The organism is Streptomyces sp. NPDC043746, assembly GCF_056436485.1.
Window position 1 is genome coordinate 111,514 of sequence record NZ_JBWKCM010000004.1, and the last position, 57,671, is coordinate 169,184.

Sequence of the window (57,671 nt, forward strand, 5' to 3'; positions counted from 1 at the left end):
CTCCGATGACACGTGGATCACCACGACGGTCGACGTCTCCCCGTGGCTGCCCCAGAAGCTGGCGGCGATCCTGGCCCACCGCAGCGAGGTCGTCCGGGGCGCCGCGCCCGGCCGGATCGCCGCGCTGTCACCGGACGACCGGCGTCGGGCGCTGGGCACCGAGTGGTACATCCGCCAGGACCTGGCCCTCCGGGGTGGGACGGACACCGTGCTGAGGGCCTGAGACGGGCGGGCCGAGGACTCCCCGGGCGCCCCCGTCACGAGGCCAAGGCGCCTCAGAACAGCTCGGGGTGATCCTTGAGCTGCCGCTCCGCCTCCCGTACGAGCCCCTCCGGAGCCGCGGGCGCCTCGTCCGGGTGGCGCTGCGCCCACTTGGCCGCGTACGGGCACAGCGGCACGACGGGCACGCCCTCCTCGGCGGCGAGGGCGTAGAACGTCCGGACCAGCGCCCCGGCGATGCCCTTGCCCTCGTGCTCGGGCCGGACGACGGTGTGCACGGCCACGAGCGCGCCCGGGGCGGGCTCCATGGTGAAATACGCGATCGTCCCGGCGGCCTTCCCGTCCTCGTACGCCGTGAGCGTGCCCCGTTCCCGGTCGTCGCTGATCTCTACTGCCGCGCTCTCCGCCATGGGCCTCTGCCCTCTCCTCGTTCCGTGGGGCCGGACATCGGACCCGGCCGGTTCAGCCGCGCGCGGCGACCGCCTGCGGGCTCCGCTCCGTACGGCTCCCAGGCACCGGCGCCGAGGCGTCGTTGCCGAGCGCCACGATCCGGTTGTCCGCGTCGACGTGGACGACCTTCGGGGTGAGCGCGCGGGCCTCCGCGTCCTCGACCTGGGCATAACTGATCAGGATGACCAGGTCACCGGGGTGTACGAGGTGTGCGGCGGCGCCGTTGATCCCGATGACACCGGAGCCGCGCTCGCCCTCGATGACGTACGTCTCCAGGCGGGCGCCGTTGTCGATGTCAACGATATGGACCAGCTCGCCGGGCAGCAGGTCGGCGGCGTCCATCAGGTCGGCGTCGATGGTCACGGAACCGACGTAGTGCAGGTCGGCCTGGGTGACGGTGGCGCGGTGGATCTTGGACTTGAACATGGTACGCATCATCAAGGTACTCCTGGTCATAGGCTCCCTGCCTGCGTTCTTGCAGGTCAAGTGCTGTTTCCTCACACTACAACGAGACGCATGCCCGGACAGCGTCCCCCAGGTATTCCCGAACGCACGCTGACCGCTTGCTGACTCTTCCGACGCTTCGCCAGGGGGATGGGGAAGAGTCCACTCACCCTCACGAACTCCACCGCGACGACTCCGCAAACCTACGCAGTTCTCCCCCGCGTGTATCCGTGATCACCGTCACCCCGATCAGCCGGGAGCGGTTGCACGCCTCCACGCCCCCTGGCAGGGACTCGCGAGCGCAGGAGGGCTCGATGCGGCGCGGCCACCCGAGTTGATCTTTGAGCGAGCGGTGCGGATGGGGTCGCCCACACCCGAGCCGGGCTTGGCTGCTCGACGTGCTTCGTACGCCTCTACCGCTGAAACCGGGGGGCAGGGGCGGCGTGTCCGCGACGCGTCGCGCGCGTTAGGCCATGCGGGCGTGGTCCGTCCAGATGGCGAGGGGGAGGAAACGGGCGTGGAGATCAGGGGTGTGCATCATGCCTACCGTCGGCGTGTGGTCCTGCGGGGCGTCGACTTGCGGCTCCGGGCCGGAACGCTGTGCGGGATTGTCGGGGAGAACGGCGCCGGCAAGTCCACGCTGCTGAGAATCCTGTCCGGCGAACTGGCGCCCACGCAAGGATCGGTCCGTCACAGCGGCCGGTTCGGCTACTGCCCGCAGCATGTGGTCCTCAATGACGCGCTGACCGTCCGGCAGCACCTGACGTTCTTCCAGACGGCCTACCGGCTCACGGATGTGCGGTACGCCGAAGAGATCATGGACGTGCTGGGCTTCACCGGGTACGCCGATGAGCGGGCCGGGGTTCTCAGCGGCGGCACGCGGCAGAAGTTGAACGTGACGCTGGCGCTCATGCACGATCCGCAGGTCCTGTTGCTGGACGAGCCGTATCAGGGCTTCGACTGGGACACTTACCAGCGGTTCTGGGATCTGGCTGCGCAGCTGCGGGATGCGGGACGCTCAGTCCTGGTCGTCTCTCATCTGGCGTACGACACCGAGCGCCTGGACGAGCTGTGGCGCTTGGACAACGGAACGCTGCGCGCGGGCGAGGCGGGGGCTGCCGCGTGAGGTTTCACTTGGCCCGCTTCGCTGTCGCCACCCGGTTCGCGCTCCTTGAACACGGTCGCAATCGCTTCGCGATGGTCCTGGTGATTCTCTTCGTCCCGGTATGGACGATCCTGGCATACCTGGCGATGCCCGACACTCCGGCCCGGATGCGGCTTCGTGCCACCGGGGAGGCTCTGGCTCCGCACGGCAATGAGCTGACCTCGATCAGCGGCGCGCTCAATGCCGTCACCCTGATCACCGGTTTCATGATGTTCGCCGCCACATTCTCCGGCAGCGGCTTCGACCGTCGGCTGGCCATGGCCGGCTACCCGCGCGCCCATCTGGTCCTGGCCAAGGTCACCGCCCTGGCTCTGGTCTCGGCCGCGGTCGCCGCCTACGCCACTGTCGTCACCTGTCTGACATGGACCCCCCGCCAGCCTCTCCTGCTCGCCGCCTCCCTGTTCTGCGCCGGACTGACCTACGGCGCGCTCGGGGTCGGCTTCGGCTCCCTGCTGCGCCGGGAGGTCGAGGGGATGTTCGCCATCGTGATGACGAGCATCATCGATCTCGCCCTGCAGAACCCCATCACGAGTTCCGGGGCCGACAACCCTGTCATGCGCTACCTGCCCTCCTACGGGGCCATGCAGGCCAGCACGGCGGCCGGCTTCTCCACCAGCCCGGTCCCCGGGCATCTGGCCATCCAGCTCACCTGGTTCGGGCTGGCCGCCCTGGTAGCCCTGCTGGGCTTCCACCGCAGCACCCGCACCCGCCTGTCGACTGCCCCGGTTCCGCCGCCTGGCCCGGGAAGCAGCAAGGCCGACATTCCCCCACTGCGCCACACTGCCAGTCCATCGGCCACGGCGTCCGACACTCAAGCACACTGAGGTCCCGGCTCCCGACATGCGCGCCACCACGCACCCCCCTACGGCAGACCGCGACGCCGCTCTGCCGGCACAACGAGGGCGACTCACCCACCGGCTGCCCACCGGCGAAGACCCGACTCTGCGGGTGGCGTACCGGCTGTGCCGACGCACCACACGAGTCAACGATCCCGGGATCTTCGCCCTCATCCAACTGATGCCGACCGCGCTGCGCCCGGCCGGGTGGGCCCTGTGGGCGGCAGCGACCGTCCTGGACGACTTGGCCGACCAGCGCGATGCCCACCCAGCCGAACGTGCGGCCCGCGTCGAAGTGTGGACCCGAGCCCTTCAGTTGGACCTGGCGGCCGGCACGAGCAGGGATCCGGTCCGGCACGCCCTGGTGGACACCGCCCTGCGATGGCGCCTGGACCTGTCCGGCCTGCGAGGCGCCATGACCAGCACACGCGATGACGCCCGCGGCCGGCACTTCGCCGACTGGGCCGCGTGGCGGTCCTGGTGCAGCGAGGGGCTCGTGCCCTGGGTCGACCAGGTACGGCACCTGTTCGAACGGGCCGGAGCACCGATGGCCCTCCGGCTGGGCGGGCAGCACGACTACCAGCGGTTCATCGACGGCGCCCAGCTCACCGACATCCTCACCGACCTGAGCGCCGACCTGGCCCAGGGCGACCTGCTCCTGCCGCAGGAGGCCCTGGACGCCTTCCCCGGCGCCGAGGACGACCTGCGGCAAGGAACCTGGAGCCAGGCCACAGCAGCTTTGATCCGGGAGTTGACGGCTCTGGCCCGTCACTGGGTGACCAGGCCCGCAATGACCACAGGCATGCACCCAGGCCCTGCCAACGTGCTCAACGCGGCCTCCTGCCTGATGCGCGCCCAGCTCGATGCCGTCGACGCGGCCGGCCACGCCCTGCTCAAGCGCGCCCCGCGCCCCTCTCTCGCGGCCCGCACCCGCGTCCTGGCCCCCGCCCGCATCCGCTCGAAGCTGGCCTGGAGCCTGACGCCCCTGACCGTGCCCGGACCCCGACGACCAGCGGTGACCGTGAGCGGTCCGAGCCCTCGAGCCGCAAGCACCACCCTCCAGCCCCCTCCACCACACCCCGACAGCGCCCGGCCCCCGCAGATCGCGGCCGACCGGATGCCCGCCCATGTGGCGGTCATCATGGACGGCAACGGCCGCTGGGCCGAGCAGCGCGGCCTGCCCCGCCCTGAAGGCCACCGCGCCGGCAACGCCGCCGCCCACGAGGTGGTCTACGGTGCCCTGGAGATCGGCCTGCGCCACCTGACCCTCTACGCGTTCTCCACCGAGAACTGGAAACGCGACACCGAGGAGATCGCCACCATCCTGGAAGCGATCCGACGCGACCTCGACGAGGGACCCATCCGCAACCTCGACGTACGCCAGCGCTGGCTGGGCCGACCCGACAAGCTGCCCGCCGAACTCGTCCAGGCCCTCCTGAGCGAGGAGCACCGCACCCGCGACCGCACCGGCCTGACCCTCACCGTCTGCATCGACTACGGCGGCCGCGACGAGATCACCCGCACAGCCGCAGCCCTCGCCCAGGCAACCCGTGCAGGCGCCATCGACCCCCGCCTCATCAGTGAGGCCGACTTCGCCCGCCACCTGCCCCACCCCGACATGCCGGACGTCGACCTGCTGTGGCGAACGGGCAACGAACAGCGCACCTCCAACTTCCTTCCCTGGCACACCACGTACGCGGAGTTGCACTTCACCCCCAACCACTGGCCCGACGTCGACCGGCGTGACCTGTGGCAGGCCATCACCGAGTACAGCCGACGCCAACGACGCCATGGCAGCGCCGCGATCGTCGACACCATGCGGGAAGAAGCTGTCCCCCTCACCGAAGATCGTGAGGCAGGCCCGACCGGGGCGGAGACGAGCACATGACCACGGTCGGCGAACCCACCGGCGCCTTCCCGTGCCGCCGGCCGGACGGCAGGAGCAGCCCGGTCTGCTCGACGGGACACAGGGGTACGCCACCGAGGGGAGGCGGTTCTGGCCGCCTTCATCGAAGCCCAGCGCCGCAGTGCGGGGCGGCGGATGCCTGCCGGAGTACCACACGTGCCGAACGAGTTCCCGACCGCCGGTGAGAAACGGATCCGCCCTTGGCGGTGTCTGTCGGGCCGGCAGGCAGCCGGTGGAGCAGGCGAGGGTGGGATGCGCGGTTCGATCGCCTCTCTGCTCGGAGGGCCTGATCAGCGCGGGTGCGTGCCCGCTACCCATACGCCACCTCATCGCTAGGATGACGATGACCTTCTCAACTCCACTACGTGAGCGTGTTGTTCTGCGCGTGCACGACGGGCACCAGGCTGTCGGCCGGTGCTGCGTGGGGTGGCTCCGGATGTGCCGCAGAGATGTCTGCTCGGCCTGGTCGGGGCGAACGGCCCGCTCCTGAGCTTCTTGGCGGGACAGGCAGCGGCCGGAAGGGGAACGGTTCGATACCGCGGGCAGATGGGCAACCGCCCACAGAACACCGCGCTTCATCCGACTGCGACAGTTCAGGAGCACGTGCACTACCCGAGCCCGCGGCGCCCGGAACGGATTCTCGGCAGTGCGCCGATGGAGGGTTCGTGGACATGACGAGGAGCATCCCCAAGGCCCCCGGCGCTCTGCCGCTGCTCGGCCACGGGCCTGCTCTGCTCCGTGACCCGCTGGGCTTTCGGGAATCCCTGCCCGACCACAACGTGGTCCGGTTGCGTATGGGCAGAAGGCCGGCACTCCTGGTCCGTGAACCAGAACTGACGCGCCAGGTACTCGTCAGCGACCGCACCTTCGACGAGACAGAGTGGTACGACAAAGGCCGTGAGGTGGTGGGTGACGGCCTCCTCATCTGTCCCCACAGCGCGCACCGCCGGACTCGCCGGCTGGTTCAGCCGGCCTTCCACCCGAGCCGTCTGCCCGGCTACGCCACGGTGATGACCAGCGAGACCGCGGCCGTCGCCGGCGCCTGGCGCGACGGACAGGAGTTCGACGTCCCGAGCGAGATGACGCAACTGATCACGCGCGCCCTGGTACGCACGATGTTCTCGGATGCCCCGTCACCCGGCATGGCGCGTCGGACGACCGAGGACATTCTCACCCTGGCCAAGCTCAGTGGTCCCTTCTGGAGGAGGCGTCCGCGAATGCATCGCCGAAGGCTTCGCCATGACTCACGCCGCCATCGCCCTGGCCACCATCACCACCCGCCGGCGCCTGATCCCGGTTCCCGGCTGCCGCATCCGCCCTTCCATGGCGATCGCCCTGTCCCCCAACGGGCTGCGCATGCGAGTGACCGCACGGTCTCCCCGGTAGACCGATCGAGATGAGCGCTCCGACCCGAGCCTCAGTCCGCAATCCGATGACATATCGGTGGCGAACCGGCCGGTGCAGCCGTCGGCACATTGCCGCCATGGTCGGCTGCGTCACGGTTGGGGTGCCATCGAGAACGGTCCGCGTGCGGCGCTGCCTACCGCCCGGGAGCCGCCGGTGCTCATCGACGACGGCGGCGGACGGCTCGATGGCGGCGAGGTGGATCCGGCCCCGGCCGAAGTCCTTTCCGCGGAACCGGTTGTCCCACGGCAGTGCGTACGGAGCGGGGACCGCGTACCTGTCGGCCGGGGCTGGGGCGTGGTCCGCAGAGGGACGTCAGGGGGGCGGCGCGGGAGCACCGACGAGCCTGGTCAGTTCCGCGCTGTAGCGCTTCAGCTCGGGGGAGACGTTGACGTTGCCCTTGACGATCTCGCGCGCCTTGCGTTCCTGCTCCCTGACGCAGTCCGCAGTGGTGGCGAGGTATCTGGTGCCGTCCTGCATCGCCCGCTCCGCGGACTCGAGTGCACCCTTCGTTCTGGACGGGTCCATGGAGGTCATCTCGGGGACCTCGATGCGGGACTCGTCGTCGAGGTGCAGGGTGATCGCGAAGGTGTAGACCTGGGGCAGAGCGCCCTCGAAGGCCGACTCCGGTCCGACAGTGAAGGCGATGCGTTCCTGCTCGTGGGGCGGCAGGGTGTACTTCATCTTGCGGACCTGCTCGAACGGAGCCCGGGCCTCGGCGGGGACCTTGATGTCGTAGCGGGCCTTCACCTCGGTACCCCCTGCCCCGTACGGGCACCCCACCTCGGTGACCGAACTGAAGCGGAACTCCGCGTGCGATACCAGCGCGGGGTTGTCGCCGTTGTTCCTGAGGATCACCGTGGCCAGCGATGCCTTCCAGGCTCCGTCCTTGCGTACGCCGTCTCCCGCGATCCAGTCCGCTCGAATCTCCTCCTCCTTCTCGAGATCGAAATCCACCAACTCCACACCCGGCTCCGGGGCCGGTCTGGGCTCCGGCTGAAGGTCCGGAAGCAGGAGGAACACCAACCCCACGACTCCCCCGACGACGCCTACGATGCCGCCGACAACCGCGAGCACACTCTGAGGGCGCTGCAAGAAGGGGCGCTCTGGCTCCGCGCATGAGTCTCCCGCTCCGGACGGTCGCCCGGCGCCGGGAACCGCACCCTGAGATCCGCTCTCATCGTCTGTCATAGCGCCTGCATCCCCGACAACCCGGCCTCTGAATCCCGCAGATGCGGCCCCCGATGTGCGGCACCGCCCAGGCGGGCGTGGCCGGCAGTATCGCGGAGCGTTGGGCAGGCGGGCCGACTGCCGGGTCCCGGCCGACGTGCACGCGGCGACCGACAGGCGGACCGCACCGGCCACGTGGCATGCGAAGACCACGGCCCCGGCCGAACACCGGAATTCCGGCCTGCCGCCGGACACGCCCGTCGAAGACCGGTGCGGTGGGCGAAGACGCGGCCGTGGCGCCTCGGCAGAGCGAGCGTCAGCGCGCGGTCGGGAATCCCTCGTCGGCAGAGGCCGAGACGGCCCCATCAGCCGGAGCAGCCTCCGGGAAGGGCCGTGCGAGGGCTGGAGCCCCTGGTTGCGGGTCGGCGGATGCGCCTCGACGACAAGCGCAGATCGTCATGACATTCATTTTCATGTATCGTCTGCCTCGCTCGCCGCTCGCACCCGGAGGTCACCATGGCTGTACCCAAACGCAGGATGTCCCGCAGCAACACCAGGCACCGCCGCGCGCAGTGGAAGGCCGCGACACCTCAGTTGGTGACGATCACGGTGGACGGCGCTCCCTACCTCGTCCCCCAACGGCTCGCCAAAGCGTACGAGCGCGGTCTGCTCCGCCCCGAAGGCTGACGCCCCATGCCTGACGCGCCCTCGCCGCGCCTCCCCGTCACCGTCCTGTCGGGGTTCCTCGGCGCCGGAAAGACCACCCTGCTCAACCACGTCCTCGGAAACCGCGAGGGCCTGCGCGTCGCCGTCATCGTCAACGACATGAGCGAGGTGAACATCGACGCCGCCCTCGTCCGCGGTGGTGAGTCCGCCCTGTCGCGCACCGAGGAGCGCCTGGTCGAGATGACCAACGGGTGCATTTGCTGCACCCTGCGCGACGATCTGCTGGAGGAAGTGGACCGGCTGGCGCGCGAGGGACGTTTCGACTACCTCCTCATCGAGTCCTCCGGCATCTCGGAACCCATGCCGGTGGCGGCCACCTTCGCCTTCGCTCGCGACGACGGTGCCACCCTCGGCGATTTGGCCCGCCTGGACACCATGGTCACGGTCGTGGACGCCGCCAACTTCCTGCCCGAACTGGTCAGAGGCGACGAGCTGACCCAACGCGGCCTGGACCAGTACGAGAACGACGAACGCACCGTCAGCGATCTGCTGATGGATCAGATCGAGTTCGCGGACGTCATCGTCCTCAACAAGCTCGACCTCGTCGACACCGCCTCCGCCGACCTGCTCCGAGCGACGCTCGCGCGGCTCAACCCCGCCGCCCGTGTCGTGTGCGCCGAGCGGGGCCGCGTACCGGTCGGCGAAGTCCTGGGCACCGCGAGGTTCGATCTGGAGCGGGCGCAGCAGGCTCCGGGCTGGGTCAGGGAACTCAACGGGGACCACGTTCCCGAGACCGAGGAGTACGGCATCTCCTCGACCGTCTTCCGCTCCTCGGCACCCTTCCACCCCGGGCGGCTGTGGTCGTTCGTGACGGAGGCTCTGGACAGCGGCATGTACGGACAGGTCCTCAGGTCGAAGGGCTTCTTCACCCTCGCCAGTCGCCCCCACGTGACAGGGCTGTGGTCCCAGGCGGGTTCAGTGGTGCGCTTCGAGCCCTACTCCGCTCGCGACACCGACAGCCCCTACCTCCAGGAACTCGTCTTCATCGGAACCCGGCTCAAGGCCTTGCGGCTGCGGGCAGCCCTGGCCGACTGCCTCATGCGGGAAGACGAGGCCCCGTCGGCGGCCGACCCCTTCCCGGCCTGGGACACCTACGGCTTCGACGAGAGCTGTGCGCACGAGCACGACCCCCTCACCACCGTGGCGGGGCACTGAAACTCCGGGCCGGGCGGTGGTCGCAGCCACGGCACCGTCCGGCCCGGTAGCCACCTGCTGGGGAGAAGCCGCTCACGGCGGCTCTCCCCGGCCAAGGGCTACCGGCGCGGCCCTCCTGCACCCGTCCTGACACCCTCGGACACATCCCACGACCGGCCCACGCAGCAGTTGCGGCGGCACCGCCGCGCGATCGGCTCCCGGCGGCGGCACCCGCCCGCCGACCGCCAGGCCCTGCTCACCCTCACCCATCTGCGGGTGGCCCTGCGAGACCCGGGGAACTCCCGCCCCCTCAACGGCCTCGATCGATCCGCTTCCGCCACCGGCCTCAGGTTCCGGCGGAAGCGGAAAGCCCGTCCGTTTCACCCATGACCGCCACCAGTACGGTGCTGTTCCCGAACTGCCAGACCGGCGCCACGTGGGCGAAGCCGGCTTGACGGAGCAGTGCGGCGTGTCGGCTCACCGCGACCTGCTCGTCGCCGCCGCTGCCGCCATGGAGGGCATGGCGCCGCCGGCGTTCGTCGAGCAGGTCGGTCAGTTCGGGGTCCTTGGCCGCGGCGTCCCACCAGGACCGCCAGTCCTCTCGCGCGTGGCCGCCCGTGCGCTCGGCCCTGCGGCGGCCCACATGGGCGGTGAGCCCCGAACAGGCCGCCGCGTCCGGCGGGAAGTGGTCCCCGTTGACCAGGGCGCCGCCGGGACGGAGCAGGGAGGCGAGGGCGCGGTAGGTACGCAGCAGCACCGGCTCGGCCAGGTAGTGCAGGGCGGTCGTCGAGACGGCGGCGTCCAAGGGGCGCTCCAGCCGGAGGGAGTCGGTCCAGCCGTCCGCACCGACGACGGTGTCGACGTAGCGGGCTGCGTCGGCATGGTGGGTGCGCCCCAGTTCCAGCAGCAGGGGGTCCATGTCGGCGGCCACGATCTCGGCGTGCGGGAAGCGGGCGGCGAGCCTGGCGGCCAGGGAGCCGGGGCCGCACCCGAGGTCCAGCAGGAGGGGGTCGGCGCGGCCGACGGCGATGTGCTCGACGACATCGGCGATCACGGTGAACCGCTCCTCGCGGTCGACCGCGTACCGCTCCTGCTGCCGTTCCCAGCGCTCGACCCAGGTCCTGGCCGTCGCCATGCTCACACCCATAGCTCGCGTCACCTCGTCTGCCGCTCGTCCGTGCGGGGGCACCGACGGATCTACAGATGGTAACGATTATCAATTGCTCTTCATGCCAACGACGCGAGGACGGCGAGCAGCCGGTCGATCTCCTCCACCGTGTTGTAGACGTGCAGGCTCACCCGCACCGAGGCGTCCCGGCCCTCGGAACCGGCCTGGCACAGGGTGTCGGCCCGCACCATGAAGCCGTGGCTGAAGAGAATGAACCCGAGGTCGTCGGAGGGGATGTCGCGGTGCCGGAAGGTGACGATGCCGCGTCGGCGCTGCTCGGTGGGGAGGGCGGAGTCGGCGGACAGGCTCGCCTGACAGCCGACGACCTCGTACGGCCCCAGACGCGCGAGCCGGTCCGTCAACCGGGTGGTGAGCATGGTCGTCCAGCGCGCGACGCGCTCCGGTCCGATCGTGTCGAGCCAGTCGAGAGCGGCCCGCAGCGAGACGATGCCGACCGTGTTGGGTGTGCCCTGCCAGCCCTCCGGCCGGAATGCCGGCCCCCGCGTGTTGCGCGCCCAGATCGCTCCCGAGCCGGGCAGCGCCATCGCCTTGTGCCCCGAGAAGACCACGAAGTCCACGTCGAGGGAAGGGCCGTCGAGGTGGACGGGCAGGTGGCCGACGCTCTGCGCCGCGTCCAGGCAGATGGCCACGTCCGGGCCGACCGCTTCACGGATGCGGTGCACGTTCATGTCGCCGCCGTGGACGTGGTGGACGTGGGTGGCGGCCACGAAGCGGGTCCGCGGGCCCACGGCCCGGCACAGGGCCAGATGGTCGTAGTCCCCGGAGCCCGCTTGGTACGGCAGCGCCCGCACGCGGACCCGGACGCCGCGCTCGGCCAGGAGCCGCCGGGCCTCGAGCCAGGGGTCCAGATTGGCCCGGTGGTCGGCGTACGGCACGAGGATCTCGTCCCCGTCGGTGAGGTACGGAACGAGCCAGTCCCGGGCGACGGTACGCAGGCCCTCGGTGGTGCCGCTGGTGAAGTGGACGCCGGTGCGCCTCGGTTCGGGGTCGTGGAGGAACTCCTTGACGCGTTCGCGGGTCGACTCCACCAGGTCCGTCGTCCGGTTGGCCCAGGGGTAGGTGCCGCGGCCGGCGTTGGCGTTCGATGTCGTGAGGTAGGTCTGAACGGCCTCCAGCACGGCTCGTGGCTTCTGGGACGTGGCGGCACTGTCGAGGTAGGCCAGCTCCGGGTGCGCGGTGACGATGGGGAACTGCTCCCTCGCTTCCTGCTGCCAGAGCGGGTTCTCCGGCTCCGGGGGAGGAAGCGGGCGGGCCGGGCTCATTCGCGCACCAGCGGTGCGCCCGCGTCCCGCCAGGCGACGATCCCGCCGGCCAGACTGCGGACGTCCGGGTGGCCCATCCGGGACAGCGCGGCAGCGTGGCGCAGTGACTTCTCGCCGACGGGACAGGCGAGCAGTACGGGAGTGCGCTTGCTGAAGGGGAGCCCGCCACGGAGCAGGTCCTCGAAGACCTCGTCGACGATGTTGATCGAGCCTTCGATGTGCAGGGCGGCGTAGGCGTACGGGCTGCGCAGGTCGACGACGAGCGGACGAGGATCGTCCTGGGCACACCAGCGCCGGGCGTCGTCCACCGCGATGACGCGGGCCTCCGCACGGGCCTCGGCGTCGGTGACGGCCGTCGCGGACCGTCCACGGGCCGTCCGTCCCAGGAGTTCCGGGCGCCGCTGACGTACATAGCCGAGATAGCTCTCGGCCCGGTCGCACACGATGAACACCGCCGTACGACGCCGCCCCGTCCCGTCCAACTCCCCGTCGGCGTGACGCAGGTGCCGAACCGCCCCGTGGTAGGCGGCGCCGCCGGTCGGTCCGCTCAGCAGTCCGCAGCGGCGGATCAGGGTGATCATTCCGTCGATGGCCTCGTCCGAGGTGACCGACTCGATGGTGTCGTACGTCGCCGGGTCGAACAGGCCGACCTGGTGGACCTCGTCGAGGGTGCGGATGCCGGGTATGAAGTCCGATGGGTGGGCGACCAGGCCGAGGACCCGCACGCGCGGGTCGTGCTCGCGCAGGACCCTGGCGACACCGGTCGACGAACCGGCCGTACCCACGCAGGCGATGAACCAGTCCGGCGCCCGGCCGTCCAGATCCTTCACGATCTCGGGGCCGGTGCCCTCCGCGTGGGCCTCGACGTTGCGGGGGTTGAAGTACTGGTCGGTGTGCAGGTACGTGCTCCCCGGGTCGGAGAGCGCCCGGTGGAAGTGCGTCAGCGGGTCGTCCGTGTCAGTCGGATCGAGGCACTCGCTGCGCCCGGGAAGTTCCTCGATCTCGGCGCCGATCAGAAGAAGGAGTTCCTTGATCTCGGGTACGCGCATGCGGTTGGTGACGCTCTTGAACCTCACGCCGTGCATACCGGCCAGCAGGGCCAGCGCCTTGGCGGTGTTGCCGCTGGAAAGCTCCACCACCGTCCCGTCGCCGTCGGTGGCGGCCTCCAGAAGAGGCCGGGCCATGTGCCACGCGGGCCGGTCCTTGACGGACCCGAACGGGTTGAGCATCTCCAGTTTGGCGTAGAGGTCGATGTTGCGCAGTCCGTGCACGGCGGGATCGATGCGCACCAGAGGCGTGTTGCCCATGGCCTCGGTGATGCTGTCATATCTCATCCGACTGCTCCCCCGCGGGTGTGATGGGCCAGTAGTCCTCGTCCGGGCACCAGTTCCAGGATTCGCCCCGCCGCTCCACCGCGACCGTCCGCGCGAGCGGCTGCCGCTGCGCGCGGTGGGCGTGGAAGTCCATGGCGTAGCCGGCGGTGTTGACGAAGGCCAGCAGGTCCCCCGCGCGCGGCGGCCGGGGCAGGTAGACCGTACGGCGCGTGATGAGGTCGCCTTCCAGGCAGAGGTTGCCCGTGAGGTACACACCGATCGGCTCCCCGTCACCGGCCGCGGCATCACCCCGTGGCAGCAGGACGGGGTCCACCAGGACTCCGTGCTCCTCCAGGCTCATGTCGCCCGCGTTCATGGCGAGGTGCACCAGGTGGCGCCCGGAGTCCGTGTCCACAGGGCGTACGTCCACCACGCGCGCGAGCGTCAGTCCGCACTGGTCGACGAGGGAGCGCCCCGGTTCGATGTGGAGGTCGTGGAGGTGCTCCAGCAGAAGGGTGGCGGGTGGGCGGCCCAGCACCGGCGCGGGCAGGGAGAGCAGCTCGTCGAGGTAGCCGGGGCCTGCGGTGGGACGGTGCGCGGGGTACAGCGCGGCGGCACCGCGCACCGTGCCGCCCTCGTTGCGCAGCCCGTACCCGTAACCGCGCCAGGTCAAAGGCGGGCGGACACCGAGGACCGCCTCGGTCAGCGCGGTGGTCCACCGCTCCCACTCCTGCGCCTCGGCGACGTAGCCGACGCCGAACCCACCCCCGATGTCGAGAGCGCGCGGCGAGAGCCCCCGTGCCCGGCATGCGTCCATGAACAGCACGCACTGCTCCGACGCCCGCGCCTTCTCCTCCACGCCGGTGGTGTCGAGGTGGTAGGCGGCGCCGACGAACTCCACTGCGTCCGCGTTGCGTTCGAGCGCCGACAGCAGCGCCTCCGCGCCCCGTACCGGAGTGCCGAAACGGCTGCGCCGGGAGAGCAGTCGGGTGCCCGCTCCCTCTCGGCCGGAGGCGTGCTCGAACCCCGACAGGCGTACCAGCACCGCGACCCGGCCGAGCGCGTGCGCGCGCACCAGGTCCGAGAGCCGTTCCAGTTCCCCGGGTGAGTCCAGGTTGACGGTCGCTCCGACGCGGGCCGCCAGCCAGAGGAACGAGGCGTCCTTGGGGCCGGTGGCCATGATGCGCTCGCCGGTGAACCCGCACCCCAGTGCGTGCCTCAGCTCCGCCACGGAGGCGACGTCGACGCCGACGGCGGCCGGGTCCTCCGCCGCCAGCCGCCGCAGCAGGGCGCTGGAACGATTCGCCTTGTGCGCGAAGTACACCCGCCCGGTCAGATGGTGACGGTCGTAGACGGCACGGAAGCGGGCGGCGTTCTCGGCCACGCTGTCGGGGAGCAGCACGTTGAGCGGCGAACCCAGCGCGTCGGCGAGCGCATGCAGGAAGTTCCGATCCGTCAGCAGTGCGTCGAGCGGCGGCTCCACCCTGGGCCTCAGGTATAAGGGCGCGTCCACGTAAGACCTCTCCCGGTGTCGGCCGACCGCCGGAGGGGCGATCGCTCGGGAGTAGTCGTTTCCAGGGACAACCGCCCCTAAGCATCACCGGCCCGGTTCCCGGAGCGCAGTGCCGTGCCCGGGGACGCGCCGAGACCGCGGTCGAGCCCGCTGCCGTCGTTGCGTGCGCCCTCGCCGCCGCGGCGTCGAGCCGTGGCGGCGAGGGCACGAGCGCGGTCAGTGTCCGGCGACGACGCCCGACAGCTCGTTGGTGTTCTTCGGCAGGGTGACGGAAGTGATCTTCTTCCCCGTCTCCACGTCGAAGGCGTGCAGCGCCTTCCTGCCGGGCTCGGAGACGTACGCGACGTGTCCACGCACGAACAAGGTGGGCCTGGCCTGCTGCCAGTCCAGCGGCTCCTGCCACTCGCCCACCGCGGGGATCCTCTTCTCGATCTTGCCGGTGTCCGGGTCGATGACGTGGATGGCGCCGTCGGTTCCCAGGACCAGGGCCTCGCCGTGCGGGCCGCGGGCCAGCGAGCGGAAGGAGTAGCTGGTGCCCAGGTCCACCAGGCGCAGCTTCTTCTTCTCGGTGTCGATGAGGGAGACGCGGGTGGGACGTTCCAGTTCTGCGTCGGGGTCGGTCTTGTAGTCGCCCAGCAGGACGGTCGAGGTGTCGCTGCCGGCCTGGTTGCCGATGCGGCCGTAGTCGTCGGGGGAATCGATCTTCGTGAACGTACCGTCCTTGAAGATCAGGATGCCGTCCTGGCAGCCGACGCCGACGGCTTCGTTCTTCGCGGCGGCCTCTCCGTGGACCCCGGGGCAGTCCTCGTTGCGCGCGATCTCCTTGTTGTTCCGGTCCAGCGCCAGCGCGCCGGTGCGCTTCTCCTCGGTGCCCAGGGTGCTCACGAGTGTGCCGTCGGCCAGCTCGATGGCGACACCGTGGTGCGGCTCGGCGGAGGTGTAGGTGCGCCCTGCCGGCTTCCTGCCTCCGCTCAGGGCGGTGGGGTCGAAGACGTTGACCTCTCCGGTGCCGTCGGTGAAGAGCACGGTCTTCGCGGCGTGGCGGACGACGTGGCCCGGCTTGGCGCCCTTGTACTCGATGTCGGTGAGGGCCTGGCCGGTGGCGTCCAGGACACGGAATCCGCTGTCGGTGGAGACCATGACGTGGTCCTTGTCACCTGCGGGGTTGACCCGGTTGAAGCCGGGGAGGTCGATGGTCCTAGCGAGCTTCAGGCTCTCGCCGTCGAGGATGTACAGGCCGCCGTCGAAGGTGGCGACCAGCGGCTCCTTGAGCGCCACCGCGGGCGTGGCGCTCGCGGTTCCGTCGGACGGGGTGCCGGTGGAGGAGTTTCCTCCGCCGCAGGCGGTCAGGACCGTGGCGGTGGCGAGCGCCAGTGCGGTGCCTGTGAGGGCTCTGCCGCGTATGGACTTGTTCATTGGTCTGTTCCTTTCTGCACCGCGCGGTGGCGGCATGGGGGTACGACGAGCCGGCGCCCGACGGGCGGGGGTGCCGGGAGGGCCGGGGAGGGGGCGGGATCCGGGGGTCCGGGGCCAGGGGCCAGGGGCCAGGATCCGGGGGTCAGGCGCCGGTCAGGCCGTTGACCATGGCGGTGGCGTTGGCGCGCATCATCCGCAGGTAGGTGTCGGCGCCCGCGCCCTTGGGGGTGAGGGACTCCGAGTGGAGTTCGACGACACGGACACCGCCGCCCATCTCGGTTCGCAGGACCTCGGCGAGCCGTTTGGGCTGGGAGGAGTCGGCGAAGACGGTCCGCACGCCCGCACTCTCCATCGCTTTGGTGAGGGAGCGCAGGTCGGAGGAGCTGGGTGAGGCCAGGGTGGTGCCGCTGGGGATGACCGCGCCGATCACCTCGAAGCCGAAGCGGTCGGCGAGGTAGCCGAAGACGTGGTGGTTGGTGACCAGGGCCCGGTGGTCTGCGGGCACACGGCCGAAGGACTTCTCCATCCAGGAGGTGAGGTCGGTGAGTTGCCTCGCGTAGCGGTCGGCGTTGGCGCGTATCGTGTCGGGATCCACGCCGGCGACGTGCTCGATGACCTGGTCGGCTATCAACCCGGTGACCTTGTGCATCCGGTCGGGGTCGGTCCAGAAGTGCGGGTCGGGCTGCCCTTCCTCACCCTTGGGGCCTGTGTCGTCGGCGGTGCGGAAGGTGAGCGGGTCGGCCGCCTCGCCGGCAGCGAAGGTGGCGACACCGGCCTCGCGGGCGGCGTCCACGTGCCGCAGTACGTTCTCCTCCAGGCCCAGGCCGTTGTAGACGACCAGATCGGCCTGTTCCAGTTCGGCGGCCTGCACCGCCGAGAGACCGAAGGAGTGCGGGTCGGCGTTGGGCTTCATCAGGACGGTGACGTCGGCCTCGTCGCCGACGATCTCGCGGGTGACGTCGCCGAGGATGTTGGTCGTGACGACGACGCTGGGCCGGTCGTCCCCGGTGCCGCAGGCGCCGACGGCCACGACCGTCACGAGTGCGAGGAGGCCCGCGATCAGGTGCCGCGGGCGAGCGGTGCCCGCCCTCGCGCGAGGCTTGGCCCCGGTCCGGCTCATCGTCCGGCCTCCGCCATGAGGACCGGCTTGACGTCCAGGTCGAAGGAGCGCGCGATGCGCAGGCCGTCGTTGTAGTCGATCTCGAACACTCTCTTGCCCTCGGGGTCGTTGACGTAGGCACGGCTGCGGTCGACCTCGATGACGGGGGCGTTGCCGTGGGAGCCGCCCCGCCTTCCCCCTGTCAGCAGGGGCTGGGTCCGTGCGGTCTGCTTCCCGGTCGCGATGTCATAGCCGTGTACGGAGCCGTCGGCCTCCAGAACGAGCAGCGGGGAGCCCTCTCCGGCCGTGTTGACCGCGACGACGGGCCCGGTGTCCACCCGCTTCCAGGTCCGCTCGGCGACGTCGAGGATCCAGACGGCGTCGTCTCCGGCAGGGGCGGTGAGGGTGTCGCTGCCGGGTCGGTGGCGGAAGGTGGTGGCGCGGGCCCGCTCCGGGACGTGCTCCTTGTACGGGATCTCCTCGGCAGTGAAGGCGCCGTCCTGCGCCCGCACGAGCAGAGCGCCGTCGGCACAGCCGAGGACCACGCCGCGCCGGGTGACCGCGTCGCCTCGGGGGGCTTCGCACGTCACGTCCGGGGAAGCCACGCGTTCGCCCTCGCGGTCGAGGACGACGAGTTCTGTGGTGTCGCCCTTGTTCGCGAAGGCGAGGAGGTGTTCCTCGTACGGCACGACCGCGCCGGTGTGGGTACCGGGCAGCGTCCGAAGAGTCGCGATCTGCCCCTTCTCCAGCTTGCCGCGGTCGTAGAGGACGGTGCGGCCGTTCTCGTCGGTCACCACGGTCACGGCGACATCACTGCGTATCTGCGCTCGGCTGCCCGCGGGAATCTCCCCCGCGTCCCGCGTCGGCGCACTGTAGTAGTGGACGTGGTCTCCGTGGTCCACCATCCAGGCGCCGCTGTCGAGCACATGGGTGCCACCGGGTGCGTGGAGGTAGCCGAACCTGCCGTCCGTGCCCAGCCGAACGGCGCCCTTCACCCGGGCCGTCCGCTGCACCTCGCCCGTGATGAGGTCGAGGACTCCGGTGTTCCCGCTGTCGGGGTCGTTCAGGACGAGCCGGGACTGCTGCTCGGCGGCCTCCTGCGCCCCCTCGACGTACCCGTGCGGAGCGGCGGACGGGGGGGTCGGCGCGGATCGCCCGGCGCTGGGGTCCTCCCCCGCGCAACTCGTGGTGAGCAGCGCGGTGAGCACCAGGGCGGCCGACGCCCACGGAGTGACGTTTCTGCGGACGGTCATGATGATCGCCTATGGCTTCTTTCAGTCGACTGCGAGTACAGGTGCCGCGGAGTGGGCCCGGCCGGTACGCCGGTCACGCAGGCCGGACAGCACGTGGGAGACGAAGAACAGGCTCACCGCGAGGGCCGCGACCGTCGCGCCGGCCGCCGTGCTCAGGTGCCACGACAGCAGCAGGCCTCCGAACGTGGCCGAGGTGCCGAACAGGGCGGCGATCACCATGACTCCGCGCACGGAGCGAGCCCAGGGCAGAGCGGCCGCCGGCGGTGCGATGAGCAGTCCGAGGACGAGCAGCGTTCCCACGATGTGGAACGAGGCGACGATCGCCAGGCCCAGCAGACCGAGGAGCGCAGCGTGGGCCAGGCGCGGCCGGAGCCCCAGGGTATGGGCCTTGCGCGAGTCGAACGCCAGGGCCAGGAAGGCACGGTGACCGAGGACCGACACCGCCAGCGCCGCGAGCAACGCCGCCGCGAGCACGAGGAGATCCTGCTGCCTGACCGCGAGAACGTCACCGAAGAGGAATCCGGTCAGGTCGACCGCGAAGGACTGCGAGCGCGACACGATGATCACGCCGAGCGAGAGCATGCCGACGAACAGCAGGCCGATGCCGGTGTCCTGCGACAGCCTGGGGGTACGGCCCAGCGCGGTGACGCCTGCCGTCATGACGGCGGCGCTGACCACCGCGCCCGCCATCAGGTTGCCCCCGAGGAGCGCGGCGACCGCGACCCCCGGCAGCAGCCCGTGGGACATGGCGTCACCGAGGAAGGCCATCCCCCTCAGCACCACCCAGGTGCCCGCCAGCGCACAGATGGCGGATACCAGCATCCCGCCCCACAGGGCCCGCTGCACGAAGGTCACCTCGAACGGGACCGTCAACCATTCCATGCACCGGACACTACAATGAAAATCATGTTCAACAAACCGTGCCCCTCGACCGCCCCACCCCTCGACCGGACCGCCTCCCTCCGCTTCTCGGAGCTGTGCGCCGGTTACCCGGGGCGCCCGGTGCTTCATCAAGTAAGCGGAGAAATAACCGAGTTGAGCACGACTGTGCTCGTCGGTCCGAACGGCAGCGGCAAGTCCACCCTGCTCGGCGTGCTCGCCGGTGTGATCAAGCCGACATCCGGCGACCTCCTCCGCGCCGGTGACCGGCCGCCCGCCTTCGTACCGCAGCGCGGCGCAGTAGGCGACACGCTGCCGCTCACCGTCCGGCAGACCGTGGAGATGGGGCGGTGGGTCGAGCGCGGTCCGTGGCGCCGGCTCACCGCACGGGACCACGCGACCGTGGACGCGGCACTCGACCGACTCGGCATCGGCGACCTCGCCGCACGCCAACTGGGCGAGCTCTCCGGCGGACAGCGGCAGCGCGCGCTCATCGCCCAGGGTCTGGCGCAGGAGTCGGACCTGCTGCTCCTCGACGAGCCGACCACCGGGCTGGACCCGGAGGCGAGGGACCGGATCGGGGCGCTGCTGGCGGCGCTCGTCGCCGACGGGGTGACGGTCGTCCAGGCCACACACGACCTCGGGGCGGCCCGCGCGGCGGACGCCTGCCTCCTGCTCCAGGACGGCCGCATCGTCGAGCAGGGGCATCCGGACCAGGTCCTCACGACGTCGTCACTGACGCGGATCTGGCAGACGCTCTGAGGAGCCCCGCACCCGCGACGGCCGTGCCGGCCTGGCCGAGCGGCGCATGGGGCCCCAGCGGCCGGGCCGCGATCCGGCCGGGGTGACGGCGACTCGTGACGCACGGCCTGCACGCCGTCCTCCGGTGCCGTGGCTGATGAAGGCCCGTCAGGTCAAACCGCCCCGGCCGGAACGCCCTTCGGCACCGCCCCGGATCCGCCCCTCAGAGCGACACGAGCGATGGCGCTTCGGCTTCCCGACGGCCGGGACCGCTTTCGGGCGACTCAGCGGTCCGGACTCCTGCCGCGACCGGTACACGTGAGCCCCGGGCGTCACAGTCGCGCTACGAGCTTTTCTCGGCTGGGCCACCGTCAGGTGGCCACCGGACAGGTGTGGCGGCGCGAAACGGAGCACTTCCTTCAGCAATGTCCCCTTTCGGCGCGCCGCCGAGCCGCCGTGGGCCCCTTCCGCGGCCCCCGGGGCCCTCACAGGCGGCTCTTAGGCTGCCCCCATGCACTACACCAAGAAGCTCATCGGACTGGCCGCCGTCGGCATCCTCGCAGTCAGCTGCGGCACCGGGGGTTCGTCCGGCACCGCCGTCACCCCCGCCGCCGACTCCAAGCCGGAAGCCCCTCAGGAGACCAGCGCCGCACCGCAGGAGGCGACGCTCCCCGTCGCCGTGGACGGCCCGCAGAAGGACGTGCTCCAGAGCTCGTCCGACGCACAGCTCAAGGTTCTGCCCAAGCCGGACAACAGCGCCCCCTTCACCGATCGGGTGGAGCACAAGCTCCAGGAGCAGCTGCTCGGCCGGGTCAAGGTGCCGGGCAAGACCAGCGCCGAGTGCCCGGACGGCGTGACCCAGAAGGCCGGGGCCGTCAGTACCTGCAACGTCACCTACGAGGGTGCTGTCATCCCGTACGAGGTCAAGATCAGCGACTCGTACAAGGAAGGCAGCTTCATGACCTTCTACAACGCCAAGCCGCTCAAGTCGCTGATCGTGGCGAAGGCCGTCTACCACCAGTTGTACGAGCAGTACGGCAAGGAGGCGGGGCTCGAGGCGAACAAGCTCGCCTGCGAGGAGTTCCCCGTCGCCCAGGCCGTCGACCTCAACGGCGACTCCGGGCTGACCTGTCAGTACTGGAACAAGTACGGCAACAAGGGCGAGGGCGGCTTCGAGACGCTGCGCGTCAAGGCCGGCACCTACGGGCCGAGCTTCGAGCGGGTCCGCTGAACCACAGCCCGAAGTCCGCGACTGCGGCCATGGCCCGCACCACGTGGCCCGAAGCCCGATGGCCGTGGCCGTAGCCGTGCCGCGGCCATCGCCGTAGCCGTCTCACCGGCTGGGCTACCAGGTCACCGTCAGCCTCCGCGGGCTCCGTGACGTCGTCCCGGTCCGCCAGGTGACCCGCTCCACCGGCTCCGCCAGCCGCAGCTCCGGGAAGCGGGCGGCCAGGCGGTGCAGGGCGAGCTGGAGTTCCGTGCGGGCCAGCCAGGCGCCCAGGCAGTAGTGGGCCCCTGCCCCGAGCGAGAGGGTGGGGGCCTCCAGCGGGGCGAAGAGGTCCTCCAGCGTGTGGCGGGGGAAGACGTCCGGGTCACGGTTGGCGGCGCCGCAGTCCGCCAGGACGATGGCCCCGGCCGGGATCACCACCCCGCCCACCTCGATGTCCGCGGCCGCGTGGCGGGCCGTCCCCCGGTCGTCGCCGAGCGGGACGAGGTGGATGAGCCGGTCCGCGACCCGGCCGGCCGCCTCCTCGTCCGCGCCGATGCGGGGCCAGCTCTCCGGGCGTTCGCCCAGGAGGTAGAGCAGCCCGTTCCCCAGCATGGTCATCGTGCTGTCGTGGCCGCCGACGACGAGCCCGCACACCAGGCTCACCAACTGCGCCTCGGGGAGTCCGCCCTCCTCGTCGGCGGCCCGGACCAGATTGCTGACCAGGTCGTCGCCGGGGGTGCCCCGCCGGGCCGCGAGGAGGTCCGCGCCGAACGCGCTGAACTCCTTCAGCACCGACTCCACCTCCTCCCCCGGGTGCGATCCGTCCGAGAAGGCGTGCTCGCTCCAGTGGCGCATCCGCTCCCGGACCGAGCCGTCCAGACCCATCAGCCGGCTGATCACCGCCACGGGGAGGGGAAGGGTGAACTCCTGTACCACGTCGGCCGGTTGGGGCCGCTCCTCCAGCCGGTCCAGCAATTCGTCCACGATCGCGGCGATCCAGGGCCGCCAGCGGGCGACGGCCCTGGGGGTGAACGCCCGGCGCAGGGTCCGGCGCAGCCGCAGATGGTCGGGGCCGTCCTGGTTGAACATGAGGTCGGGATTGTTGACGAGGTCCGGTACGTCGGAGAGGGCCGGTGCGTCCTGTGCGTACAGCTGGGACCGGCCGAATCGCGGGTCGGAGAGGACCTGGCGGACGTCGGCGTACCGGCTCACCAGCCAGGCGGGGGCGCCGGTGGGCAGCTCCCCCAGGCGGGGCGGGGCCGGCTTCCCGAACCGCAGGCGGTGCAGGGGGACCAGGGACGGGCTGGTGGTGTTCATCGTGGACTCCCGGGGCGGAGGGACCGGTCGAGTGGTGGGCGGGCGGCGGCTGTCACAGGGCGACCAGCACCTTGCCCCGGCTCTCCGCCCGGTCGCCGTAGAGGCTGCCGTAGGCGGCGGGGATGGCGTCGAAGCCGTGGTGGAGGGTGTGGTCGCAGACGACCTCGCCCCGGCGGACCCGGCTGCCGAGGTCGGCGTGGAGGTGCTTCCAGTTCTGGTCGGTGAACCACTCCAGCGAGAAGATCCCCCGGACCGTGGCGCGCGGGAACATCAGGTAGGGCAGCAGACGCGGCCCCGTCTCCTCGTTGCAGACCTGGGTCGCCCACTGCCAGCAGACCGCGACCTGGCTGCCGACGTTGAGCATGGAGAAGACCACGTCGGTGACGGTTCCGCCGAGGTTGTCGAAGTAGCGGTCGACGCCGTCGGGGGCCGCCCGGGTCAGCGCCTCGCGGACGGTGTCGGCACCGTCGGTGTGCCGGTAGACCACGACCGTGTCGAAACCCAGGGCGAGGAGGTACTCCGCCTTCTGCGGGGAGGAGGTGGTCCCGACGACCCGGGCGCCGGCGAGCGCGGCGAGCTGGCCGACGAGCGCGCCGACCGCGCCGGAGGCCCCGCTGATGACGAAGGTGTCCCCGGGCCTCACCGTCATGTACTTGGTGAGGGTGCCCCAGGCCGTCATGCCGGGGCCGCCCATCACGCTGAGCGCGGTCGTTAGGGGCAGGGCGTCGTCGTACCGGCCGGGGTCGAGTCTGCGGTAGGCCGGGAAGACCATCGGGAAGGTGCCGGTCCGCCAGGGCTCGGCCGCGCCCGTGGAGACGACATGGGAGCGCCAGCCGCCGAAGCCCTGCACGAGGTCGCCGACGCCGTGGGCGGCGCGCGGTCCGGCCGCCACCACCTCCATGATCGAGTCGGCGCCCATGTGGGAGCCGACGGGGGTGTCGAGGGCGATGCCCTGGAGGTAGGGGTCGACGGAGACGTACAGCGTGCGGAGCAGCATCTCGTCGGGGGCCAGGGCCACGTCGACGTCCTCGACGACCTTCTCGTAGACCCGGTCCACGTCCGGCACGCCTTCGACGTGCTCGCGGACGACCCATTTCTCGATCCTCATGTGCTCTTCCCTGTCGTGGTTGCGGCGGCGGTCCCGCAGTCGGTCGCTACGGGGATGACGCGGTGGGTCGGCGGGGGTGCCGTCCGGTCGAGCGACGCGGTGAAGGGCTTTCCGTCGTCGCGGCAGATGAACTGCGTGACGTGGCGTCCGGCGGCGGCGGCCCGGATCAGCCCGCCGGTCGTGGCCCAGACGCCGGACTGGTAGAAGTTGGCGAGGCCGGGCAGTCCCGGGCCGTGCTTCTTGACCAGCTCCTCGAGCTTCTCGCCGCTCTCCACGAAGGGCTGCCAGCCCAGCACCGTACCGTCGTAGTTGCCGGTGTAGCGGACCTGGGTGAGGGGGCTGGACACGTCCCGTACGACGATGGCGTCGCGGATGCCGGGGAAGCGTTGTTCCAGGAACTCCACAAGGGTCTCGCGTGCCCGCCGCTTGGCGGCGTAGTAGCCGCGGCCGTGGCGCACCGGCAGGGTGTGCAGCTCCTGCCCGCCCCGGGTACGGGTGACCTGCTCGGGGCCTTCGTCCAGGGCCCGCCAGGGGGCGATGTCGCTGAAGTAGGTCGCGTAGACGACGGTGGTGCCGTCCGGAGAGAGTTCGGGGTAATGGCGGCTGCGGAACTGGACGTTGACGCTGGCGTGGCGGATGCCGGTGAGCTTCGCCGCCGTGGCTTCGTCGAGCAGGTACGTCGTGCAGGGGTCGCCCTCGGGGAAGGGTCGGGAGAGACCGAGGAAGAGGGTGAAGTAGCCGGGGAAGACCATGCCGGGTTCCTGGATCGTCTCCGTGTAGAGCTTGCGGTACTCCTCTCCCAGGTAGGCGCCCCTGAGGAACTTCATGGTCGTGGTGTGGCCGTCGCAGGCCGACACCACGATGTCGGCGCGTAGTTCGCTGCCGTCGCTGAGCCGGACGCCGACCGCACGGTCGTCCTCCACGATCACCGTCTCGACCTTCGTGTTGTACGAGATCTGCCCGCCGAGGCGGCGGTAGCGGGCCTCGATCGAGCGGGCCAGACCCAGCGAGCCGCCTTCGGGGACGCCCGCGGAGAGGTTGGCGTGGGAGGCGAGCTGGAAGTGGAACGGGAGGACGGGGAAGTTGGGGTGTTTCTCGTACAGGATGAAGTTGAACGCCTCCCGCAGCAGCGGGTCCTGGAACTTCGCGGAGTACTCGGTCATCAGGACCGTGATCGTGGTGCGCACGGCGTTGACGTAGGGGAGGAACGAGGCGAGCATCCGCCAGCGCTCCAGCCGGCCCATCAGTCCGACGGGCTTGAGGAACGGGTAGACGGCAAGCGCCTTGCGGAAGCTGCGCAGTTGGGCGCAGAACCTGCGCACGGTACGGGCGTCGGCGGGCGAGATGGCGATGAGGTGGGCCTCCAGGCGGTCCGGGTCCGAGTAGAAGTGGACGGCCCGCCCGTCCCGTCCGCGCACGATGTTGAACACGTCGAAGTGGCGGATCTCCTTGCCCTGGAGGGCGCCCAGCTCCAGCCAGATCTGGTGCATCTCGTTGCCTGGGCCGCTGCCGAGGAGCCAGCTGACACAGGCGTCCAGGGTGAAGCCGCCGCGCTCCCAGGCGGTGCAGCAGCCGCCGGGCAGTTCGTGCATCTCCAGGATGTGGGTGCGGTAGCCGTTCATCCGGGCGTAGCAGCCGGTGGAGAGGCCGCCGAGCCCTCCCCCGATGATGATCATCGTTTCCCTGGGCCTCTGGGGGCCACCGGTGGTCCTGTCGGTCATGAACCGGTGTCCTCCCGTGCCGACCACCGGTCGAGCTGGGGCAGTTCTCCCAGCATGCCGGGGTGCCAGGGCTCGGCTCCCTCGCTCTCCCAGGCCCGGAACTCCAGGCCCAGTTCGCGGCAGAGGTACTGGACGGCGAAGCGGCCGGTGGAGGCGGCGCGGATCAGGCCGCCCATGCCGACCCACTGTCCGGCCATGGAGAAGCCCCTCAGGCCGGGGAGCCGCATCCGGTCCTTGCCGACCAGGCGGGCGGCGACGTCGTCGGCGTCCGAGAATGCCTTCCAGGCGAGGATCGAGCCGTGGTGGTTGCCGGTGTAGCGGTGGGTGGTGGCGGGTGAGGCGATGTCGACGAGGTCGATGCGGTCGTTGATGCCCGGGTGGCGGTGTTCCAGGAAGGTGCGGACGAAGTCGGCCACCTCGTGCTTGCGGCCGCGGTACTCCCTGCGGCTGCGGGTGCGCAGCTCCTTCCAGTAGGTGTAGTCGCTGAAGTAGGTGCAGTGCAGGACGGAGCGGCCCGGGGGTGCGAAGCCGTCGGAGTAGCGGGAGCGGGCCTGGACGACCAGGCTGTTCTGGAGGGCGCCGGGGAGGCGCTTGCCGTCCTCGTCGGCCAGGAGGTGGGTGGTGCTGTGGGCCTCATCGGGGTCGAAGTCGCCGCGCAGGCCGACGAAGGCCGAGACGACCGCGGGGAAGAGCGTGCCGGGGCGCTCGATGAGGTCGTTGTAGAGCTTGTCGATCCGGGGGCTGGTGTAGCGGCCGTCGAGCAGTCCGTGGACGGTGGTGCGGCCGTCGCAGGCGGAGACGATGTGCTCGGCGAAGTACCTTCTGCCGTTGCGGAGTTCGATGCCGATCGCGCGGTCGTTCTCGACGAGGATCCTCTCCGTGCGGGCCCGGTAGGTGATCTCTCCGCCCAGGCCCAGGTAGCGGTCCTCGATCGAGCGGGACAGCCCGAGTGAACCGCCCTGCGGGAAACCGGCGTTGAGGTGGTGGGCCGCCGCCATGTTGAACAGGTACGGCAGGAGCGGGAAGCCCTCCGGGTCCTGGAAGAAGATGTTGCGGAAGGCCCGGCGCAGCAGCGGGTCCTGGAATCGGTCGGCGAAGACGTGCATCGGGGTGGCGGCCGTGCGCCAGAAGAGCCGGAAGGCCGGCAGCACCGTGCGCAGGGTCGCCGCCCGCTCCCGTACGGTCCGCAGGGCGGGGGCGGTGAGGAACGGGTACAGCTCGATGGCGGTGAACCGCCGCAGATCGCGGGTGAAGGCCCGGATCAGGGGGGCGTCGGCGGGTGAGAGGGCCAGCAGGTGGGCCTCCAGCCGGTCGGGGTCGTTGTAGAAGGTGACCGAGCGGCCGTGCTCGTCCTCGACCTTGTTGAACAGCTCGAAGTTGGTGACGGTCTTCCCGTCGAGCGCGCCCAGCTCCCGCCAGATCTGATGGGCGTCGTTGCCGGGCGCGGTACCGATGAGCCACTCGATGCAGTAGTCGAAGAGGTAGCCGTCCCTCGACCAGGCGGTGCAGCAGCCGCCGGGCAGCACGTGCTTCTCGAAGATCCGGGTCCTGGCGCCGCTCATCTGCGCGTAGCAGCCGGTGGAGAGGCCGGCCACTCCCGCGCCGATGACGATGACGCGGGCCGGGGTGCCGGGGGTGCGCTCGCGGCTGCCCCAGTCGTCGACGGTGTCCTTCCTGGTGGTGGTGTCAGTCGCCATGGGCCGCGCCTCCCGTCAGCGCGGTGCGGATCAGGGCGGCGTTGCGGGGGAGGTGTTTGGGGTCGAGCATGTCGGCGTGGAGGCCGAAGCCGCGCAGGACCACGGTGGTGGCGGTGGAGCTGCCGTGCCAGCTGCCGTGCTGTCCGGCCGCGTAGAGGGCGGCCTTCTCCTGGTCGGTGATCACGCTGACCGGTGCGTCGACCGTTCCGGTGTTCGGGGTGCGCCCGCAGAAGGTGAGGTACTCGGCGGCGTGGACGAGGGTCTCCTGGGCGACGGCCTCCGATCCGGTGTGTTTGCGGAGGTGGTCGGCGAGTTCGGCCTCGAAGTGGCGGATGCCCTCGTCTCCGGGCTCGTAACGCTCCATGATGCGGCGGGAGTCGAGGATGACGACATGGCCCACCCGGCGTCCGCGCCGCTCCAGCTCCTTGGCGGTCTCGAAGGCCAGGTTGCCGCCGAGGGAGTAGCCGAGGAGCAGGCAGGGACCCTCGGGGCGGGCAGTCTCGACGAGGTCGGCGTAGCGGGCCACCTTGTCGTCGCCCGGGAGGTAGTTGAAGCCGATGACGGCGTACTCGGGGAGTTGGGCGGCCAGACCCCGGTAGACCAGTCCGTGGCCGCCGGCGGGCGGGAAGCAGAAGAGGGGCGGTGACTGGCCGGCGTTGAAGGTGAGGGAGGGGAGTTCGTCGGTGCTGGTGCTGTGCAGGACCTCCTGGACGGTGGCGGCCATGCCGTGGAGGGTGGTGACCTGGTAGAGGCGGCTGACGGGGACGCTGACACCGAACTCGGTGCGCAGATGGTGGAGCAGCTCGATGAGCTTGATGGAGGAGCCGCCCATCTCGAAGAAGTCGTCCTCCAGGCCGACCTGTTCGAGGCCGAGCAGCGTCTTCCAGTGCCGGGCCACGCTGATCTCGTAGAGGGTCACCGGCTCCTCGTGGCTCCGCTCGCCGGTCTCGGCCCGGGGTGCGGGCAGAGCGGCGATGTCGACCTTGCCGTTGGCGGTGAGCGGCAGGGCGGGCAGTTCGACGAAGTACGCCGGGATCATGTACGAGGGGAGCGCCCCGGCCAGGTGGCGGCGCAGGGCCCGGCGGTCGAGCGCGGCGCCGGGTGCCGGTACGCAGTAGGCGCAGAGCGCGGCCTCTCCCCCGGTGTCGGTGGTGACGGTGACGACGGCGCGGGCGAGTGGGGGCCACTGGGCGAGGTGCGCCTCGATCTCACCGATCTCGATGCGGTGGCCGCGCAGTTTGACCTGGCCGTCGGTGCGGCCGAGCAGATGGACGCGGCCGTGGGCGTCCCAGCGGGCGATGTCTCCGGTCCGGTAGAGCCGTTCGGGCCGGGCTCCGGGGCGTTTGCTCAGCGTACGGGTGATGAAGCGGTCCGCTGTCTGCTCGGGCTCTCCGGCGTATCCGAGGGCCACACCGTCGCCGCCGATCCACAGTTCGCCGGGGACCTGGGGCGGAACCGGTTCGCCGTGGGCGTCCAGGATGTGCAGGGTGCTGTTGGGCAGGGGGCGGCCGATCGGGACCATGAGGCCGGGTTCCAGATCGTCGACGGGCCCTTCGAAGCAGGCGCTGTCGATGGTGGCCTCGGTGAGGCCGTAGGAGTTGACGAGCCGGGTCGCCGGTCCGCACAGCTCGCTCAACCGCTGGTACTCCGCTACTTTCCAGGCGTCCGAGCCGACCACCAGGAGCCGCAGGAAGTCCAGCCGCAGCCCTTCACGCTCGCAGTGGTCCATCAGGCCGCGTACGACTGCGGGGACGAACTCCGCGCAGTCGACCCGTTCCTGACGCATCGTCCGGTAGAGCCGGGCTGTGTCGAAGAGCAGGTCCCGGTCGGCCAGGACGAGGCTGCCGCCGGAGCAGAGCGCGCGGACCAGGTCACCGGTGAACACGTCGAAGGACGGCTCGGCCATCTGGAGGTGCGTTTGGACCTCCGTCTCCAGTCGGTACTCCTGGCGCCAGGCCCCGTAGGCGGAGGCGAGGTTGCGGTGGCTGACGCGGACGGCCTTGGGGCGGCCGGTGGAGCCGGAGGTGGTGATGACGTACGCGGTCGAGTGCGGGGACGGGTCCGGCGGGGGCCCGTCGGGGTGCGGCTCGGTTGCGTGCAGGTCGTCGAGGGTGAGGGTGATGACCGGGAGCGCTGCCGTCTCCTCGCGCGCGGGTTCGCCGGAGACGATGACGACGGTGGCTCCGGTGGTCCGGACGAGGTGGGCGATCCGGTCGGCGGGCTGGTCGGGGCGGAGCGGCAGATAGGCGCCGCCTGCCTTCAGCACGGCGAGCAGGGTGACGATCAGCTCGGGCGACTTGTCCAGGCGGACGACGACCACCGAGCCGTCCCCGACGCCCAGGGTGCGCAACCGGGCGGCCGTGTCGGCGGCCCGTCGCTCCAGCTCCGCGTAGGTGAGGCGGCGTGCTCCGCCGCCCGGCAGCGGCATGGTCACGGCGACGGAGGCGGGGTCGGCCGCGGCGACCTCGCCGATCAGCACGTGGACCGGTGTGAAGGGGGCATCGGCGGCCTCCGGGGGCAGCGCGGGGCGGCTCCACTCGCCCACCAGATGTTCGCGCTCGCTGTCGTCGAGCATCTCCAGCCGGGACGCGGGGTGTTCGCCGGGCACCCGGGTCATGTCGTCGAGCAGGCGGGTGTAGTGGGCGGCCATGCGGCGCATGGTCTGCGGGAGGAAGAGGTCGGTGTTGTACTTGAAGACGCAGTGGAAGCGGTGGTCCGACTCGTCCTCGTAGGCGGAGAGGGTGATGTCGAACTGTCCTTCTTCCTCGGGGAGTTCGATGTACTCCAGCCGGTAGCCGTACTGCTCGGTGGCGACCTTGTGGGTGAGGAGGATGAACATCGCCTGGAAGACGGCCGAGCGGCTGGGGTCGTGCTGGAGCCCCAGTTCGTCGACGAGCAGGACGAACGGGTACTCCTGGTTGTCCAGTCCGCCGAGGACGGTCCGGCGGACCTGTTCCAGGAGGTCCGCCACGCTCGGGTCGCCGGTGAGGTCGGCGTGGAGCGGGAGCGGGTTGACGAAGTAGCCGTAGACGGAGGCGAGGTCCTGCCGGGTTCGGCCGGTGACCGGGGAGCCGACGACGATGTGGTCCTGGCCGGAGTAGCGGTGGAGCAGCAGGTAGTAGGCGCTGAGCAGCACCATGAACGGGGTGACGTGGCGGGCGCGGGCCAGGGCGTGGACGCGGGCGCTGAGTTCGGGGTCGAGCGCGAAGAACTCGGAGGCCCCGTTGTGGGTCTGGACGGCCGGGCGGGGCTTGTCGGTGGGGAGGTCCAGGAGCGGGACCTCGGCGGGGAGGTGGGAGCGCCAGTAGTCGAGCATTCCGGCGGCCTCACGCCCGGCGAGGAAGGTGTTCTGCTGGTTGAGGAAGTCGAGGTAGCGGGCTTCGACCGGAGGCAGTTGGGGTTCCTGTCCCTGCCGCAGGGCCTCGTAGACCTGGAAGAGTTCCTCGATGAAGGTGAAGGTGGAGATGGCGTCCGAGACGATGTGGTGGACGGCCTTCATGATGACCCAGCGGTCGTGGCCGCGCTTGAAGAGCCGGAACCGGACCAGCGGGTCGCGGGCGAGGTCGTAGGGCTTGCGGTACTCGGCGACGATGGTGGCGTGGATGGTCTCCCACTCCTCGCCCTGGACGTCGTGGAGGGCGAGATCGGGCACCACGTCCTCGGAGACCCGCTGCACGGCCTGCCCGTCCTCCAGCAGGAAGTTGGTGCGCAGGGCGGGGTGGCGGGCGATGAGGCGGCGTACGGCCTCGAACATCAGGTCCGGTTCGAGGGCGACGTTCACCTCGACGGCTCCGCCGATGTTGTAGGCGTAGCCGTCGGGGTTGAGGTGCTTGAGGAACCAGAGCGCCTTCTGGTTCTGGGTGAGCGGGTAGCGGGTCGGGTCCTCGTGGAGGGTGGCGGAGCGGTCCGCGGCGTCGGTGTCATCGGCCGAGGCCAGCTCCAGCAGACCGTCGTGGAGCTGTGCGGCCAGTTCGCCGGCCGGGGTCCCGCTGAGGAGGGCGACCACGGGCAGGGCGACGCCGAGTTCGGCGTGGATACGGGCCCGCAGCTCCATCGCCAGCAGTGAGTCCAGGCCCAGTTGGCCGAGGCCTTCGGCGGGGTCGATGCGGTCCGTGCCGGTGCGCAGGACGGCGGCGGAGAGGGCGGCGAAGCGTTCGGCCACCAGGGAGCGGCGCCCCTCCTCGTCGGCGGTGCGGAAGGTGTCGAGGAAGCCGCTGCCCCGGTCGGTGTCCGGGGGCGGGGCGGCGGCCGCGGCGAGTTCGGTGACGAGGAGGGGCGGGGAGGGGTACCAGGCCAGGAAGGTGGGCCAGTCGACGACGGTGGCGATGACCAGCTGGGCGTGGTCCTGGCCGAGGACGCGTTCCAGGACGGCCATGCCCGCGTCGGGGGCGAGGGAGCTCATGCCGCGGCTGTGCAGGTAGTGGTCGACCAGGCCGAGTTCCTCGATCATCCCGGTGGCCCAGGGGCCCCAGTCCAGGCTGAGGGCGGGCAGCCCCTGGGCCCGGCGGTGGTGGGCGAGGGCGTCGAGGAAGGCGTTGCCCGCCGCGTAGTTGGTCTGTCCGGCGGTGGTCAGCAGGGAGGCGACCGAGGCGAAGAGGACGAAGTGGTCGAGCGGTTCGTCGCGCAGGTGGCGGTGGAGGAGGTGGGCGCCGATGGTCTTGGGGTCGTGCACGGCGTCGAAGGCGGGCCGGTCCAGGTCGGTCACGAGGGTGTCGCGGACCTGTCCGGCGAGGTGGAACACCCCGCGTACAGGCGGGTGTCCGGCGCGCCGGTAGCCGTCCAGCCAGCCGGTCAGGGCGTCCTCGTCGGTGATGTCGAGCGGGGCCAGGACGGCCTGGGCCCCGAGCGCCTCCAGCTCACGGAGGAGGGCCACCGCCCGCCCCTCGGCGGTGGCGGGGTCGGTGGAGCCCCACTTCTCCCGTGCGGGCACCGGCGTACGCCCCATCAGGACGATCCTGCGTGCCCCGCGCCGGACCAGGGTGCGGCAGAGCAGTCGGCCGAGGGCCCCGAAGGCACCGGTCACCAGATAGCTGCCGTCGGCCCGCAGCCGTGGCGGGAGGGGCCGGGTGAGGCCTTCGGCCCGGCGGAGGCGGCTGGTGCGGCGTACGCCCGCGCGCAGGGCGATCTCCTCCTCGTCATCGGCCAGCACCTCGCGCAGCAGCGCCTCGGCCTCGGCCCTGGCCCCCTCCGGTCCCGGCCGCCGCTCGGGGTCCAGGTCGATCAGCTTGCCGGGGTGGTCGGTCAGCTCCTGGTGGCGCAGGACGCGGCCGACGCCCCAGGCGGGCGCCCCCAGGGGTTCGACGGGCTCGTCGGGCAGGGCGGGCTGGGCGCCCCGGGTGACGACGTGCAGCCGACCGCCTCCTCCCCGGGCGAGCAGGGTGCGGGCCAGGGCGATCAGGGAGTACGATCCCGGGCCCGCGTGGTCCCGTACGGCCTGCCGGTCGCAGTCGGCGAGCGCGGGCCGGTCCAGGTTCCACAGGTGCAGGACGGTGCCCCTGAACGGCTCGCTGTCGCGGTCCAGCTCCGCGAAGAGGCGTTCCAGGTCCTCGGTGGAGCCGGGGTCGACCGTGTACGAGCCGTCCGGTCCCGCTCCGGCGTACGCCTCGCCCCGGCGCACCAGGTGGCAGCGTTCGCCCCGGGCCGCGGCGAGGGCGGCGAAGGCGTCCGCGACGCCCTGGGTGTCGGCCAGGAGCAGCCAGCCGTGGGTGCGGGCCGCTATGACGGCGGGCGCGAGCGGTTCCTCCTCCGTCAGCGGCGGGCACGGTGTCCAGACGGTCTCCGCGAGCCAGGAGTCGATGGTGGTGCGGGCGACGGCGGTGGCCGCCTTCTCCACGTCGGCGGCCCGGAACCCCTCGATCCGGCCGAGCGGCGTGCCGTCGTCCCCGTACAGGGCGAGGTCTCCCAGGGTGGTGTCGGCGTCGGCGGGGCGCAGGGTGGCGTGCACCCAGAGCGGCCGGTCCCCGATCGGTTCGAGGGCGACCTCGGCCAGCGAGAGCGGCAGCCTGATGCCCGCGCCGGGTGCCGCGTCCTGGAGGAGCTGCGGGGTCAGCAGGGCCTGGAAGCAGGCGTCGAGGAGGACCGGGTGGAGGTGGTGGCCCGCGGCGTCGACCGGCTCGGGCGGGCGGATCCGGGCCAGGACCTCTCCGGGGGCGATCCACACCTGCTCGATGGCCCGGAAGGCGGGGCCGTAGTGGTAGCCCAGCCCGGCCAGGGCCGCATAGCACTCGGGGCCTTCGAGGCGGCGGACCGCACGGGCGCGGATCGCGTCGGCGTCGAGCGGCGGGCCGGTCGGGCGGCGCCGGCCGGTGCGGACGACCCCGGCGGCGTGGACGGCCCGCTCCCCGTCGTCCCCGGTGGCGGGCGAGGCGATGGTGAAGGCGGCGTCCTCCAGGGAGAGCGCCACCTCCACGGTCCGGTCCTCGCCGTCCGGGAGGAAGAGGGCCTTGCGCAGGTCGATGTCGGCGAGGACGGCGGAGGTCCCGCCGGTGAGCCGCAGGGCGGCCTGGGTCGCCATCTCGATGTAGCCGGCGGCGGGGAACACCACGGTGTCCTGGATGCGGTGGTCGGCCAGGTAGGGCAGGGACTCGGTGTCCAGGCGGGTCTGCCAGGCCGGTTCGGTGCGGTCGGTCCGGCGGCCGAGGAGCGGGTGGTCGATGTGGCCGAGGCGGACCCGTGCGACGGCCGGGGGTTCGGTCCAGTGCCGGTCGCGGCGGAAGGGGTGCGGGGGCAGCGTGACGGGCCGTCCGGCGGGCTGGAGGACGTCCCAGTCGATGTCGGCGCCCAGGTTGTGGAGCGAGGCGAGGGAGAGCGCGAACCGTTCGCTCTCGTCCTCCTGGCGGCGGATCGAGGGCAGCGTCACCCCGGACGCCCCGGCGGTCTGAAGGCACTCACGGATGGCGTGGCCGAGGACGGGGTGCGGGCCGATCTCCAGGAAGACGTGGTGGCCGTCGGCGGCGAGCCGGTCGACGGCGGCCCGGAACCGCACGCGCTCGCGAACGTTCTGCCACCAGTAGGCGGCGTCCAGCTCGCCGCCCCGGGCCAGGCCCTCGGCTCCGGTGAGGTAGAGCGGGAGGCGGGCGGGGCGGGGTTCCAAGGGGGCCAGAGAGGTGAGCAGTTCGTCCTTGATCCGCTCCATCCCGACGCTGTGGTACGGGACTTCCACGGTGAGGAACTTGGCGAACAGCTGCTCGGCCCCCAACTCCCCGGCCAGCAGGGCCAGGGCGTCCGCGTCCCCGGCCAGCGTGAGGGAGGCCGGGCTGTTGACGGCGGCGATCGACACCCGGTCCCGGTAGGGGCGCACGCGCCGCTCCGCCTCGTCCTCGGTGAGCGCCACCGCGAGCATGGTGCCCGTCCCCGCCAGGGTCTGCTGGAGGCGGCTGCGGTGCACCGCGATCCGGGCGGCGTCGCGGAGGGAGTAGACGCCCGCCTCGTAGAAGGCGGCGATCTCACCGGTGCTGTGTCCGACGACGGCGTCCGGGCGCACGCCGTACGCCTTCCACAGGGCCGCGAGACCGACCTGGACGGCGAAGTTGGCGGGCTGCGCAAGCCAGGTCTCGGCCATGCGGGAGGCGGGCTCGTCGGCGGTCATCTCCTCGATCAGGGACCAGTCGGCGAACTCCCTGATCGCACGGTCGCAGGCGGTGACCGCTTCCCTGAAGACGGGTTCCTCGCAGAGGAGTTGGCGGCCCATCCCCCACCACTGGGGGCCCATGCCGGTGAAGACCCACACCAGGCGGCGCGCCTCGGCGTCCCGCGCGCGGTCCAGGACGATCCGGGGGTGGCTCTCGCCGCGCGCGTGGGCGGCGAGCGCCTCGTCGAGGGAGGCGCGGGAGGTGTGGACGACGGCGAGCCGGTGCGGGAGGTGCTGGCGGCGGTGGGCCAGGGTGTGGCCGAGGTCGGGCAGGGCCACGGGCGGGCCGTTCTCGCCGGCCAGCTCGGCGCGGATGCCCGCGGCCAGCTCGGGGAGTGCGTCGGGGTGCCGGGCGCTGAGCGGCAGGATGCTCCAGGCCCGTTCGGCGGGGGACGCGGTCTCCTCCGCGGGCTGCGGGGCCTCCTCCAGGACGACATGGGCGTTGGTCCCGCCGAACCCGAACGAGTTCACGCCCGCCCGGGCGGGCCCGTCGTGCTCGGGCCAGGGGGTGGGCCGGGTGGGGATCTCGTACGGCAGCGAGGCCGGGTCGATGGCGGGGTTGAGGCGCTCCAGGTTGATGTGGGGCGGGATGTGGCGGTGTTTCAGGCTCAGGACGGTCTTGATCAGCCCGGCGATCCCTGCGGCGGACTCGGTATGGCCGATGTTGGTCTTCACGGAGCCGACGTACGCGCGGGCCCCCGGCCTGCGCCCGACGGCCAGGGCACGGGCCAGGGCCGTGGCCTCGATCGGGTCTCCGACCGGGGTGGAGGTGCCGTGGGCCTCCATGTACTGGAGTTCGCCGGGCGCGATGCCCGCCTCGGCGCAGACGCGGCGGATGAGGGAGACCTGCGCGTCGGGGTTGGGCACGGTGATGCCGTTGGTGTGGCCGTCCTGGTTGACCCCGCTGCCGAGGATCACCGCGTGGATCCGGTCCCCGTCGCGGACGGCGTCCTCCAGCCGCTTCAGTGCCACCAGGCCGACGCCCTCGGCCCGTACATAGCCGTCGGCGCCCGCGTCGAACGTACGGGAGCGGCCCTCGGTCGAGAGGAAGCCGCCCTTCGTCTCCGCGATCGTGTACTGCGGGGCCAGGTTCAGCAGGGTGCCGCCGGCCAGCGCGAGGTCGGTCTCGCCCCTGGCCAGGGCCTGGCAGGCGAGGTGGACGGCGACCAGGGAGGAGCTGCACGCGGTGTCGACGGAGAGGCTGGGGCCGCGGAAGTCGAAGCAGTACGAGATCCGGTTGGACACCATCGTCATCATGGTGCCGGTCGCGGTGTGCGCGGCCAGCGAGGTGAAGCCCAGGTCCGCGAACTGGAGGATCTTGTAGTCCAGGGTGAACGCGCCGACGTAGACGGCGACGTTCTCACCGGCCAGGTCGGCGGGGCGCTGGCCGCCGTCCTCCAGGGTCTCCCAGGCCACCTCCAGCAGCTTGCGCTGCTGGGGGTCCATGTGATCGGCCTCGCGGGGGCTGATGCCGAAGAACGCGGGGTCGAACTCGTCGAAGCCGTCGATGTATCCCCCGCGGCCGCCGACGAGGCGGCCGGGTTTGTCGCGGAACCGGCTGCCGAGTGTGGTGATGTCGTACCGGTCGGGCGGGGTGGGCGTGATGCAGTCCTTGCCCGCCATCAGGTTCCGCCAGAACGTCCGGTGGTCCGAGGCTCCGCCGGGGAAGCGGCAGCCCATACCGACGATCGCCGTCTTCTGACGTAGCGCGCCGGTGTTCGTCTCGATCGCGTCGGCCATGTCTGACTCCTCACGTCGTGTTGGAGCTCCGGGAGTTGGCATCCGGTCCGGCCGGGTCGGCCGGTGGCGGGCGTCGCCGCCACGGGTGCAGGGTGCTGGCGGCGATCTCGCCGGTGGCGGGGAAGGAGGCCGGGTCGTGGAGGCCGACGGCGGCCGGTTCGCGTCCGGGGTGCCAGGTGAAGCTGCCGAAGAGGTGGTCCCAGCACGAGAGGTCGGAGCCGTAGTGGCCGGCTTCGGACAGGTCGGTGCTGTGGTGCAGGCGGTGCTGTTCGGGGCTGGCCAGCAGGTGGTTGAACCGGCCGATGCGGACGTCGATGTTGGCGTGGACGAAGTAGCCCTGGGCGACGACGAAGAGCCCCGTCACCAGCACGGCCGAGCGGGAGAATCCGGCCAGCGCCAGGGTCAGCTGGACCAGGCTCTGGGCGATCACGACGTCCAGCACGTGGTTGACGCCGTTGTTGGCGACGTTCACCTTCTGCGGGACGTGGTGGACCCCGTGCAACCGCCACAGGAGGGCGCTGGTGTGGCCGAGCCGGTGCACCAGGTAGCTGACGAGCGATCCGGCCAGCAGGGCACCCGGGATCTCGGCCCAGAGATGGTGGCCGCGCTCGTCGGCCGCGATCCATCCCACTGCCGCCGTGACCAGAAGCTGCGCCAGTCCGCTTCCGGCCATGGTGAGCAGAAAGTAGACGCCGTACCAGCGCCACTCGTCCTTTCCCGGGTGCCAGCTCCGCTCATAGGGAATCAGCCGTTCGAGAACGGCCAAATATATAAGGGTCCCGACGAGGAAAAGAGGGCTCACGACGGCCGGGTCCCAGCGCAGGACCAGGGCAGCCGCACCTACCAGGACAACAGCCAGCAGGAGCAGCGGGTATGCGACCACACGAAGGGCGCGGAGCACGAGGATTCCGACCGCGCCTTTCTCGCCATTCCCCCCGCTCTCTCCACCCGTATAACCAACCGAATCGATCTCGCCATCGGCGGACCGCCCGTACTCGTCCATCCGTGACCCCCCACAGGTGATGCGATCCAGGAGCACACACCGCTCACATCACATCGATGCAGCTCAAGGGTGCCCGAGGGAGCGGTGGACGCCCCGGGGCGCGAGCGGCGACTCATGCACCGAACCTTTACGGACACCCGGCTCCGATGGAATCGGGCCATGGCGTAAGTCGATCCCCCAATCCCATCGACCCAGATCATTCATTTCCGATTCCTGAGCCTTCTAACCACCACATCGACGCCGAATTGACGGACACCCCATCGACATTGAAAGCGGAATGCGGGGAATCCCTTACAAAGCATTGGTGGGTAAATTTATAGGAGGAATTCCCTCATAGGATCATCGCCGCGTCGCGGGACGGGCGCGCGCGAATGCGCTGTGCAGCACACCCCTACGCGAAGGAGCGCGATCGGGAGGGGCCGTGCGCGGTCGGCCGGGGCCACGCCCTGCGGGCCGGGGGCGGTGCGCCCGCGCACACGTCAGCGCGCGGAGGCCTTTCCCGGGTGGGTCCGCCCTGCGATGATCGGCGCCGAACCGCACACCCGCCCCGGGGCCGGGCCGCGGTGACGCAACTGTCGGCGCCACGACCGCGACCCGGCCCGGGCGCCCGAGCGAGGGAGTCTCCTTGACGTACGACGTCAGCACAGTACGCGCGCAGTTCCCCGCCCTCCGTGCCGGTACGGCACACTTCGACGGGCCCGGCGGCACGCAGACCCCGGCCCCCGTCATCGCGGCCTTCACCGAGGCGCTGGCCCGACCGCTGTCGATCCGGGGGGCCACCCTGCCCGGGGAGGTCCATGCGGAGACCATCGTCGGTGACTTCCGGCAGGCGCTGGCGGATCTGCTGGGCGCGCAGCCGGACGGGATCGTCTTCGGACGCAGCTCGACCCAGCTCACGTACGACATCTCCCGTGTCCTGTCGCAGAGTTGGGCGCCGGGCGACGAGGTGGTGGTCAGCCGGCTCGACCACGACGCCAACATTCGGCCCTGGGTGCAGGCGGCCGAGCGGGCGGGGGCGGTGGTGCGGTGGGCGGAGTTCGACCCGGCCACCGGGGAGCTGCCCACGGAGGCCGTCGGCGCGCTGCTGACCGAGCGGACCCGGCTGGTGGCCGTGACCGGTGCCTCCAACCTCATCGGCACCCGGCCGGACCTTCCCTCGATCGCGGAACTGGTCCACCGGGCCGGTGCGCTGTTCCACGTGGACGGGGTGCACCTGACGGCCCACGACTTCGTGGACGTGGAACGGCTCGGCGCCGACTTCTTCGTCTGCTCCCCGTACAAGTTCTTCGGCCCCCACCACGGGGTGCTGGCCGCCCGCCCCGAACTGCTGGAGACCCTGCGGCCCGACAAGCTGGCCCCCTCCACCGACGCCGTCCCCGAGCGCTTCGAGCTGGGCACCCTGCCGTACGAGGTACTGGCCGCCACCCGGGCCGCCGTCGACTTCATCGCGGACCTGGGATCCGGCGCCGCGGCGGCCGGGCGGCGGGAGCGGCTGCGCTCCGCCTACACGGCGATCGGCGCCCACGAGAGCGCCCTGCTGGAGACCCTGGAGAAGGCGCTGGCCGAGCTGGGCGGGGTGAGGGTGCACTCCCGGGCCGCCGAGCGCACACCCACGCTGCTGCTCAGCTTCGAGGGCCGGGACGCCTCCGACGCGTACCGCTCCCTCGCCCGCTCCGGTGTCCACGCCCCGGCCGGTTCCTTCTACGCCCTGGAGGCCTCCCGCCACCTCGGGCTGGGTGACGACGGCGGGCTGCGCGTGGGGCTGTCCCCGTACAACGACACGAAGGACGTGGAGCGGCTGCTGACGGGTCTGGCGGAGTTCCTGGGCTGAGGAGGCGGGCCGGGCAGGGGGCGAGGACTCCGTGCCCGGCCTGGCGTCGGAAGGCGGCCCTTGACGAGCCGCTGTCCGCCCCTCGGCCGGCGACCTGAAGCGTTCCCGGTCCCGGTCCCGGCCGGGGGCCCGGCTCGGGGCCGTACGGGGATCATCGACGGCTGATGGCCGCGAGCGCCTCCAACGCCTCGGCCAGGCCGGAGGGATGGCGTGTCCCCGGCGGCAACTGCCCGGCCCAGCCCGGCCCGGCGGCCAGCACGACCGGCCGCCGCCTGGCTCCCCGTACGCCCCACTCGATGGACTCCACCCGCGCCACCAGCGCCCGGCTCGCGGTGGACCGGGACTGGGCCCAGAGCACGACGGCTGCGGGGCCCGTACGCCGTACCGCCTCCGCCATCGCCTCCACGGGGAGGGCCGCACCGAACATCCTTACGGGCAGCCCCTGTTGGGCCAGTCCGGCGGCGAGCGCCTCCAGGGCCAGCGTATGGCTCTCCTCCGGGGTGCAGGCCAGGAGGGAGACGCCGGCACCCGAGCGGGGCACACCCGGTGAGGCGGCCCTGCGCAGTGCGCTGGAGACATGCCAGGACAGCAGGTGCTCGACCTCGACGTACCGCTCGCCCGCGGTCTCCCACTTGCGGCCGACGGCATGCAGCGTCGGCATGATGACCGAGTCCCAGGCGGCAAGCAGCCCGTGCCGCTCGATGGCCGCACTCAGCAGCTCGTCCATCGCCCGCGCGTCCAGCCGGACGGCCGCCCTGGCCAGCCCGCGGCACTCGCGGCGGACCCGGCCGACCGGCAGCGCCCCGGGGGCACGGGAGGCCCGCTCCCCCGCCCCTCCCGTCCGCTCGTCCGGGCCCGCGGCGGGCGGAGCGGGCCGGGAGGTGGCCGCCAGGACCGCGCGGGCGGCCTCGGCCGGGGGCATTCCCGCGTTCGTCAGGCCGCACATGCGCTCCAGCAGCCGGACGTCGGCCGACGTCCACCGCCGGTGCCGGCCGCCCTCACGGCGGGCCGGGCCGATCCCGTAGCGGCGGTCCCACGAGCGCAGGGTCGTCGGCGCCACCCCCAGCAGTCGGGCCACCGCCCCGGTGGTGAGGCCACCTTCGGCGGGCGATTCGGTGAGTGTGACCGCGTCGTCCATACAGCCACCATACGACGCAGAAACGATGCATGTTGCCTGGCGTCTCGCCACCCGGTTGCCTGTTGATCACGGGTGACGGTCCGCGCGGGAGGCGGCCCGTCCGGTCGACCACCGCGCCTGCCGCCCCCGTACGAGCGGCAGCCGACCTGCGGCTGAGCGGAGAGGACGGACAGACATGGCGGCGCTCCTGAGCCCGGCCGGCCCGACGGCCGTAGTGGCCACGATGCCTGCGGTGACCACAGTGCCGGCGGCGGTCGCGGTGCCTGCCGCCCGTGCGGCGGACCGCCCCGAGGCCCCGGCCTCCGACCGGGCCTCCGACCGCGCCGAGTCGGAGCGGCTGGCCACGGGGTTCGTGCGCGGTGACGAGGAGACCTTCGCCCTGGTGTACCGCCGGTGGGGCACGCTGGTGTACGCGCTGGCGGCACGGTCCCTGGGGGACGCCCGGGAGGCCGAGGACGTGGCGCAGCAGACCTTCCTCGCCGCGTGGCGGGGCCGCCACGGCTACCATCCGCTCCGCGGACCGCTGCCCGGCTGGCTGGTCGGCATCGCCCGCCGCAAGATCGCGGACGCCCATGCGGCCCGTTCCCGGCGGACGGAGCTGGCCGCCGCGCAGGCGGCGCGCGAGTCCGCCGACGCACCCGGGACGGCCGAGCCGCCCGAGGCGGCGCTCGACCGGGTGCTGGTGTCGCAGGAGCTGAGCAAGCTGCCCCCGGTCCAGCGGGACATCCTCCGTCTGGCGTTCTTCGACGACCTCACCCATGTCCAGATCGCCGAGCGGACCGGGCTGCCGCTCGGCACGGTGAAGAGTCACGCCCGGCGCGCGATGGCGCGCATCCGGCGCTCGATGACGGACGGCTCAGCGACGGACGGCCTCGCGACGGGCGGCTCCGCCGCATAGGGCTGTGCGAACGCTCTCCGGTCGGGCCGACCGGCGGGAGACGGCAGAACGGGGGGCGACGAAGAGGAGAGGGCAATGAATCTGAGCGACGAACTCCCCCTGGACCACCGGCTCGCGACCGTCTACCGGATCGGAGCGGGGCTCTGCGGAGTCATCCTTCTGGTCTTCGGCATCCTGGGCTTCACCAATCGGCTGGGCTTCTTCGACACCAACGGCTCGCAGGTGGCCGGTCTGTCGACGAACGGCCTGCTGAGCCTGATCTCCGTCGTCGTGGGTCTGGTCCTGATGGCCGGGGCGGCGGCCGGCGGGAACGTCGCCTCGACGGTGAACATGGCGGTCGGCACCCTCTTCCTGCTCAGCGGGTTCGTCCACATCTTCATCCTGGACAAGGGCGCCAACATCCTGGACTTCGGGATGTCCAACGTGATCTTCAGCTTCGTGATGGGGCTGCTGATCCTGACCTTCGGGATGTACGGGCGGGTCACCGGCGGGCTGCCGCACGACAACCCGTACTGGCGTCGCCGCCACCCCGAGCAGGCTGCCCGTGAGGACGCGGCCCGCGGCCGGGGAGCGGCCGCCGACGGACCGCCCCGACTCACCGGCGGCGCGGGGTCGCACCCGGCCGCCCGGTCGACCGGGCCCCGGCTGCCCGGGGCCTGAGAGGTCAGAAGCGCCCTGGGGTACGGGGCCCTGGGGCGCACATGTCCGGGCCTGCGTCATACCGTGCGGTAGCGGGCGTTGAACCAGGAGAAGACACCGAAGGCGACCAGGCCGGCGGCGATGACCCCCAGGAGCCACGGTCCGACGGGCGCCTCCGCGAAGGAGCGGAGGGTGTCGTCCATCCCCTTGGTCCGACCGGGGTCGTGCTGGACCGCGGCGGCGACGGCGAACCCGCCCGCGGTAGCGAAGACCGCGCCCCGGGCCGTACCCCCGAACACGCCCGCGGTGTCGAGCGCACGGCGTACCGTCCGCGACATCTCCGTCGTCTTCAGGTGCTTGTGGTATTTCCGCGTGATGGCCCGGGCCGCGATCCAGATCCCGGCACAGGCGACCGCGACTCCGCCGATCCCGACGATCCACTGTCCCCCGGGCCAGCCCAGCACCTCGGCGGTGATGTCCTGCGACTGCCGGTCGGACGAACCGCCACCGCTGCCCGACTCACCCGCGGCGAAGGAGAGGACGGAGTAGGCGGCGAAGCCGTAGAAGACGGAGCGCCCCGCGGCCATGGCCCGCTTGGAAGGTTTGTCGCCGTCGGGCCCGGCCTGGCCGAAGAGGGCCTCGGACAGCCGCCAGAGCGCCATGCCCACCAGGCCGATCCCGAGCAGCCACAGCGCGATCCGGCCGAAGGGCTGCTCCGATATCTCGGCGATCGCACCGCCGCGGTCCGCCTGTCGGCCGCCACCTCCGAAGAGCGCGATCTGCAGGGCGAGGGCGCCCACGAGAACATAGATGACCCCGCGGGCCCCGAACCCGGCCCGGGCCCCGGCCTCCACCGCGGTGCTGTCGGCGGCTCGCCGCGCCTGGCCGCGCCCCTGTGCTGCTACTGAACGGGTATTCATGCCATGCCGGTTGCCCCGGTCCGACGGATCGACTCCTGCCGACGGGGAGGGGGACCGCTGGGGGCGGGCGGAAATATCGCACACGGAAAAGACCCGAGCACCATTCCATGAGCCCGAGCACCGGTCCATGAATACACGCCGGGCGTTGATCCGACGATGGGCGGAACAGCGACACGATTCCTGACGCCACTCGTGCCCGAGTTCGCAGATTCAATTTCGCCGGCCCACGGCCTTCGGCAATGCATAACACCTTGGGACGTCTCGCTTCATCTCACAGAGAGATGGCCCATGACCTGAGCATCCTCCCCATGAGAGCCAGTACGCCCGCCGCGTCGCTTCTGCGTCGAATCCAGGCCGGACTGCAGCAGTCGTCATCTTCGGAAAACCCCTTGCCCAACGCCCTAGAAGCTCATTCCATCAACCTTTCAACAGGGGGTCGCATTTGACCCCGGAGGCCTTCTGTGGACACTGGAATTTACGGCTCGCCATGGCCGTACGGCGTGAATTTCCACTCCCACCCAGCCGGAGGAGTCATCATGACCATCAGCCGCCTGCAACGCACCGCCGCGACTGCCGCCGCCCTCGCCCTCCCCGCCTCCATGGTGTTCTTCGCGCCGCAGGCGCAGGCGCAGGCTGCTGCGGAGCCGTTCGGCCCGGCCTGCGCATCCGTACCGAAGGAGGGCGCGGGCAGCCTTGAGGGCATGGCGAAGGAACCGGTCGCCACCGCCGCCTCCAACAACCCCGAACTCTCCACCCTGGCCAGTGCCGTGGAGAAGGCCGGCCTCGTGGACACCCTCAACGACGCCGAGAACATCACGGTGTTCGCGCCGACGAACGACGCCTTCGAGAAGATCCCGAAGGCCGACCTGGACGCGCTCCTCAACGACAAGGAGGAGCTGACCAAGGTGCTGACGTACCACGTGGTGGGCGAGAAGCTGACGACGAAACAGTTGGAGGACGGTACGTACAAGACCCTTCAGGGCAGCGACCTCACCGTGGAGGGGTCCGGTTCCGACTTCACGGTGAACGACTCGTCGAAGATCGTCTGCGGCAACGTCCCGACGGCCAACGCCACGGTCAACCTGATCGACACGGTGCTCATGCCGCCGTCGTGATCCCGACCGGGTCCCTGGGCGGTGCCCGGAGAGTCGCTGCCTGGAGAACCGGGCCCGGACCGTGTGACGGTCCGGGCCCCAGCCATGGGTACGGGCCAGGGGTACCGGCGCTACGGCCGTGGGGCTGCGGTTCTATACGCTGAGCACGTGACCAGCGCTGACAGCCGACAGACCCGGGGCGGCACCTCGGACCCCACGGCGGCCCCGGAAGCCGGATCCGCCGCCGGCCTCCAGGCGTTCGCGGTCCAGCTCCGCCGGATGAACGGCGAGATCAACCGGATGACCCACGGATTCGCCGCGCACCAGCAACTGCACCCCACGGACGTGAGCGCCCTGGCGGCCATCCTCGACGCCCCCGCCCCCCTGACGCCGGGCGCGCTGCGCGAGCACCTGGGGCTCACGTCGGGTGCGGTGACCGCCTGCCTCGACCGCCTGGAGCGGGCCGGTCACATCCGGCGGGCCCGCGAGAGCAGCGACCGCCGGGTGGTGCACGTCCACTACGAAGCGAGTGCCCGGCTGGCCGCCCGCGACTACTTCATGCCGCTCGCCGAGGCCACCGAGCGGGCTCGGGCCCGCTTCAGCGAGGCTGAGCTGACGACCGTCCTGCGCTTCCTGACCGCCCTGAACGAGGAACTGTCCGAGGCGCCCCCGGCCCGCCGCTGAGTCCGGTCTGCCGCGGAGCGCCCTCCGGGCTCGCGCGACGCCTCGCCCCCAAGCCCCCGTCAAGCCCGCGCGACACCGCGCGCCGAAGCACCGTCCGGCGCGCGCACCACCTCAGCCCGCGACACTCTCGGCCTCGCACGGCGCGTCGCCGGGATTTCGGCCCGTCGGGTGCATCCATGAGGGGGCGGCCCGCAGAAGCACTCCCGTACGCACTCCTCCTCCCACGCTCCCCCGGTGAGGGGCCCGCGCAACACTGCTCTGCGGCCCTCCGCTAATGTATTTCAACGATTGAGATAGTTGTTGATTGAGATACTCCTCGCACCCCCGGGAGAGGCATGTTCACCCCTGCACGGTCGGCCCGCTGGCTGATCCCCGTCGTCCTGCTGATCGCCTGGCTCGGTATCGGCGGCGGGCTCGGTCCGTACGCGGGCAAGCTCGGCGAGGTCGCCACCAACGACCAGGCCTCCTTCCTGCCCCAGAACGCCGAATCCACCCAGGTCATCGACGCGCAGAAGGCGTTCCAGCAGAGCGAGACCTTGCCGGTCATCCTCGTATGGACGTCGAAGGACGAGGGCGCGCCGGTGAGCGAGGCCCAGCGGGAGGCCGCCACCGGCGCACTCGCCTCGCTCGCGGGCACCGAGGGCGTCGTCGGGAAGGCCTCCCCCGCGCTGCCTTCCGCGGACGGGCTCGCGCTCCAGGGCATCGTGCAGCTCAGCCCCGGCCTCGGGGACGAGCTGCCGACGGTGCTGGAGGAGGTCGAGGAGACCGGGTCAAAGGTGCCGGGCACGACGGTGCAGCTCGCCGGGCCGGCCGCGAGTCAGGCCGATCTGTCCGACGCCTTCGCGGGCATCGACGGGCTGCTTCTCGGCGTCGCCCTGATCACCGTGCTCGTCATCCTGGTGCTGGTCTACCGCAGTGTGCTGCTGCCCTTCCTGATCATCATCGGTGCCGTCTTCGCCCTGGGCCTGGCCTGCGCCGTCGTCTACGCCCTGGCGGACCACGACATCGTGCGGGTGGACGGTCAGGTGCAGGGCATCCTGTCGATCCTGGTGATCGGCGCCGCGACGGACTACGCGCTGCTGCTCACCGCCCGGTTCCGGGAGGAACTGGCCGTCCAGGGCGACCGCGTCGCCGCGATGCGCGTCGCGCTGCGGGAGTCCTTCGGGCCGATCACCGCCAGCGCCGCGACCGTGGCCGCCGGTCTGCTCGCCCTGCTCCTCAGCGACCTGACCAACAACCGGGCGCTCGGCCCGGTCGGCGCGATCGGGATCGTCTGCTCGGTCCTGAGCGCCCTCACCTTCCTGCCCGCCGCCCTGGTGCTGCTGGGCCGCAAGGCGTACTGGCCGGCCAAGCCCCGGCCGACCGAGGACGGGACCGGCGGCCACGGGATCTGGAGCAGGGTGGCGGCCCTGGTGGACCGGTCTCCCCGCAAGGTCTGGGCGATCACGCTCGCCGCCCTGGTCGCCTGTGCCGCGTTCGCCCCCACGCTCACCTCCAAGGGCGTGCCGCTGGACGAGATCTTCGTCAACGACGCCCCGTCCGTGGCCGCCCAGGAGACGCTGAGCGAGCACTTCCCCGGCGGCTCCGGCAACCCTGTGGTGATCATCACGGCGGCCGACCGGCTGGACGCGGTGAGCGAGGCCGCCTCCCGTACCGACGGGGTGGCCTCGGTCGCTCCCGTGAGCGAGGGCGGCCGGCCCGGCGGTGAACCGCTCGTCGTCGACGGCAGGGTCCGCGTCGACGCGACCCTCAAGGACGCGGCGGACAGCGACAGCGCCAAGGAGACGGTGGCCGCCCTGCGCGAGGCGGTGCACGCGGTGCCGGACTCCGACGCCCTGGTCGGCGGCTACACGGCCCAGCAGTACGACACCCAGCGCACGGCCGAGGCCGACCGCACGCTGATCGTGCCGGTGGTGCTGGCGATCATCCTGGCGATCCTGGTCTTCCTGCTGAGGTCGCTGCTGATGCCGGTCCTGCTGGTGACCACGGTCGCGCTGAACTTCCTGGCGACGCTGGGCATCTCCTCGCTGGTCTTCACCCATGTGTTCGGCTTCAGCGGCACGGATTCCTCGGTGCCGCTGTACGGTTTCGTGTTCCTGGTCGCCCTCGGCGTCGACTACAACATCTTCCTGATGTCCCGGGTCCGCGAGGAGTCCCTGCGGCACGGCACCCGGGAGGGCATCCTGCGCGGGCTGACCACGACCGGCGGGGTCATCACGTCGGCCGGCGTCGTGCTGGCGGCCACCTTCGCCGCGCTGGGCGTGATCCCGCTGGCGTTCCTCGTCCAGATCGCGTTCATCGTCGCCTTCGGTGTCCTGCTGGACACCCTCGTCGTCCGCTCGCTCCTCGTCCCGGCGCTGGTCCGGGACATCGGGCCGAAGTCCTGGTGGCCGGGGGCACTGAGCCGTGAGGGCTCGGACGGGGCCGGGGACGGTCAGGGCACGGACAGGGACGCGGAGCCGGGTGCGGACGGGAAGACGGTGCGGGACGCGGGCCGGAGTGCGGGGGACGGCGCGGACGGTCAGCGCAGTGCGGCGCCAGGGGCGGAGCCGGGGGCGGGGGGCCGGTAGGCGACCAGCGCCCAGATCACGAAGATGTCCAGCCCGATCATGAGCACCGACCACACCGGTGCGTACGGCAGGAAGAGGAACTGCGCGAAGAGGGCGAGGGAGGCGAGGACGATACCGGTCACCCGGGCCCATCCGGCGCCCTTGAGGAGCCCGGCGCCGGTGATCACCGCGCAGAGGCCGATCACCAGGTGGATCCAGCCCCAGCTGGTGAGGCTGAACCGGTAGAGGTAGTCGCCGACGGTGCCGTAGACATCGCTGTCGGAGAGGGCGGCGATGCCTTGCAGGGCCGCGACCACGCCCTGGCACAGCATCAGCACCCCGGCGAAGAGGACCCCTCCGGTGACCCAGGCGCTCTCCGGTTCGGGCACCGGAGGGGGGCCGGAGGAGCCGTCGAACAGGCGGGTGTCCTGGTTCATCGGTCCGACTCCTGCTCCTCGTCCGCCTGCCCCTTGGCCCGCCTGCCGACCACCGCGGCGGCGGCGACCGCGCTCCCCGCGAAGGCGAGGGCGACCATCCAGGGGCGGTCGAAGACGTGGCAGGTGACATGGTCCACGGAGTAGCGGCCGGGGCCGGCCAGCCCGATGGCGGCGGCGGTGAAGCCGAGGAACGCCGGATACTCGTAGCCGCCGCCCTGGGCGAAGAAGCCCGCCGGGGCGTGCACGGCCACCGCACCCGCCATGGCGCCCGCCGCCGCGGCCCCGGCCGCGGGTGTGGCCAGGCCCAGCGCCAGCAGCACACCGCCGCCCGCCTCACCGAGTCCGGCGGCGACCGCGCTGTGCTTGGGCGGATGGAACCCCATCGCCTCCATCGCGGCCGTGGTGCCCTGGATGCCGCCGCCGCCGAACCATCCGGCCAGCTTCTGGCTGCCGTGGGCGGCCAGCACCGCGCCGGTGCCGACGCGCAGGGCGAGCAGACCGAGATCACGCCGGTTGACGCAGACCATGAGGACTCCCGGGGTGGGGGTGCGTGCGGTACGGCTCCCACTCTCCTCGACCGCCACCGGGCAGGCGCGGCTGGCTACTCCGTACGGGGCCGTGGCCCGGTGCCACAAGGGTGGAGGCGGGGCCGGGACAACGGCTGGGACCGAGGCCAAGGCGGGCACCGAGGCGCGGCGGCGGTGCGACCGGACAGGCACGGGAGGGCCCCAGTGCGACGTACGCCATTGTGCAACTTGTTGCACAAGCGGCTCGCGGTGGTCTACAACTGACGCGACGCCCCCATGCCGAGGAGACCCGCATGAGCCTGTACCCGAACCTGCTGAGCCCGCTGGACCTCGGGTTCACCACCCTCCCCAACCGGGTCCTCATGGGCTCGATGCACATCGGCCTGGAGGAGGCCGAGCGCGGCTTCGAGCGGATGGCGGCCTTCTACGCGGAGCGCGCCCGGGGCGGCGTCGGCCTGATCGTCACCGGCGGCATCGCCCCCAGCGAGCGGGCGTGCTCCTTTCCCGGCGGGGCGAAGATGACGACCGAGGCGGAGGCGGAGCAGCACCGGGAGATCACCTCCGCGGTGCACGCGGCGGGCGGCAGGATCGCGATGCAGATCCTGCACTTCGGCCGGTACGCGCACCATCCGGACCTGGTGGCACCGAGCGCGCTCAAGGCCCCCATCAGCGGGTTCACCCCCAACGCCCTCACCGAAGCTCAGGTCGAGGAGACCGTCGAGGAGTTCGTCCGGGCGGCGGAGCTGGCGCGGCACGCGGGGTACGACGGCGTCGAGATCATGGGCTCCGAGGGCTATCTGATCAACGAGTTCATCGTCTCCGCGACCAACCACCGCACCGACCGCTGGGGCGGCAGTTACGAGAACCGCATCCGGTTCCCCGTCGAGATCGTCCGCCGGGTCCGCGAGCGGGTCGGCCACGACTTCATCCTGATCTACCGGCTCTCCATGCTGGACCTGGTACCGGGCGGCTCGACGCTGGAGGAGGTCGTGACGCTGGCCAAGGAGATCGAGGCGGCGGGCGCGACGATCATCAACACCGGCATCGGCTGGCACGAGGCGCGCATCCCGACCATCGCCACCTCCGTGCCGCGCGCGGCCTTCACCTGGGTGACCGAGCGGGTGCGCGGAGCCGTCTCCGTGCCGCTGGTGACGAGCAACCGCATCAACACCCCCGAGGTGGCCGAGGACGTCCTCGCCTCGGGCCGGGCCGACATGGTCTCGATGGCGCGGCCCTTCCTGGCCGACCCGGAGTTCGTCGCCAAGGCGGCGGCCGGACGGGCGGACGCCATCAACACCTGCATCGGCTGCAACCAGGCGTGCCTGGACCACGTCTTCAGCCTCAAGATCACCTCCTGCCTGGTCAATCCGCGCGCCTGCCATGAGACCGAGCTGGTGCTCTCGCCCACCCGGACCCGCAAGCGCGTCGCCGTGGTCGGGGCCGGTCCGGCGGGGCTCGCCTGCTCGGTGACGGCCGCCGAGCGGGGCCACGCGGTGACCCTCTTCGACGCGGCGGACGAGATCGGCGGCCAGCTCAACGTGGCCCGCCGGGTGCCGGGCAAGGAGGAGTTCGACGAGACGCTGCGCTACTTCCGTACGCGACTGGCGGAGCTGGGCGTCGAGGTGCGCCTCTCCACCCGGGCCGACGCCGGGACGCTGGACGGCTTCGACGAGATCGTGCTCGCCACCGGCGTCGAGCCGCGTACCCCCGCGATCCCCGGCACGGACCACCCGAGCGTGGTCAGCTACCTGGACGTGCTGCGCGACGGGGCTCCGGTCGGCGACCGGGTCGCGATCGTGGGCGCGGGCGGGATCGGCTTCGACGTGGCGGAGTTCCTCACCGACGGCGGCGACGCGGCGAGCCTGGACGCGGAGACGTTCTTCCGCCAGTGGGGCGTCGACACGGCCTACGCGGGCCGGGGCGGCCTGCGGGCCCCCGAGCGCCCCAAGGCCCCCCGTACCGTCCACCTGGTCCAGCGCAAGACCACCAAGGTCGGCGCGGGCCTCGGCAAGACGACCGGCTGGATCCACCGCACCGAACTGCGCCACCGGGGCGTCGAGATGATCGCGGGCGCCTCCTACGACCTCATCGACGACGAGGGCCTGCACCTCACCGCCGACGGCGAGCGGCAGGTGCTGCCGGTGGACACGGTCGTCCTCTGCGCGGGCCAGGAGCCGCGCCGCGAGCTGTACGAGGAACTGCGCGCGGCGGGCGGCCCGGTCCATCTGATCGGCGGCGCGGACGTGGCGGCCGAGCTGGACGCCAAACGGGCGATCCGCCAGGGCACGGAGCTGGCCGCCTCGCTCTGAACCCCGCACGGGGCCGGTACCGCTGCCAGCCCCCGTCCTTAGGATGCACGTCATGTCACTGCCGCACGCGATTCTCACCGCCCTGCTGGAGAAGCCGTCCTCGGGTCTGGAGCTGACCCGCAGGTTCGACCGGTCGATCGGCTACTTCTGGTCCTCGACCCACCAGCAGATCTACCGCGAGCTGGGACGACTGGAGCAGGCGGGACGGATCAGGGAACTGCCCGCGGCGGCACCGGCCCGGGGCCAGAAGAAGGAGTACGAAGTCCTGCCCGCCGGCCGCGAGGAGCTGGCGGCCTGGGTGGCGCTCCCCGAGGACCCGCGCCCGGTCCGCGATCCGCTGCTCCTGCGGATGCGGGCCGCGGCGGTCGTCGGGGTGAACGGCATGGAGGCCGAGCTGCGCCGCCATCTGGCCCTGCACGAGCACCAGTTGGCTGAGTACCGGGAGATCGAGGAGCGGGACTTCACCCCTGCCCCCGAGGCCGATGCCGACCGGCTGCGCCATCTGGTGCTGCGGGGCGGCATCGACCTGGAGACGTTCTGGATCGGCTGGCTGACGCGGGCGATCGGGGATCTGGAGGACGCCTGAGCGTCCGGCCGTCACCGGTGAGGTGGGCCGGACGCCTGTAGCGGCTGGGGGTCGGACGGCCTGTCGGTACGGGTAGGGCCAGGCAGCTTGTCGTTACGGGTGGGGTTCGGGCAGCCTGCCGTCACGGGTGGGGCGGAACGGCCGCCCGTTCGGCGAAGGGCTCCGCGCCCACGGCGAAGGGGCCCGCACCCAGGGGCTCCGCGGCTGCGCCGAGCGGGCTCGCGGCCGTCGGCGCCCCGTCGGCGCGCCGGGGGCTGCCGATCACGACCCTGGAGGCGACGGGATCCAGCAGTCCGGGGGCCGCGTCCGCCACGCCCCGGTCCGCGCCACGCGCCTGGGCCCGGCTGAGCAGGATCACCCCGCGTACGGCGGCGGCCGTACCGGACAGCGCCAGGGCGAGGCTGACCGGCCCGCCCTGGAGACGTTCGCCGAGGAGGGCCAGGCCGATCGCGGCGGCGGCGACCGGGTTGGCGAGGGTGACGACGGCGAGGGGCGCGCCGAGGCCGCCCCGATAGGCGGTCTGGGAGAGCAGCAGGCCCCCCATCGCGAAGGCGGAGACGAGCAGCGCCACCGTCAGCAGCCGCCAGCTGAACAGCGGGCCGCCGGAGTGGTCGGTGACGGCGACGGTCAGGGTCTGCGTGAGCGCGGAGGCGACCCCCGACGTGATGCCGGAGGCCGCCGCGTGCCGCAGCCCCGGGCGGGCGCCCGGGCGGCTCAGCCCGGCGACCACCGCCATGGTGGCCGCGCCTACACCGAGGGCCTCGGGGAGCGTGAGGGTGTCCTGCGGGGCGGAGCCGCCCGTGGCGAGGAGCAGCGCGGCGAGGCCGAGCAGGGTGAGGACCGTGCCCCGCCACTCGGTGCGCCCGACCCGGCGCCCCGCGGCACGCGCCCCGAGCGGCACGGCCGCGACGAGAGTGAGCGCGCCGAGCGGCTGGACCAGGGTGAGCGGACCGTAGGTGAGCGCGGCGACGTGGAGGAGCGCTCCCCCGGCGTTGAGTCCGACCGCCGCCCACCAGGCGCCCCGGCCGAGCAGCCGCAGGACTCCGGCGGAGGGGTCGGTGCGTCCGGCCAGCCTGGACTGGGCCACTGCGGCGGACGCGTAGGCACCGGCGGAGACGAGGGAGAGCGCGACGGCGATCAGCGTGGCACTCATCGGCCGGCCCCGATGTCGGCGGGGGCATGGACGGGCGGCTCGCTGGGGACCTGGACCGGAACGGAGATCTCGGCAGGGGTGCGGGCGGGCGGTGAGGTCGCCGCGTACGCATGTGTGCCCGCATCCGTATGCGTGCCCGCGTACGCCGGTCCACATCGGCCCCCGTCGCGCGCCGCCCCGCCTCCTGCCTGCTCCGGGCGCTGTGGCGCACCCCGGCCCACCCCGCTCGGCATCCTCAGCGCGGCCAGCGCCACCGCCAGCATCGCCACCGCCACGATCGCGTCCAACCAGTAGTGGTTCGCCGTGGCCACGACGACGATCAGGGTGACCGCGGGGTGCAGGAGCCAGAGCCACCGCCACCGGGAGCGCGTGGCGGCGATCAGGCCGACGGCGACCATCACGGCCCAGCCCACGTGCAGCGAGGGCATGGCGGCGAACTGGTTCGCCATCGTGTCCGTCGCGGGCGTCGCCCCGTACACCGTCGGGCCGTAGACCTGGCCGGTGTCGACGAGCCCGGCGGCCGGGAGCATCCGGGGCGGGGCGAGCGGGAAGACCAGGTGGAGCACGAGGGCGCCACCGGTGAGTACCGCGAGCACGCGCCGCGACCAGAGGTAGTGGAGTGGGCGGCGCCAGTAGAGCCAGGCCAGGAAGAGGGCTGTGGCGGGGAAGTGCACGGCGGCGTAATAGGTGTTGGCCGCCTGGACGAGGACCTGGCTGTGCAGCAGCCCGTCCTGGACGGCGCCCTCCCCCGGGAGGTGAAGGGCGCGTTCGAGGCCCCAGACGTTCCCGGCGTTGCGGAACGCCTCCTCGACATGGCCGTTGGCCGCCCGGCGGCCGAGCTTGTAGGCGAGGAAGAGTCCGGCCACCAGAAGGAACTCGCGAACGAGGGGCGGTCGGGCACGTATGTCCGGCTCCTGGTCCGTGGGCTCGGTGCGGGCGTACGTCGTCACCCGGTGCCCCCTTGGATGCGAAGCGGTATCAGGACGGCACGGTCGCTCCGCACCGAATCGATACGCCAGTGTACCGATACGTTGGCGTATCGGTACACGCACGTATCGGTACACTGGCGTATCGAGAACCTCGCCGCACCGTCGCAGCCGCACCGCCGCCGGAGGGACACCCCATGCCGTCGCCAGATTCCGTAGGTTCCGTACCGGAGGCAGCCCCCGTCTCCCGCCGGTCGAAGATCACACCGGAGCGGGCGCAGGAGCTGTACGCGGCGGTGCTGGACCTGTTGCGGGAGGGCGGCTACGAGTCGCTGACCATGGAGGGCGTCGCCGCCCGCACGCGGTGCGGCAAGTCGACGCTGTACCGGCAGTGGGGCACGAAGCCGGAGCTGGTCGTCGCCGCGCTGCACGGCACCCGGCGGATGCGGCTTCCGGAGATCGACACCGGGTCGCTCGCCGGGGACCTCCTGGAGGCGGCCCGCACGATCGGCGAGGCGTCGGAGCGCGACACCCCTCTGATGCACGCGCTCAGCCACGCGGCGCTGCAGAGCCCCGAGCTGCTGTGCGCGCTGCGCGAGGCGCTGATCGTGCCGGAGATCGCGGCGATCGACGCGATGGTCCGGCGGGCCCGGGAGCGCGGCGAGATCGCGGCCGAGCTGCCGGGTGCGGAGTACGTGGCAGCGCAGCTGCTCGGCGTGATGCGCGCGCGGCCTCTGCTGGAAGGACGGTACGCCGACGCCGCGTATCTCAGCAGGTTCGTCGAGAAGGCGATCCTGCCCGGCCTCGGGCTCTCACCGGGACCCGGGCACGACCCTGGGGCCGGGCCCGGGCTCGCGGCGGGGACGCCGGAGCCCTGACAGACGTGGACCGTCCGTCCCAGCGGGTGAGGGCGGTCCACCCGGCGCCGCACCGTGGGGACGGGGGCGGCGCAACGCCCGGTCGGCCGGTGGCCTCTTCGGAGGTCACCGGCCGCCCGTACGCCCCGCCCCCTCCCGGCATCGCGCGCGCCGGCCCCGGTTCGCACCACCTGTCGGACCGAACGAGCGACTGGTCAGCTCCCCGCGCGCGCCATCGAGGCCACCACCGGGACACCGTCGAGGGGCGGGTCATGGCACCGACCGATCCGATCGACATCGGCAGGCGGGCGGGCGGGCGGTGATCGTCACCGGCGACGTCAAGGGCATCGCCTCCGTGGTCACGGAGGCCTTCCTCGCGGCGGGCGCAGAGGTCACGGGCTGCGGCCGCTGCGCGCCCGCCACCCTCCCCTCGTCGGGCGGGCTGAGCGCCGCCTTCCACCCCACGGACGTCCGAACAGGAGGCGACGCACCCGGAAGGCGCCGGGTGCGCGGCTTGCGCGATGTTGGACCGCACCGTTGAGACCCAACGGCCCCGACAGTCCCGGGGTTCACCGGCGGCCGTCGGCACACGCACGGTGCGGATGCGAAGGAAAGGGACCAAGCGTATGAATGAGGGATCAACGGCTCGAACGGAGTTGGCCCCATGGACGATTACCCGCTCCTGAACCTCTTCCTGACCATGCTGTACCTGTTCCTCTGGGTCATGTGGTTCTTCCTGCTGTTCAAGGTGGTGACCGACCTGTTCCGCGACCACTCGCTGAACGGCTGGGCCAAGGCCGGCTGGCTCGTCCTCGTCATCCTTCTGCCCTACCTGGGCGTGCTGATCTACCTGATCGTGCGGGGTCGCAGCATGCACGAGCGCGACGCCCAGCTGGCCAAGGACTCGGAGGCGGCCTTCCGGCAGTACGTGAGAGAGGCCGCGGGCAGCTCGGGCGGCGGCTCCGGCGGGAACAACCACGTGAGCGATCTGGCGAAGCTGGCGGAGCTGAAGGACAAGGGCGCTCTCGACGACGACGAGTACGAGCGGGCCAAGGCGAAGCTCCTGGCCTGAGAGGCCCTGCCGGGTCGTCCGGGCCGATCCGTCCGGCCCGGGTCGCTCACCTGCCGCGACGTGCCGCGACCCGCCTCGACGTACCCGGCCGCGGAGAGTCGCACGCCCTCCTTGACGGCCTCGCCGCCGCGAGCAGGGCGACGGACGCTGCGGCGGCGAGGGTCTTCGTCAGGGGAGTGTCTTCACCGGCGGCTTCCGGCGGGCCGGGACGCGGTAGTGGCTTCCGCGGTGCTCCCCGTGAGGACACCCGGGATCGGTTCCCAGGCCGCCGCGCACAGGGACTCCGCGACGGCCGCCGTGTAGCGGGCGGCGGCGAGCCAGTGGGCGGCGAAGCCGTCGGTGTCGGCGGGGAGGAGGCGGCCGAAGAGGTCGCGTTCGCGTCGGGCCGCCGAGGCGCGGAGGGCGGTGAGCAGTCCGGCGGCCGTGGGGAGGCCGCCGCGGCGCAGGCGGCGGGCCTCGGCGGTGACGTCACCGAGCAGGCCGAGGGCGGCGCGGCCCGCCGGTACGGCCTGCTCGACGCGGCGCTCCAGGAGGTGGAGGGGCGACTCCGCGCCGGGGCCGCCGGTCTGGGGCGGGGCGGTGTGCACGGGGGCGCCCGGGTCGGGGAGGTCGGCGCGGCGCAGCCGGTCGAAGCCGACGTCGACCGTGCCCTCCCCCGTGGGGTGCGCGCAGGCGAGCAGGGTGAGCCGGGGATGCTGGGCGGGCACCAGGCGGCCGATGATCCGCAGCCGTGTTCCTGGTGCCGCGGCCAGGAGCATCAGGTTGTCGCGGTGGGCCAGCGCGGGATCGTCGTCGGCGACGGCGAGGCGGACCAGAGCCCCGCCGTCGCACCGCGCGAGCAGGCAGGCGCCGCCGGATTCCCGTATCGCGCCCAGGAGTTCGACGTCCAGGAAGAGCAGGTCGCTGCCGCCGCCCTCCGGTTCCGCGTAGCGGGAGACGGATCGCAGGGCGCGGGCGGCCTGTTCGGCCGGCGGAGTCTCCCACAGGGCGGCGAGGGGTGGCTCCGTCCAGGCGGCGCCCCGGGCGGTGACGGCCTTGACGCCCTTCCCCGCGCCCAGCCTGCCGTCCGGGGAGACCGTCGCTCCGGCGACCGCGAGACCGGCCCGGCCCAGCTCCCGGTGGGTGAGGGCGGTGTCCCCGAGGCGCACCGCGCGGTCGGCCACGCCCAGGGCGCGCCCCGCCCCGCCGGGTGCCACGTCGCCGACCGTACAGAGTCGGCCGTCGGGGGTGGCGACCCAGGTACGGGCGCCACCGTGCCCCGAGTCGGTGACCACGGGTTCGGTGAACAGGCCGTACACACGGAGGGAACCGTCGGGGTGGTACGGGCGGCGGGCACGCCCCCGTACGGCTGCCAGTTCCGCACCGGTGGCCGTCCCCACCCGGTGTGCGGTGCCCAGGAGTTCGGCCAGGGCGGTGACGAGGTCGGCGGTGCGGTACGAGGGGGACTCGGCGCGGGCCGCGCGCAGCAGGGTGACGACGGACAGCGCGGCGGACGCGGCGCGCGGCAGCTGCCGGAGCCGGGCGGTGTGCGCGGCGCGCAGCAGTGCGGCCTGGACAACGGCACCGGCCCCGTCCACGCCCGCCTCCAGCACGGCGGCGCCCGCCGACCAGAGTCCGGCAGCCGCCTGGCGCTGGGCGGGGCTCGCCTCGTCGGGAGCGGGGGCGGGCAGAGGGGACTGGGTTCCCGAGGCGGGGGTTGCCGGGGTGCGGGCGCTCGCCTGGGCCGTCACGAGTGTGGCGGCGGTCGCCGCGGCGGTGTCACCGGAGGGTGGAGTGGAGCCGGGAAGCGGGCAGGGGCCGGGGCCCGTCGGGGTCGGTTGTGCGGCGGGTCCGGAGGTCGCGGCGGCAGGAGCTGCGTCGCAGGCGGCTCCGGTGGACGGCAGGGACGCATCTGCGGCGGGGATGGAAGCAAGGGTCGGGGCCGCCACGGGCTCGGGTTCAGAGGTCGCGTCCGGGGCCCTCTCGGAGGGCAGGTCCGCCATGGGGGCGGCGCAGGCGGCGGCCGCACGGTGGAGGCAGGCCGGGGCGAGGAGGCAGCCGCACGCGATGGCGTCCACCGTGGCCACCACACCGCCCGGGGCGTGGAGGCGCAGTTCGGTGTCGTCGTCGACCGCGATCGTCACCGTGTCCCCGTCGCGGTGAGCCGGGCGGGCGGCGAGCTTGGCGACCGCCGCGTCCAGCCGCTTGCGCAGCCGGGGTGAGAGGTTCTCAACCAGCATGGCCGTGACCTCCGGCGCGACGGGCGGCAACTGGGCGGCGGTCATGCGGTCTTCTCTCCTATCCAGCGGGCGAGTTCGAGTGGGCTGAGGGCCGCCACGGGCATGCCGGCGGCCACGAGCTGCCCGGCCACGCCCGTCGAGTAGCGGGGTCGGCCCGCGTCGTCGAGGCTGGCGCACCCCAGGACATGGCAGCCGGTGGCGACCAGGGCCCGCACCTCGGACAACAGCCCGCCGATCGGAGCGCCCTCCTCGAAGTCGCTGATGAGGACGACGAGGGTGCGGCTGGG

At 71.9% G+C, this 57,671-nt stretch carries 45 protein-coding genes (2 of these 45 only partly in view); 20 read left to right on the forward strand and 25 right to left on the reverse strand.

The genetic code is table 11. The features are described 5' to 3' along the window. A protein-coding gene (locus AC0682_RS06205) for a PIG-L family deacetylase (protein ID WP_478531476.1) crosses the window boundary here: on the forward strand, window positions 1-223 show its 3' end. Its footprint begins 533 nt before the window's first position; the window shows 223 of its 756 coding nt (coding positions 534-756); the start codon falls outside the window, past its left edge; it ends in the stop codon at window positions 221-223. Window positions 224-275: 52 nt separating this feature from the next. Here AC0682_RS06205 and AC0682_RS06210 read toward each other — a convergent pair whose 3' ends face one another. Together AC0682_RS06210 and panD are read right to left on the reverse strand one after the other, a co-directional pair. Then, window positions 276-629 carry a GNAT family N-acetyltransferase gene (locus AC0682_RS06210; RefSeq protein WP_478531215.1) on the reverse strand — a complete coding sequence of 118 codons (354 nt, stop codon included), beginning with the start codon at window positions 627-629 and terminating at the stop codon, window positions 276-278. 52 nt (window positions 630-681) lie between these two features. Then, window positions 682-1,107, reverse strand: coding sequence for an aspartate 1-decarboxylase (panD, locus tag AC0682_RS06215; RefSeq protein WP_478531216.1), 426 nt, complete (start codon window positions 1,105-1,107; stop codon window positions 682-684). Window positions 1,108-1,630: 523 nt separating this feature from the next. On the opposite strand from panD, the gene AC0682_RS06220 reads away from it, so the two are divergent. From AC0682_RS06220 to AC0682_RS06235, 4 genes are all read left to right on the forward strand, one after another. After that, the gene (locus AC0682_RS06220) at window positions 1,631-2,239 is read left to right on the forward strand and encodes an ABC transporter ATP-binding protein (RefSeq protein ID WP_478531217.1); all 609 of its coding nucleotides are present in this window, start codon (window positions 1,631-1,633) and stop codon (window positions 2,237-2,239) included. Then, the gene (locus AC0682_RS06225) at window positions 2,236-3,102 is read left to right on the forward strand and encodes an ABC transporter permease (protein ID WP_478531218.1); all 867 of its coding nucleotides are present in this window, start codon (window positions 2,236-2,238) and stop codon (window positions 3,100-3,102) included. Before AC0682_RS06220 ends, AC0682_RS06225 begins: the two co-directional genes overlap by 4 nt. A gap of 16 nt (window positions 3,103-3,118) precedes the next feature. Beyond that, window positions 3,119-5,002 (forward strand): polyprenyl diphosphate synthase, encoded by a 1,884-nt coding sequence (gene uppS / locus AC0682_RS06230; protein WP_478531219.1) that lies wholly within the window; start codon window positions 3,119-3,121, stop codon window positions 5,000-5,002. A 689-nt stretch (window positions 5,003-5,691) separates the two neighbouring features. Then, entirely contained in the window at window positions 5,692-6,420 is a 729-nt protein-coding gene (locus tag AC0682_RS06235) for a cytochrome P450 (RefSeq protein ID WP_478531220.1), read from the forward strand. 319 nt (window positions 6,421-6,739) lie between these two features. On the opposite strand, the gene AC0682_RS06240 is transcribed toward AC0682_RS06235, so the two are convergent. Next, window positions 6,740-7,381 (reverse strand): hypothetical protein, encoded by a 642-nt coding sequence (locus tag AC0682_RS06240; RefSeq protein ID WP_478531221.1) that lies wholly within the window; start codon window positions 7,379-7,381, stop codon window positions 6,740-6,742. Window positions 7,382-8,110: 729 nt separating this feature from the next. On the opposite strand from AC0682_RS06240, the gene rpmF reads away from it, so the two are divergent. Next, window positions 8,111-8,281 carry a 50S ribosomal protein L32 gene (gene rpmF / locus AC0682_RS06245; RefSeq protein ID WP_478531222.1) on the forward strand — a complete coding sequence of 57 codons (171 nt, stop codon included), beginning with the start codon at window positions 8,111-8,113 and terminating at the stop codon, window positions 8,279-8,281. A 6-nt stretch (window positions 8,282-8,287) separates the two neighbouring features. Beyond that, window positions 8,288-9,475 carry a GTP-binding protein gene (locus AC0682_RS06250; RefSeq protein ID WP_478531223.1) on the forward strand — a complete coding sequence of 396 codons (1,188 nt, stop codon included), beginning with the start codon at window positions 8,288-8,290 and terminating at the stop codon, window positions 9,473-9,475. A gap of 325 nt (window positions 9,476-9,800) precedes the next feature. Here AC0682_RS06250 and AC0682_RS06255 read toward each other — a convergent pair whose 3' ends face one another. From AC0682_RS06255 to aztB, 8 genes are all read right to left on the reverse strand, one after another. Next, window positions 9,801-10,601 carry a class I SAM-dependent methyltransferase gene (locus tag AC0682_RS06255; protein WP_478531224.1) on the reverse strand — a complete coding sequence of 267 codons (801 nt, stop codon included), beginning with the start codon at window positions 10,599-10,601 and terminating at the stop codon, window positions 9,801-9,803. Window positions 10,602-10,681: 80 nt separating this feature from the next. After that, complete coding sequence (locus tag AC0682_RS06260; RefSeq protein ID WP_478531226.1) at window positions 10,682-11,905, reverse strand: aminotransferase class V-fold PLP-dependent enzyme; 1,224 nt, start codon at window positions 11,903-11,905, stop codon at window positions 10,682-10,684. Then, window positions 11,902-13,239, reverse strand: a complete 1,338-nt coding sequence (locus tag AC0682_RS06265) for a pyridoxal-phosphate dependent enzyme (protein ID WP_478531227.1) — start codon at window positions 13,237-13,239, stop codon at window positions 11,902-11,904. Before AC0682_RS06265 ends, AC0682_RS06260 begins: the two co-directional genes overlap by 4 nt. Continuing rightward, a complete protein-coding gene (locus tag AC0682_RS06270) occupies window positions 13,229-14,731 on the reverse strand; it encodes a Y4yA family PLP-dependent enzyme (RefSeq protein ID WP_478531228.1) in 1,503 nt (500 codons plus the stop codon). Before AC0682_RS06270 ends, AC0682_RS06265 begins: the two co-directional genes overlap by 11 nt. A gap of 216 nt (window positions 14,732-14,947) precedes the next feature. Then, a complete protein-coding gene (gene aztD, locus AC0682_RS06275; protein WP_478531229.1) occupies window positions 14,948-16,147 on the reverse strand; it encodes a zinc metallochaperone AztD in 1,200 nt (399 codons plus the stop codon). Between the two features lie 142 nt (window positions 16,148-16,289). Beyond that, window positions 16,290-17,267 (reverse strand): zinc ABC transporter substrate-binding protein AztC, encoded by a 978-nt coding sequence (gene aztC / locus AC0682_RS06280; RefSeq protein WP_478531231.1) that lies wholly within the window; start codon window positions 17,265-17,267, stop codon window positions 16,290-16,292. Next, entirely contained in the window at window positions 17,264-18,499 is a 1,236-nt protein-coding gene (locus AC0682_RS06285) for a hypothetical protein (RefSeq protein WP_478531232.1), read from the reverse strand. Before AC0682_RS06285 ends, aztC begins: the two co-directional genes overlap by 4 nt. A 21-nt stretch (window positions 18,500-18,520) precedes the next feature. Then, window positions 18,521-19,381 carry a zinc ABC transporter permease AztB gene (gene aztB / locus AC0682_RS06290; RefSeq protein WP_478531234.1) on the reverse strand — a complete coding sequence of 287 codons (861 nt, stop codon included), beginning with the start codon at window positions 19,379-19,381 and terminating at the stop codon, window positions 18,521-18,523. 15 nt (window positions 19,382-19,396) lie between these two features. Here aztB and aztA point away from each other — a divergent pair, with 15 nt between their 5' ends. Together aztA and AC0682_RS06300 are read left to right on the forward strand one after the other, a co-directional pair. Continuing rightward, a complete protein-coding gene (gene aztA / locus AC0682_RS06295; protein ID WP_478531235.1) occupies window positions 19,397-20,140 on the forward strand; it encodes a zinc ABC transporter ATP-binding protein AztA in 744 nt (247 codons plus the stop codon). Between the two features lie 490 nt (window positions 20,141-20,630). After that, window positions 20,631-21,350, forward strand: coding sequence for a hypothetical protein (locus AC0682_RS06300; protein ID WP_478531237.1), 720 nt, complete (start codon window positions 20,631-20,633; stop codon window positions 21,348-21,350). Window positions 21,351-21,464: 114 nt separating this feature from the next. Here AC0682_RS06300 and AC0682_RS06305 read toward each other — a convergent pair whose 3' ends face one another. From AC0682_RS06305 to AC0682_RS06330, 6 genes are read right to left on the reverse strand one after another with little or no spacing between them, the layout of a single operon-like run. Beyond that, on the reverse strand, window positions 21,465-22,646 hold the full coding sequence (locus AC0682_RS06305; protein WP_478531239.1) for a cytochrome P450: 1,182 nt from the start codon (window positions 22,644-22,646) through the stop codon (window positions 21,465-21,467). Window positions 22,647-22,698: 52 nt separating this feature from the next. Continuing rightward, window positions 22,699-23,754 (reverse strand): MDR family NADP-dependent oxidoreductase, encoded by a 1,056-nt coding sequence (locus AC0682_RS06310; RefSeq protein ID WP_478531240.1) that lies wholly within the window; start codon window positions 23,752-23,754, stop codon window positions 22,699-22,701. Then, window positions 23,751-25,475: a phytoene desaturase family protein gene (locus tag AC0682_RS06315; protein ID WP_478531242.1), complete on the reverse strand. Its 1,725-nt coding sequence runs from the start codon at window positions 25,473-25,475 to the stop codon at window positions 23,751-23,753. The genes AC0682_RS06310 and AC0682_RS06315 overlap by 4 nt, the downstream gene beginning before the upstream one ends. Further along, entirely contained in the window at window positions 25,472-27,172 is a 1,701-nt protein-coding gene (locus tag AC0682_RS06320; RefSeq protein WP_478531244.1) for a phytoene desaturase family protein, read from the reverse strand. Before AC0682_RS06320 ends, AC0682_RS06315 begins: the two co-directional genes overlap by 4 nt. Further along, window positions 27,162-36,542, reverse strand: a complete 9,381-nt coding sequence (locus AC0682_RS06325) for a non-ribosomal peptide synthetase/type I polyketide synthase (RefSeq protein WP_478531245.1) — start codon at window positions 36,540-36,542, stop codon at window positions 27,162-27,164. The genes AC0682_RS06320 and AC0682_RS06325 overlap by 11 nt, the downstream gene beginning before the upstream one ends. 10 nt (window positions 36,543-36,552) lie before the next feature. Continuing rightward, window positions 36,553-37,545 carry a sterol desaturase family protein gene (locus AC0682_RS06330; RefSeq protein ID WP_478531246.1) on the reverse strand — a complete coding sequence of 331 codons (993 nt, stop codon included), beginning with the start codon at window positions 37,543-37,545 and terminating at the stop codon, window positions 36,553-36,555. Window positions 37,546-38,170: 625 nt separating this feature from the next. Here AC0682_RS06330 and AC0682_RS06335 point away from each other — a divergent pair. Further along, window positions 38,171-39,376, forward strand: a complete 1,206-nt coding sequence (locus AC0682_RS06335) for a cysteine desulfurase-like protein (RefSeq protein WP_478531247.1) — start codon at window positions 38,171-38,173, stop codon at window positions 39,374-39,376. Between the two features lie 151 nt (window positions 39,377-39,527). On the opposite strand, the gene AC0682_RS06340 is transcribed toward AC0682_RS06335, so the two are convergent. Beyond that, entirely contained in the window at window positions 39,528-40,514 is a 987-nt protein-coding gene (locus AC0682_RS06340) for a MerR family transcriptional regulator (protein WP_478531248.1), read from the reverse strand. A gap of 223 nt (window positions 40,515-40,737) precedes the next feature. Here AC0682_RS06340 and AC0682_RS06345 point away from each other — a divergent pair, with 223 nt between their 5' ends. Then, window positions 40,738-41,412, forward strand: coding sequence for an RNA polymerase sigma factor (locus tag AC0682_RS06345; protein WP_478531477.1), 675 nt, complete (start codon window positions 40,738-40,740; stop codon window positions 41,410-41,412). A gap of 75 nt (window positions 41,413-41,487) precedes the next feature. Beyond that, on the forward strand, window positions 41,488-42,072 hold the full coding sequence (locus AC0682_RS06350; RefSeq protein ID WP_478531249.1) for a DUF4383 domain-containing protein: 585 nt from the start codon (window positions 41,488-41,490) through the stop codon (window positions 42,070-42,072). A 56-nt stretch (window positions 42,073-42,128) separates the two neighbouring features. Here the strand turns inward: AC0682_RS06350 and AC0682_RS06355 are convergent, their stop codons facing one another. Further along, a complete protein-coding gene (locus tag AC0682_RS06355; protein ID WP_478531250.1) occupies window positions 42,129-42,971 on the reverse strand; it encodes a DUF1206 domain-containing protein in 843 nt (280 codons plus the stop codon). 536 nt (window positions 42,972-43,507) lie between these two features. On the opposite strand from AC0682_RS06355, the gene AC0682_RS06360 reads away from it, so the two are divergent. The 3 genes from AC0682_RS06360 (at window position 43,508) to AC0682_RS06370 (ending at window position 47,319) form a co-directional block, all read left to right on the forward strand. Further along, window positions 43,508-44,086 carry a fasciclin domain-containing protein gene (locus AC0682_RS06360; RefSeq protein ID WP_478531251.1) on the forward strand — a complete coding sequence of 193 codons (579 nt, stop codon included), beginning with the start codon at window positions 43,508-43,510 and terminating at the stop codon, window positions 44,084-44,086. Between the two features lie 147 nt (window positions 44,087-44,233). After that, on the forward strand, window positions 44,234-44,749 hold the full coding sequence (locus AC0682_RS06365; protein WP_478531252.1) for a MarR family winged helix-turn-helix transcriptional regulator: 516 nt from the start codon (window positions 44,234-44,236) through the stop codon (window positions 44,747-44,749). 335 nt (window positions 44,750-45,084) lie between these two features. Further along, a complete protein-coding gene (locus AC0682_RS06370; RefSeq protein ID WP_478531253.1) occupies window positions 45,085-47,319 on the forward strand; it encodes an MMPL family transporter in 2,235 nt (744 codons plus the stop codon). On the opposite strand, the gene AC0682_RS06375 is transcribed toward AC0682_RS06370, so the two are convergent. Beyond that, complete coding sequence (locus AC0682_RS06375) at window positions 47,271-47,735, reverse strand: DUF7144 family membrane protein (protein ID WP_478531255.1); 465 nt, start codon at window positions 47,733-47,735, stop codon at window positions 47,271-47,273. The two genes, AC0682_RS06370 and AC0682_RS06375, sit on opposite strands and share 49 nt — an antisense overlap. Beyond that, window positions 47,732-48,262, reverse strand: coding sequence for a DoxX family protein (locus tag AC0682_RS06380; protein WP_478531256.1), 531 nt, complete (start codon window positions 48,260-48,262; stop codon window positions 47,732-47,734). The genes AC0682_RS06375 and AC0682_RS06380 overlap by 4 nt, the downstream gene beginning before the upstream one ends. Window positions 48,263-48,555: 293 nt before the next feature. Between AC0682_RS06380 and AC0682_RS06385 the strand changes: the two genes are divergently transcribed. Both AC0682_RS06385 and AC0682_RS06390 read left to right on the forward strand, forming a co-directional pair. Further along, window positions 48,556-50,571 carry an oxidoreductase gene (locus tag AC0682_RS06385; protein WP_478531258.1) on the forward strand — a complete coding sequence of 672 codons (2,016 nt, stop codon included), beginning with the start codon at window positions 48,556-48,558 and terminating at the stop codon, window positions 50,569-50,571. Between the two features lie 52 nt (window positions 50,572-50,623). Next, entirely contained in the window at window positions 50,624-51,157 is a 534-nt protein-coding gene (locus tag AC0682_RS06390) for a PadR family transcriptional regulator (protein ID WP_478531259.1), read from the forward strand. Window positions 51,158-51,278: 121 nt separating this feature from the next. Here the strand turns inward: AC0682_RS06390 and AC0682_RS06395 are convergent, their stop codons facing one another. Further along, window positions 51,279-52,310 (reverse strand): DMT family protein, encoded by a 1,032-nt coding sequence (locus AC0682_RS06395; protein ID WP_478531260.1) that lies wholly within the window; start codon window positions 52,308-52,310, stop codon window positions 51,279-51,281. After that, window positions 52,307-53,260 (reverse strand): phosphatase PAP2 family protein, encoded by a 954-nt coding sequence (locus AC0682_RS06400; protein WP_478531261.1) that lies wholly within the window; start codon window positions 53,258-53,260, stop codon window positions 52,307-52,309. Before AC0682_RS06400 ends, AC0682_RS06395 begins: the two co-directional genes overlap by 4 nt. Window positions 53,261-53,433: 173 nt before the next feature. Between AC0682_RS06400 and AC0682_RS06405 the strand changes: the two genes are divergently transcribed. From AC0682_RS06405 to AC0682_RS06415, 3 genes are all read left to right on the forward strand, one after another. Further along, the gene (locus AC0682_RS06405; RefSeq protein ID WP_478531262.1) at window positions 53,434-54,114 is read left to right on the forward strand and encodes a TetR/AcrR family transcriptional regulator; all 681 of its coding nucleotides are present in this window, start codon (window positions 53,434-53,436) and stop codon (window positions 54,112-54,114) included. Window positions 54,115-54,412: 298 nt separating this feature from the next. Further along, complete coding sequence (locus tag AC0682_RS06410) at window positions 54,413-54,634, forward strand: hypothetical protein (protein WP_478531263.1); 222 nt, start codon at window positions 54,413-54,415, stop codon at window positions 54,632-54,634. Between the two features lie 123 nt (window positions 54,635-54,757). Next, a complete protein-coding gene (locus tag AC0682_RS06415) occupies window positions 54,758-55,165 on the forward strand; it encodes an SHOCT domain-containing protein (RefSeq protein ID WP_478531264.1) in 408 nt (135 codons plus the stop codon). Between the two features lie 182 nt (window positions 55,166-55,347). Here the strand turns inward: AC0682_RS06415 and AC0682_RS06420 are convergent, their stop codons facing one another. Both AC0682_RS06420 and AC0682_RS06425 read right to left on the reverse strand, forming a co-directional pair. Continuing rightward, window positions 55,348-57,429, reverse strand: a complete 2,082-nt coding sequence (locus tag AC0682_RS06420) for a hypothetical protein (protein WP_478531266.1) — start codon at window positions 57,427-57,429, stop codon at window positions 55,348-55,350. Continuing rightward, window positions 57,426-57,671: the 3' end of a DUF5682 family protein gene (locus tag AC0682_RS06425; protein ID WP_478531267.1), read on the reverse strand. Its footprint extends 3,837 nt past the window's final position; only the last 246 of its 4,083 coding nucleotides appear in the window; its start codon lies beyond the right edge, outside the window — the gene reads right to left on this strand; the stop codon is at window positions 57,426-57,428. The genes AC0682_RS06420 and AC0682_RS06425 overlap by 4 nt, the downstream gene beginning before the upstream one ends.

Excerpts from the sequence above, each read along its gene's own strand:
- AC0682_RS06210 (WP_478531215.1), bottom strand. The coding sequence starts at position 629 with ATGGCGGAGAGCGCGGCAGTAGAGATCAGCGACGACCGGGAACGGGGC.
- panD (WP_478531216.1), bottom strand. The coding sequence starts at position 1,107 with ATGATGCGTACCATGTTCAAGTCCAAGATCCACCGCGCCACCGTCACC.
- uppS (WP_478531219.1), top strand. The coding sequence starts at position 3,119 with ATGCGCGCCACCACGCACCCCCCTACGGCAGACCGCGACGCCGCTCTG.
- AC0682_RS06235 (WP_478531220.1), top strand. The coding sequence starts at position 5,692 with ATGACGAGGAGCATCCCCAAGGCCCCCGGCGCTCTGCCGCTGCTCGGC.
- rpmF (WP_478531222.1), top strand. The coding sequence starts at position 8,111 with ATGGCTGTACCCAAACGCAGGATGTCCCGCAGCAACACCAGGCACCGC.
- AC0682_RS06250 (WP_478531223.1), top strand. The coding sequence starts at position 8,288 with ATGCCTGACGCGCCCTCGCCGCGCCTCCCCGTCACCGTCCTGTCGGGG.
- AC0682_RS06255 (WP_478531224.1), bottom strand. The coding sequence starts at position 10,601 with ATGGGTGTGAGCATGGCGACGGCCAGGACCTGGGTCGAGCGCTGGGAA.
- AC0682_RS06260 (WP_478531226.1), bottom strand. The coding sequence starts at position 11,905 with ATGAGCCCGGCCCGCCCGCTTCCTCCCCCGGAGCCGGAGAACCCGCTC.
- AC0682_RS06265 (WP_478531227.1), bottom strand. The coding sequence starts at position 13,239 with ATGAGATATGACAGCATCACCGAGGCCATGGGCAACACGCCTCTGGTG.
- aztD (WP_478531229.1), bottom strand. The coding sequence starts at position 16,147 with ATGAACAAGTCCATACGCGGCAGAGCCCTCACAGGCACCGCACTGGCG.
- aztC (WP_478531231.1), bottom strand. The coding sequence starts at position 17,267 with ATGAGCCGGACCGGGGCCAAGCCTCGCGCGAGGGCGGGCACCGCTCGC.
- AC0682_RS06285 (WP_478531232.1), bottom strand. The coding sequence starts at position 18,499 with ATGACCGTCCGCAGAAACGTCACTCCGTGGGCGTCGGCCGCCCTGGTG.
- aztB (WP_478531234.1), bottom strand. The coding sequence starts at position 19,381 with ATGGAATGGTTGACGGTCCCGTTCGAGGTGACCTTCGTGCAGCGGGCC.
- aztA (WP_478531235.1), top strand. The coding sequence starts at position 19,397 with ATGAAAATCATGTTCAACAAACCGTGCCCCTCGACCGCCCCACCCCTC.
- AC0682_RS06300 (WP_478531237.1), top strand. The coding sequence starts at position 20,631 with ATGCACTACACCAAGAAGCTCATCGGACTGGCCGCCGTCGGCATCCTC.
- AC0682_RS06305 (WP_478531239.1), bottom strand. The coding sequence starts at position 22,646 with ATGAACACCACCAGCCCGTCCCTGGTCCCCCTGCACCGCCTGCGGTTC.
- AC0682_RS06310 (WP_478531240.1), bottom strand. The coding sequence starts at position 23,754 with ATGAGGATCGAGAAATGGGTCGTCCGCGAGCACGTCGAAGGCGTGCCG.
- AC0682_RS06315 (WP_478531242.1), bottom strand. The coding sequence starts at position 25,475 with ATGACCGACAGGACCACCGGTGGCCCCCAGAGGCCCAGGGAAACGATG.
- AC0682_RS06320 (WP_478531244.1), bottom strand. The coding sequence starts at position 27,172 with ATGGCGACTGACACCACCACCAGGAAGGACACCGTCGACGACTGGGGC.
- AC0682_RS06325 (WP_478531245.1), bottom strand. The coding sequence starts at position 36,542 with ATGGCCGACGCGATCGAGACGAACACCGGCGCGCTACGTCAGAAGACG.
- AC0682_RS06330 (WP_478531246.1), bottom strand. The coding sequence starts at position 37,545 with ATGGACGAGTACGGGCGGTCCGCCGATGGCGAGATCGATTCGGTTGGT.
- AC0682_RS06340 (WP_478531248.1), bottom strand. The coding sequence starts at position 40,514 with ATGGACGACGCGGTCACACTCACCGAATCGCCCGCCGAAGGTGGCCTC.
- AC0682_RS06345 (WP_478531477.1), top strand. The coding sequence starts at position 40,738 with ATGCCTGCGGTGACCACAGTGCCGGCGGCGGTCGCGGTGCCTGCCGCC.
- AC0682_RS06350 (WP_478531249.1), top strand. The coding sequence starts at position 41,488 with ATGAATCTGAGCGACGAACTCCCCCTGGACCACCGGCTCGCGACCGTC.
- AC0682_RS06355 (WP_478531250.1), bottom strand. The coding sequence starts at position 42,971 with ATGAATACCCGTTCAGTAGCAGCACAGGGGCGCGGCCAGGCGCGGCGA.
- AC0682_RS06360 (WP_478531251.1), top strand. The coding sequence starts at position 43,508 with ATGACCATCAGCCGCCTGCAACGCACCGCCGCGACTGCCGCCGCCCTC.
- AC0682_RS06370 (WP_478531253.1), top strand. The coding sequence starts at position 45,085 with ATGTTCACCCCTGCACGGTCGGCCCGCTGGCTGATCCCCGTCGTCCTG.
- AC0682_RS06375 (WP_478531255.1), bottom strand. The coding sequence starts at position 47,735 with ATGAACCAGGACACCCGCCTGTTCGACGGCTCCTCCGGCCCCCCTCCG.
- AC0682_RS06380 (WP_478531256.1), bottom strand. The coding sequence starts at position 48,262 with ATGGTCTGCGTCAACCGGCGTGATCTCGGTCTGCTCGCCCTGCGCGTC.
- AC0682_RS06385 (WP_478531258.1), top strand. The coding sequence starts at position 48,556 with ATGAGCCTGTACCCGAACCTGCTGAGCCCGCTGGACCTCGGGTTCACC.
- AC0682_RS06390 (WP_478531259.1), top strand. The coding sequence starts at position 50,624 with ATGTCACTGCCGCACGCGATTCTCACCGCCCTGCTGGAGAAGCCGTCC.
- AC0682_RS06395 (WP_478531260.1), bottom strand. The coding sequence starts at position 52,310 with ATGAGTGCCACGCTGATCGCCGTCGCGCTCTCCCTCGTCTCCGCCGGT.
- AC0682_RS06405 (WP_478531262.1), top strand. The coding sequence starts at position 53,434 with ATGCCGTCGCCAGATTCCGTAGGTTCCGTACCGGAGGCAGCCCCCGTC.
- AC0682_RS06415 (WP_478531264.1), top strand. The coding sequence starts at position 54,758 with ATGGACGATTACCCGCTCCTGAACCTCTTCCTGACCATGCTGTACCTG.
- AC0682_RS06420 (WP_478531266.1), bottom strand. The coding sequence starts at position 57,429 with ATGACCGCCGCCCAGTTGCCGCCCGTCGCGCCGGAGGTCACGGCCATG.